At 71.9% G+C, this 55,008-nt stretch carries 43 protein-coding genes and 1 pseudogene; 18 read left to right on the top strand and 26 right to left on the bottom strand.

The genetic code is table 11. The features are described 5' to 3' along the window. From ACX6XY_RS08870 to ACX6XY_RS08810, 13 genes and pseudogenes are all read right to left on the bottom strand, one after another. A pseudogene (locus tag ACX6XY_RS08870) lies at nt 1-113 on the bottom strand (sulfate adenylyltransferase subunit CysD); the annotation flags it as partial. Beyond that, on the bottom strand, nt 110-697 hold the full coding sequence (cysC, locus tag ACX6XY_RS08865; protein WP_460328047.1) for an adenylyl-sulfate kinase: 588 nt from the start codon (nt 695-697) through the stop codon (nt 110-112). The gene cysC and the pseudogene ACX6XY_RS08870, both read right to left, overlap by 4 nt. Next, nucleotides 694-2,055: an MFS transporter gene (locus tag ACX6XY_RS08860; protein WP_460328046.1), complete on the bottom strand. Its 1,362-nt coding sequence runs from the start codon at nt 2,053-2,055 to the stop codon at nt 694-696. Before ACX6XY_RS08860 ends, cysC begins: the two co-directional genes overlap by 4 nt. Before the next feature lie 58 nt (nt 2,056-2,113). After that, nucleotides 2,114-2,887 carry a class I SAM-dependent methyltransferase gene (locus tag ACX6XY_RS08855; RefSeq protein WP_460328045.1) on the bottom strand — a complete coding sequence of 258 codons (774 nt, stop codon included), beginning with the start codon at nt 2,885-2,887 and terminating at the stop codon, nt 2,114-2,116. Between the two features lie 26 nt (nt 2,888-2,913). Beyond that, nucleotides 2,914-4,065 (bottom strand): hypothetical protein, encoded by a 1,152-nt coding sequence (locus ACX6XY_RS08850; RefSeq protein WP_460328044.1) that lies wholly within the window; start codon nt 4,063-4,065, stop codon nt 2,914-2,916. A gap of 94 nt (nt 4,066-4,159) precedes the next feature. After that, a complete protein-coding gene (locus tag ACX6XY_RS08845; RefSeq protein ID WP_460328043.1) occupies nt 4,160-4,891 on the bottom strand; it encodes an SDR family NAD(P)-dependent oxidoreductase in 732 nt (243 codons plus the stop codon). After that, nucleotides 4,888-5,769 carry a sulfotransferase-like domain-containing protein gene (locus tag ACX6XY_RS08840; RefSeq protein ID WP_460328042.1) on the bottom strand — a complete coding sequence of 294 codons (882 nt, stop codon included), beginning with the start codon at nt 5,767-5,769 and terminating at the stop codon, nt 4,888-4,890. Before ACX6XY_RS08840 ends, ACX6XY_RS08845 begins: the two co-directional genes overlap by 4 nt. Beyond that, nucleotides 5,744-6,973: a transaldolase family protein gene (locus tag ACX6XY_RS08835; protein ID WP_460328040.1), complete on the bottom strand. Its 1,230-nt coding sequence runs from the start codon at nt 6,971-6,973 to the stop codon at nt 5,744-5,746. The genes ACX6XY_RS08840 and ACX6XY_RS08835 overlap by 26 nt, the downstream gene beginning before the upstream one ends. Before the next feature lie 194 nt (nt 6,974-7,167). Beyond that, the gene (locus tag ACX6XY_RS08830; protein WP_460328039.1) at nt 7,168-7,854 is read right to left on the bottom strand and encodes an HAD family hydrolase; all 687 of its coding nucleotides are present in this window, start codon (nt 7,852-7,854) and stop codon (nt 7,168-7,170) included. Between the two features lie 51 nt (nt 7,855-7,905). Further along, the gene (locus ACX6XY_RS08825) at nt 7,906-8,088 is read right to left on the bottom strand and encodes a hypothetical protein (RefSeq protein WP_460328038.1); all 183 of its coding nucleotides are present in this window, start codon (nt 8,086-8,088) and stop codon (nt 7,906-7,908) included. Nucleotides 8,089-8,211: 123 nt separating this feature from the next. Next, on the bottom strand, nt 8,212-11,235 hold the full coding sequence (locus tag ACX6XY_RS08820) for an AfsR/SARP family transcriptional regulator (RefSeq protein ID WP_460328037.1): 3,024 nt from the start codon (nt 11,233-11,235) through the stop codon (nt 8,212-8,214). Nucleotides 11,236-11,354: 119 nt separating this feature from the next. Further along, the gene (locus ACX6XY_RS08815) at nt 11,355-12,275 is read right to left on the bottom strand and encodes a phosphoribosylglycinamide synthetase (RefSeq protein WP_460328036.1); all 921 of its coding nucleotides are present in this window, start codon (nt 12,273-12,275) and stop codon (nt 11,355-11,357) included. A gap of 185 nt (nt 12,276-12,460) precedes the next feature. Further along, nucleotides 12,461-13,861 carry an FAD-binding protein gene (locus tag ACX6XY_RS08810; RefSeq protein WP_460328034.1) on the bottom strand — a complete coding sequence of 467 codons (1,401 nt, stop codon included), beginning with the start codon at nt 13,859-13,861 and terminating at the stop codon, nt 12,461-12,463. Nucleotides 13,862-14,186: 325 nt separating this feature from the next. On the opposite strand from ACX6XY_RS08810, the gene ACX6XY_RS08805 reads away from it, so the two are divergent. Together ACX6XY_RS08805 and ACX6XY_RS08800 are read left to right on the top strand one after the other, a co-directional pair. Next, on the top strand, nt 14,187-15,776 hold the full coding sequence (locus ACX6XY_RS08805; protein WP_460328033.1) for a class I SAM-dependent methyltransferase: 1,590 nt from the start codon (nt 14,187-14,189) through the stop codon (nt 15,774-15,776). Then, nucleotides 15,773-16,612: an SAM-dependent methyltransferase gene (locus ACX6XY_RS08800; protein ID WP_460328032.1), complete on the top strand. Its 840-nt coding sequence runs from the start codon at nt 15,773-15,775 to the stop codon at nt 16,610-16,612. The genes ACX6XY_RS08805 and ACX6XY_RS08800 overlap by 4 nt, the downstream gene beginning before the upstream one ends. 236 nt (nt 16,613-16,848) lie before the next feature. Here the strand turns inward: ACX6XY_RS08800 and ACX6XY_RS08795 are convergent, their stop codons facing one another. Further along, complete coding sequence (locus ACX6XY_RS08795; RefSeq protein WP_460328031.1) at nt 16,849-19,107, bottom strand: molybdopterin-dependent oxidoreductase; 2,259 nt, start codon at nt 19,105-19,107, stop codon at nt 16,849-16,851. Between the two features lie 159 nt (nt 19,108-19,266). On the opposite strand from ACX6XY_RS08795, the gene ACX6XY_RS08790 reads away from it, so the two are divergent. From ACX6XY_RS08790 to ACX6XY_RS08765, 6 genes are all read left to right on the top strand, one after another. After that, complete coding sequence (locus ACX6XY_RS08790; RefSeq protein WP_460328030.1) at nt 19,267-20,019, top strand: SDR family NAD(P)-dependent oxidoreductase; 753 nt, start codon at nt 19,267-19,269, stop codon at nt 20,017-20,019. Between the two features lie 105 nt (nt 20,020-20,124). Continuing rightward, nucleotides 20,125-21,357 carry an acyl-CoA dehydrogenase family protein gene (locus ACX6XY_RS08785; protein WP_460328029.1) on the top strand — a complete coding sequence of 411 codons (1,233 nt, stop codon included), beginning with the start codon at nt 20,125-20,127 and terminating at the stop codon, nt 21,355-21,357. A gap of 56 nt (nt 21,358-21,413) precedes the next feature. Beyond that, nucleotides 21,414-22,850: an FAD-dependent oxidoreductase gene (locus ACX6XY_RS08780; RefSeq protein WP_460328028.1), complete on the top strand. Its 1,437-nt coding sequence runs from the start codon at nt 21,414-21,416 to the stop codon at nt 22,848-22,850. A 388-nt stretch (nt 22,851-23,238) separates the two neighbouring features. Beyond that, nucleotides 23,239-26,184 carry an AMP-binding protein gene (locus ACX6XY_RS08775; RefSeq protein ID WP_460328026.1) on the top strand — a complete coding sequence of 982 codons (2,946 nt, stop codon included), beginning with the start codon at nt 23,239-23,241 and terminating at the stop codon, nt 26,182-26,184. A 19-nt stretch (nt 26,185-26,203) separates the two neighbouring features. After that, the gene (gene cmdF / locus ACX6XY_RS08770; protein WP_460328051.1) at nt 26,204-27,826 is read left to right on the top strand and encodes a tyrosine 2,3-aminomutase; all 1,623 of its coding nucleotides are present in this window, start codon (nt 26,204-26,206) and stop codon (nt 27,824-27,826) included. Between the two features lie 127 nt (nt 27,827-27,953). After that, a complete protein-coding gene (locus tag ACX6XY_RS08765; protein WP_460328025.1) occupies nt 27,954-29,309 on the top strand; it encodes a condensation domain-containing protein in 1,356 nt (451 codons plus the stop codon). A gap of 81 nt (nt 29,310-29,390) precedes the next feature. Here ACX6XY_RS08765 and ACX6XY_RS08760 read toward each other — a convergent pair whose 3' ends face one another. After that, a complete protein-coding gene (locus ACX6XY_RS08760) occupies nt 29,391-30,974 on the bottom strand; it encodes a 4-hydroxyphenylacetate 3-hydroxylase family protein (RefSeq protein WP_460328024.1) in 1,584 nt (527 codons plus the stop codon). Between the two features lie 300 nt (nt 30,975-31,274). Between ACX6XY_RS08760 and ACX6XY_RS08755 the strand changes: the two genes are divergently transcribed. Then, the gene (locus ACX6XY_RS08755; protein ID WP_460328050.1) at nt 31,275-32,459 is read left to right on the top strand and encodes an acyl-CoA dehydrogenase family protein; all 1,185 of its coding nucleotides are present in this window, start codon (nt 31,275-31,277) and stop codon (nt 32,457-32,459) included. Nucleotides 32,460-32,504: 45 nt separating this feature from the next. After that, entirely contained in the window at nt 32,505-32,924 is a 420-nt protein-coding gene (locus tag ACX6XY_RS08750) for an SgcJ/EcaC family oxidoreductase (protein WP_460328023.1), read from the top strand. Nucleotides 32,925-33,043: 119 nt separating this feature from the next. Here the strand turns inward: ACX6XY_RS08750 and ACX6XY_RS08745 are convergent, their stop codons facing one another. The 4 genes from ACX6XY_RS08745 to ACX6XY_RS08730 form a co-directional block, all read right to left on the bottom strand. After that, on the bottom strand, nt 33,044-34,294 hold the full coding sequence (locus ACX6XY_RS08745) for a cytochrome P450 family protein (RefSeq protein WP_460328022.1): 1,251 nt from the start codon (nt 34,292-34,294) through the stop codon (nt 33,044-33,046). 105 nt (nt 34,295-34,399) lie between these two features. Beyond that, nucleotides 34,400-34,690 carry a phosphopantetheine-binding protein gene (locus ACX6XY_RS08740; RefSeq protein WP_460328021.1) on the bottom strand — a complete coding sequence of 97 codons (291 nt, stop codon included), beginning with the start codon at nt 34,688-34,690 and terminating at the stop codon, nt 34,400-34,402. A gap of 44 nt (nt 34,691-34,734) precedes the next feature. After that, entirely contained in the window at nt 34,735-35,061 is a 327-nt protein-coding gene (locus ACX6XY_RS08735) for a pyridoxal-phosphate dependent enzyme (protein ID WP_460328020.1), read from the bottom strand. 8 nt (nt 35,062-35,069) lie between these two features. Further along, nucleotides 35,070-36,068, bottom strand: a complete 999-nt coding sequence (locus tag ACX6XY_RS08730) for an ATP-grasp domain-containing protein (protein WP_460328019.1) — start codon at nt 36,066-36,068, stop codon at nt 35,070-35,072. A 271-nt stretch (nt 36,069-36,339) separates the two neighbouring features. Between ACX6XY_RS08730 and ACX6XY_RS08725 the strand changes: the two genes are divergently transcribed. Then, a complete protein-coding gene (locus ACX6XY_RS08725; RefSeq protein WP_460328018.1) occupies nt 36,340-37,512 on the top strand; it encodes an acyl-CoA dehydrogenase family protein in 1,173 nt (390 codons plus the stop codon). 33 nt (nt 37,513-37,545) lie between these two features. Here ACX6XY_RS08725 and ACX6XY_RS08720 read toward each other — a convergent pair whose 3' ends face one another. The 3 genes from ACX6XY_RS08720 to ACX6XY_RS08710 all read right to left on the bottom strand — a co-directional run bounded on the left by ACX6XY_RS08720 (nt 37,546) and on the right by ACX6XY_RS08710 (nt 40,737). Continuing rightward, nucleotides 37,546-38,346 (bottom strand): DUF2306 domain-containing protein, encoded by an 801-nt coding sequence (locus ACX6XY_RS08720; protein ID WP_460328017.1) that lies wholly within the window; start codon nt 38,344-38,346, stop codon nt 37,546-37,548. 220 nt (nt 38,347-38,566) lie between these two features. Next, on the bottom strand, nt 38,567-40,252 hold the full coding sequence (locus ACX6XY_RS08715) for an MFS transporter (protein ID WP_460328016.1): 1,686 nt from the start codon (nt 40,250-40,252) through the stop codon (nt 38,567-38,569). Between the two features lie 152 nt (nt 40,253-40,404). Further along, nucleotides 40,405-40,737 (bottom strand): YciI family protein, encoded by a 333-nt coding sequence (locus ACX6XY_RS08710; RefSeq protein ID WP_460328015.1) that lies wholly within the window; start codon nt 40,735-40,737, stop codon nt 40,405-40,407. Nucleotides 40,738-41,186: 449 nt separating this feature from the next. Here ACX6XY_RS08710 and ACX6XY_RS08705 point away from each other — a divergent pair, with 449 nt between their 5' ends. Beyond that, nucleotides 41,187-41,780, top strand: coding sequence for a dihydrofolate reductase family protein (locus tag ACX6XY_RS08705; protein ID WP_460328014.1), 594 nt, complete (start codon nt 41,187-41,189; stop codon nt 41,778-41,780). Nucleotides 41,781-41,801: 21 nt separating this feature from the next. On the opposite strand, the gene ACX6XY_RS08700 is transcribed toward ACX6XY_RS08705, so the two are convergent. Then, nucleotides 41,802-42,341 carry a dihydrofolate reductase family protein gene (locus ACX6XY_RS08700; protein WP_460328013.1) on the bottom strand — a complete coding sequence of 180 codons (540 nt, stop codon included), beginning with the start codon at nt 42,339-42,341 and terminating at the stop codon, nt 41,802-41,804. 166 nt (nt 42,342-42,507) lie between these two features. Here ACX6XY_RS08700 and ACX6XY_RS08695 point away from each other — a divergent pair, with 166 nt between their 5' ends. The 6 genes from ACX6XY_RS08695 (at nt 42,508) to ACX6XY_RS08670 (ending at nt 52,691) form a co-directional block, all read left to right on the top strand. Beyond that, complete coding sequence (locus tag ACX6XY_RS08695; RefSeq protein ID WP_460328011.1) at nt 42,508-45,366, top strand: helix-turn-helix transcriptional regulator; 2,859 nt, start codon at nt 42,508-42,510, stop codon at nt 45,364-45,366. A 269-nt stretch (nt 45,367-45,635) separates the two neighbouring features. Then, nucleotides 45,636-46,412 (top strand): phytanoyl-CoA dioxygenase family protein, encoded by a 777-nt coding sequence (locus ACX6XY_RS08690; RefSeq protein WP_460328010.1) that lies wholly within the window; start codon nt 45,636-45,638, stop codon nt 46,410-46,412. A gap of 38 nt (nt 46,413-46,450) precedes the next feature. Further along, on the top strand, nt 46,451-48,316 hold the full coding sequence (locus ACX6XY_RS08685) for an NAD-dependent epimerase/dehydratase family protein (protein ID WP_460328009.1): 1,866 nt from the start codon (nt 46,451-46,453) through the stop codon (nt 48,314-48,316). After that, the gene (locus ACX6XY_RS08680; RefSeq protein WP_460328008.1) at nt 48,309-49,712 is read left to right on the top strand and encodes an MFS transporter; all 1,404 of its coding nucleotides are present in this window, start codon (nt 48,309-48,311) and stop codon (nt 49,710-49,712) included. The genes ACX6XY_RS08685 and ACX6XY_RS08680 overlap by 8 nt, the downstream gene beginning before the upstream one ends. 82 nt (nt 49,713-49,794) lie before the next feature. Beyond that, on the top strand, nt 49,795-51,630 hold the full coding sequence (gene asnB / locus ACX6XY_RS08675; RefSeq protein ID WP_460328007.1) for an asparagine synthase (glutamine-hydrolyzing): 1,836 nt from the start codon (nt 49,795-49,797) through the stop codon (nt 51,628-51,630). 218 nt (nt 51,631-51,848) lie between these two features. After that, complete coding sequence (locus tag ACX6XY_RS08670) at nt 51,849-52,691, top strand: alpha/beta fold hydrolase (RefSeq protein ID WP_460328006.1); 843 nt, start codon at nt 51,849-51,851, stop codon at nt 52,689-52,691. Nucleotides 52,692-52,724: 33 nt separating this feature from the next. On the opposite strand, the gene ACX6XY_RS08665 is transcribed toward ACX6XY_RS08670, so the two are convergent. Genes ACX6XY_RS08665 through ACX6XY_RS08655 form a run of 3 tightly spaced genes read right to left on the bottom strand, consistent with a single transcriptional unit; the run spans nt 52,725 to nt 54,996 of the window. Then, nucleotides 52,725-53,771, bottom strand: a complete 1,047-nt coding sequence (locus tag ACX6XY_RS08665; RefSeq protein ID WP_460328005.1) for a hypothetical protein — start codon at nt 53,769-53,771, stop codon at nt 52,725-52,727. Continuing rightward, nucleotides 53,768-54,742: a hypothetical protein gene (locus ACX6XY_RS08660; RefSeq protein WP_460328004.1), complete on the bottom strand. Its 975-nt coding sequence runs from the start codon at nt 54,740-54,742 to the stop codon at nt 53,768-53,770. Before ACX6XY_RS08660 ends, ACX6XY_RS08665 begins: the two co-directional genes overlap by 4 nt. Beyond that, complete coding sequence (locus ACX6XY_RS08655; RefSeq protein ID WP_460328003.1) at nt 54,739-54,996, bottom strand: hypothetical protein; 258 nt, start codon at nt 54,994-54,996, stop codon at nt 54,739-54,741. Before ACX6XY_RS08655 ends, ACX6XY_RS08660 begins: the two co-directional genes overlap by 4 nt. Nucleotides 54,997-55,008 lie beyond the last annotated feature (12 nt).

Below are 55,008 nucleotides of genomic sequence, written 5' to 3'. Positions count from 1 at the left end.
AACTCGCCCGCCACCTCGCGGAAGATGTGCACCGCCTCGGACTCCAACGCGTCCAGATGGCTCAGCGCGTAAGGGCTTTCGGTGTACGGGCCGATCTCGGTCACGGTGGTCATGCCAGCCCCCTCTGGGTGAGCAGCGCGTGCAGCGCCACCACGGACTGCTCGACGCTCTGGCGCTGCGTCTCGATCCGGGCGTCCGGCCGCTGCGGTATCTCGTACGGATCGTCGACGCCGGTCAGTCCGGTCAGCCGGCCCTCCGCGTGGCGGGCGTACAGGCCCTTGACGTCGCGGGCGGAGCACACCTCCACCGGGGTCGCCACATGTACTTCGAGATAGGCGGTGGCGGAGCGCTCATGGCGTGCGCGCACCGTCTGGCGGCTCTCCTCGTACGGGGCGATCACCGGCACCAGTGCGAGGATGCCGTTGCGCGCCAGCACTTCGGCGATCATGCCGATGCGCTGGACGTTGGTGTGCCGGTCCGCGCGGCTGAAGCCGAGTCCCGAGGACAGGGAGGCCCGCAATTCGTCGCCGTCGAGCACCTCGACCCTGCGGTGCGCGGTGCGCAGCCGCTCGGCGAGTGCGGTGGCGATGGTCGACTTGCCCGCGCTGGGCAGTCCGGTCAGCCAGACGGTGGCCCCCGGCCAGCAGGTGCACACCGACGCGGGGGCCGGTGCGGGGGCGAGTGCGGTGACGTTCATCGGCCAACCTCCGTTGCCACTTTGGCGGGTGCGGGTGCGGGTGCGGGTGCGGGTTCGGGACGGGCCCCGGCCGCGAGAACCTGATCGGCGTCGTCGGAGTGCTGCGGCGTGTCGGCGCCGATGGTGGCCTCCGTCGCGCCCTCGCGGGGCAGTTGGAGGGTGAGCAGGCCGAGCACGACGGTGGTGGCGGCGATCAGGACGTAGTACCACATGAAGCTGCCGGTGGCGTTCTTGAGCATGCCTGCCGCGTAGTTGCCCGCGATGCCGCCGACGCCCTGGGTGACATTGGTGACGCCGAAGATCACGGTCGCGGCGGCGCCCTTCGCCATTTTCGACACATAGGCGGGCACGAGGCCGTAGATCGGGTAGAAGGCGAGCGCGAACAGGACGCCCGAGACGAGCGGCAGATAGCCGACCGGGGCGAGGACGAGCAGCACCGCCGAGAGGAAGAAGCTGGCGTAGCACATGAGCAGCGCGGCGCGGACGCCGATGCGGTCCGAGAGCCAGCCGACGGCGAATCCGGCGCCCATGCCGATGACGCCGACGATGCCCCAGACCTGGGCGGCGAAGTTGATGTCGAAGCCGAGTTCTTCACGCAGATAAGGCGAGAGGTAGTTCTGGAACGGCATACAGGCGAACCCGTTCAGGAACTTCATCACCCAGATGATCACGACCCAGCGCACCAGCACCATGCGCCAGCCTGCCTTCGCGCTGTCCTTCCTCGCCTGCCGTTCGGTGGCAGCGTCCCGCCCGGCGCCCGTGGTGCTCTGGGCGTTCTCGGCGCCATCGGGCCGGAAAAGGCCGACCCGCCAGAACGTGAAGGTGGCGATAGCGGTCACCATGAGGGTGCCCGCGCCGACCGAGTACCACAGCCCCTGCCAGTTGTCGTCGCTGACGAACGGCGGTACGAGGATGCTGTTGATGAACACGCCGTAGCTGGTGCCGCTGGAGATCAGGCCGAGTACCTTGCCGCGGTGCTCATAGGCGATGACCCGCCCCACGATCTCGACCAGCGGCACATACACGGAGGCCGCGGTGCCGCCGAGGATCGTCAGCAGGAACCCGATGACGACGATGTTGTCGGTGACGGGGACGAGCACCAGGCACAGTCCGCACAACAGGACCGAGCCGATGGTGACCTGGGCACCGCCGAAGCGGTTCGACAGCCAGGTGCCGAACAGCGCGAACAGCAGGAATCCCAGCTGGCCCGCGGCGGTGATGGTGCCCACCACGGTGTAGCCGAACCCGATGTCGTGCCGCATGTCGGTCACGAGCTGAGAGAACAGATAGAAGCCGAATCCGTAGGTCGCGGCGACGAAACTGGTGAGCAGGACAGTGACCGCGAATCCCACCAGCATGCGTGGATGCTGCCGCGGGGGTGCGGTGTGGTTCAACATGCTTGCCCTTTCTGGCACTTCAGGATTTGCGCGCCGTGTGGATGACGAAGTCCGCCCCGTACGGGTCGAAGTCCGCCTGGAAGTCCCCGAAGCTCTGGAGGGTGTCGAAGCCCGCGTCGAGGAGGAGTTCACGCAGCTCCTGCATGAGCACGGGGTAGACCTCAAGGTGGTGGGTGACCGCGTCGGGGAAGGCATAGGAGAAGCGGCACACCTGGGCGTCGACATGGGCAACCGACACCTGGACGCCGTCGCCGCAGTAGTAGAAGTTGCCGCTGCTGCGGTAGCGGTGAGCGCGGATGGCGTCGAAGTTGCGGTGGTCCAGCACGAGGATGCCGCCGGGTTCGAGCATCTCGTAGAACTCGCGCAGTACGGCCCTGCGGTCCTCTTCCTCGAAGAGGTGCGGGAAGGAGCTGCCGAGGCAGAGCACCGCGTCGAAGGCGCCGTCGACGTGGCGGTGCAGTCCGCGCCAGTCCGCGTTCACGGCGCGCAGCCGCTGGCCGCGCCTGCGGCCGTTGGCGACGGTGCGCTCCAGCATCGCCGCGCTGCCGTCGACGGCGGTGACGTTGAAGCCCGCCTCAGCCAGGGTCACGGAGTGAAAGCCTGTGCCCGCGGCCGCGTCGAGCACGCGGTGGGCTTGGGCGCTGTGCAGCAGCTCGGTGAAGAAGCCCTGTTCGCTGGCTTCGCGCTGGTCCCAGTCGATCAGGTCGTCCCAGCGGTCGACGAGTGAGGTGACGTACTGCTCGGCGCCGTCGGCCGTGGCGGCGGCGGGGGCGGCGTTGGGGGATTCGGCCATGAGTGTCTCCCTGGAGGTGGCGGGTCTCACTGGAACTTCTTCGCGAACGCCCGGTACTTCTGGCCGAGTTCGTCCGCGCGGTCCGCGCTCTCCTCGATGCGCATCGTGCGGCACTCGTAGCCGAGCAGCCGCCGCATGACGGCCATCTCGGGCTCGGTGAAGGTGACTGTGCCGTCCGCGTCGATGCGCTCGATGCCGTCGGCCGCCTGGCACTGCTCGTTGATGCGTATGGCCTGTTCGCGGGTCAGGCCGGCGGGCAGGTCGAGGGTGCCGCCGTCGCGGCCGACCCGTACCGGGTAGCCGCCGGGCAGACCGCCGGGCGCCGGGGCGTGCGCGAGGAGGTGGCTGTCCGTTGCCATCGCGGTCAGCACCCGAACCGCCGATGACGCCGTGAGGAGCTGTCCCGGTACGCCGCCGAGCCGCTTGAGGCGGCCGTTCAGCTGGCGGAACAGGTCCTCGTGCGACACCTCGACGGGGTGGCCGTCCAGGCTGGCGCTCAGGTGGTAGGCGCCCTGGCCCGCGTCCCCGGCACGCGGCACGTAGTGGCTGAAGTAGTGCTGGGCGACGAGCCGCAGCTCGACCCGCGCGGGGTCCGCGCCCAACAGGTGGGCGGTGCCGTGGGTGAGCGCCGGGATGATGTTGGCGACGTTGCCGATGCCGAGGGTCTGCGGGAGTCCGGCCGCGGCCAGCACGGGGCCGACCGCGTCGGGGAAGGCCGCGTTGACGACCTTGGGGGCGGTACCGGACTGGCGCAGCGCCTGCATCAGCAGGTGGTTGAGGGTGAGGTGCATCGGCAGCCACGGTCCGAACTGCGCCTGGTCGAGCTCCTCGAAGACTTCCGGCGGCAGCTCGGTGATCCGGCGCCAGGACTGCAGGGACGCGCCCATGAAGACGATGTCGGGCCGCACTCGGGCGAGGGTCTCGGCGCTCGCGGCGACGTCGTGCAGGTCCATGTGGACGGTGTCGACGGAGCCGGTGTGGCCGAGGTTGGTGGCGGTGAAGTGGGCGAGGTTGCCGCGGCGGCGGATGGCCTCGGTGTCACGTCCCGCCAGCACCACCCGGTTGGTGGCCGGGTTGCTGAGCAGCATGGTGAGCACCTGGGCGGACAGGTCTCCCATGCCCACCAGCATGATGAGGGGCCGTGGGTCGCTCTCGTGCACGGTGGTGCGCTCGGGCATTGGATCTCTCCCTGTCTGGGCGGTGGTTCAGGTGAGGGGCGCGGTGCGGGCGCCGGTCGCCTTGGCGTACGGCGCCCGCACTCCCGCGGAGCGCTCAGCGTGGATAGCTGCCGTTGTCGGCGCGGAGCACCGCCCCGGTCAGGACCTTGGCGTCGTCGCTGAGGAGGTACGCGCACACGGCGGCCACGTCCTCGGGCTCGATGTCACCGTCCAGTTGCTCCTGGCGCTTGTACTCGGCGTACCGGTAGCCGGGGATCCGGTCGGCGATCGCGGTGCGCACGATGAGGCCGGGTGAGACGGCGTTGACGCGGATCCGAGGCGCGAAGTTCATGGCGTTGGACTTGGTCAGTCCGATGACTCCGGCCTTGACCGTGCCGTACAGCGCGTCCGAACTTCCCACTTCCCCCGCGACCGAAGCCAGGTTGACGATGGCGCCGCGCCGCTCGTCCTGGGCGAGGTGGGCGGCGAACCGGCGTGAGAGCCACACCGGGCCCTTGATGTTCACGTCGATGACCCGGTCGATGGTGGCGTCGTCGTACTCCGTGACGGGCTGGCCGAGGTAGAGGCCCGCGTTGTTGACAAGCCCGTCGACCTCGGGGTGGTCGGCGAGCACCCGGTCCATGAACGCCTCGCACGAGGCGCGGTCGGCGACGTCGCACACCTGGACGTCCAGGGCGCGGCCCGCGTGGTCGCGGTCGAGTTCCTTCAGCGCCGGTTCGTCGATGTCGCAGGCGATGACGGTCATGCCGTCGTCCAGGCAGCGCCGTACCAGGGCCCGGCCGACGCCGCTCGCGCCGCCGGTGACGATGACGGTGCGGATGCTCATGCCACGTCCTCCACGGTCTCTATGGGGGTGTCACCGGCGGGGCGTGCGGCCGGGTGGATGCGGAACTGGTCCAGGTGCGCGTAGAAGGGCTCGCAAAAGTCGACGTACGTGCGCAGCTGTGGCCGCTCGTCGAGGGTGAAGCGGTACTTGCGGTCCGGGCGGCGGATGCCGCTGCTGTCGCTGACCTCGCGGTGCCAGCCGCTCCAGGTGCGCCACTCCGGGCGCTCCCCCGAGTCCCAGTTGAGGGCCTCGGGTCTGAAGGGGATGCCCACAGCCGCGCAGTAGGCCGCCAAGGTGCCAGCGGGGTCGGTGGCCAGGTCGGCGGCGTTGATGACGGGCGGTGTGCGGCCGGTCAGTTCGCGGACCCGGTCGAAAAGCCGGGCCAGCTGCTCGTAGCCGAGCACTTCGCGGGTGAGGCCAGGGTGGACCGTGGCGTGGGAGAGCACCGCTTCGTGCGGGGACCTGATGAGGAAGGTGTTGGTCTGCCCCAGCAAGTAGTCCGGGTCGGTGAGCAGATGGTCGAGGACGTGGTACGGAAAGTCCTTGTGGAACACGGGAGTCATGGCCCTCTCCCGTTCCATCAGCTCCTTGATCTCGGTGTAGGTCAGGGGATGGTCGGGGCTGGGGTTCTTGTGCGGGATGTCCGCGCGCTCCTCGTACATGAAGAAGACGTACGCGAACTCCTCGTGGAAGACCTTGAAGTCTCCCCGCTCCGAGAAGGAGCGCTCCAGGGCCGTGGACATCGACCTCGGGTGGCTCCACAGTGCGATGGATGGGTGCAAGGTGATCCGCCTCGTTCCGCGAGTCGGTTTCGGGTGGGCGCGGCCGCTACGGGGCCGCTGGCGCGGCTGGTCAGCGGCCTGCGGTGACCAGCTCACGGGACGTCGTGGCCTCCTGGATGTTGCGGGCTACGAAGTCGATGAGCTTGCGGGTGTTCTGCAGGACTTCGGCGTACGTCGACACGAAGCAGCCGTAGTGCGCGAAGTCCTCCGGTGCGATGCCGTCGTGGGCGTAGGCGTGCTGGAACGACGGCAGCCGCAGCAGCCGCTCAAGGACCTCGTGCGGCACGTCCTCGTCGATCGCCCCAGGCCTGAAGGCGTCCAGCTCGTGCTCGCGCCGCATCATGTCGGCGATGAACCGCGGCTTGCAGGTGTAGGCGATGTCGCCGCCCGCCGTCTGCTCCAGGTGCAGGGCGAGGGTGGTGGCGCCCTGCTGCGGGTCGTCGGCCAGGAGGCTCGACAGCAGAGGTTTCAGGGGCAGGGCCCGCTCGCGGATGATGGTGTGGATGCGTTTGAGTACGGCGATCTCCGCCCAGCGCAGATCGGTCTGGCTCAGGTCGATACCGCGCGCCTCGGCCTCGTACCGCAGATCGAGGTTGGCGCCGAACCGGCCGATCATGTGGGTGAAGACAGCGCGGCAGCGGGTGGCGTCCACGCCGCTGGCGCGGGCCCGTGCCAGGCCCCGCTCGACGGCTTCGGCACAGGCCATGAACTGCGGGACGGTGTACGACAACGTGCTGTTGATGGAGATGCCGCGCGCCACCAGCTCCTCGATCACTCGGTAGCCCTCGGCGGATCCCGGCACCTTGACCATCAGGTTCGGTGCCAACTGGGCCAAGCGCAGAGCCTGCTGCAGCATTCCGTCGGTGTGGAAAGTGAGGCGCGGGTCCAGCTGGCCCGACACCCAGCCGTAGCGGCCGTCGGACGCCTGCCAGGTGGGCAGCATCTCGGCGGCGGAGCGGCTGAGGACGTCCTGGTAGACGGCGGCGTAGGTGTCCTCCACGTCGGCCAGGGGCCGGTCCCTGATCAGGGCGCGGACTCGGGTGCTCCACCGCTCCGGGGCGGCCAGCACGCTCTGGGCGACCAGCGAGGGATTGGTCGTCACTCCGCGTACGAGGGAGTGCTGCGGATTCTGGGGGGACAGGAAGCGGGCCAGTTGTTCGGCCCACCTCCCGCGGGTCGTGAGATCGGGAGCGCTCGCCAGCAACTCGTCCCGCCAGGCGGGGAAATCGAGCGGCGAGGAGTCCCACCAGATCTCTGCTGATTCATTGACGTCCTGAAGTCGTTCTAGAACGCTCGGCATGGGGTCACCGTTTCTGGGCGTCGTTTGCCGACGTCGCATTCCGACGTCGTTTTGAGGCATCGATTTCGGGAATCGATTTCAGGAATCGCTTCCGACACCGCTTCTGGGCGTCGTTTTCGAGCGTGACGGCGTGAGCGAAGTCCCGGCCGCGTGCGGGCGGCTCACGCTCTGTGCATATGAGGGCCGCGCCGTGTTCAGCCGTGTGCTGCGGTCACGGCCGTCGCAGGCCGGGCGGCCCACCGGTCGATCAACTCCGGCAGCCGCGCCATGACGGGGAACGGTACGGCGCCGGCGTCCCGGAGCAGGGGTGCCATACCGCTGCCGGGCGGCGCATACCCGAACACGGTCATGCCCGCGGCCACCCCCGCTCTGACGCCCACCACGCTGTCCTCGATCACCGCACAGTCCTGGGGAGCCGCGCCCATGACGCGCGCGGCGTGCAGAAACAGGCCGGGGTCCGGCTTCCAGCTGCCGACCTCGTACGCACTGTGGATACGGCCCTCGAAGAGCGGCAGCAGACCGGTCAGACCAAGGGTCTGGTGGATCTTCTCCAGCGGGGCGCTGGAGGCGACGCAGTGGGGAAGCGTCAGGTCGCGCAGCACCTCGGCCACGCCGGGTACGGGCCGCAGCGCCTCGGCGAACCGCTCGGCCGCGCGTCTGCGGAACGCGGGGATGAAGTCGTCGGGCACGGGGCGGCCGCTGACGTCGCCCAGTTCGGCCACCCATTCGGCGACTTTCCGGCCCCTCAGGAAGGAGAGCGCCTCGTTCTCGGTGAAGACGAGATCCAGGTCGCCCGCCATGGCGCTCAGCACCTGGGCGCTGAGTCTCTCACTGTCCACCAGTACGCCGTCGCAGTCGAAGATGAGGAGGCGGCCTGCCATCGGCTGAGGTCCTTTCGGAAGAGTGCCACCGGTCGGAAGAGTGCCACCGGCTCAGCCGTTGCCGTGGTTGTCCTCCGTCGCGACGGCGGCGCTCGTCAAGGCCGTGGCCGTGGCCGCGGAGGCGACGGCGCCCTGCTGGACGATCTCAGGTGCGGCGGCGACGGCGGAGGAAGCGGTGAATCCCCCGACGAGTGCTCCGAGGGCGATGGCGGCGGCGAGAGAAGTGGAGCGCATGAGTGAACCCCTTAGAAGGACGAACCTTTCGACTCCTCAGATGCTGCCGGTCCGTCTTCCCGGCCCCTTCCCCTCTGGACACCCGCTCGATACCCGCGCCGTGAGCCGCCCGGCGCACCCGGCTCAACGGGCGGTTTCCGGTACCTTCATGAGAGAGAAGAGGCTGTCCGCCGCCACCCGGTGCTCCTGTGCCATGCGCGCGTCCCCCTGGGCGTTCGCGGTACGGGCAAGGCCCCACAGCGCGCATGCCTCGTCGTAGCGCAGCTCCATCCGACAGGCGATCTCATGGGCCAGCAGCTGCTGATCCCTCGCCAGATCCAGGTTCCCCTGTGCGTACCGCACGCGTCCGACGGAGAGGTGCACGGCGGCGCGGTGGATGTCGCCGGTGCTGCGGGTGGCCTTGGCGAGCGCGTGGTCGCCGCTGTCCGCCGCCTCCTCCAGCTCGCCCATGCGCACCAGCACATCGGCTCTGCGGGCGAGTACGAGCGGCAACTCCGAGAGCATGTTCAGGTTCCGGCACCGTTCCAGTGCCGTGTCGATCCGGGCGAGCGCCTCCTCGTAGCGGCCCAGGCCCTCGATCGCCTGGGAGAGGTAGCTCAACGCGTGCACGGAGAGCTGCACCTCCTTGATCGAGTCGAAGATGGCCACCGCACGCTCCGCTGACTCCACCGCGTCCTCGAACCGGCCGAGCCGTACCTGGATCAGGCTCAGCATGCTGAGCGAGGAGCCGTCGAGCCGAGTGAAGCCGAGCTCCTGCGCACGTATGCTGGCCTCCTGGCTCAGCTGCAGCGCGCGTTCCAGCTCGCCCATGCTGTTGTACGCCTGTCCGAGACGGGCTCGGCACTCGGCTTCGCTGTGCTCGTCCCCGATCCGCCGGGACAGCTCGACGGCTTCCTCAAGGCGGGCGACCGCGCTGCTCAGCTGCCCCAGCCGCCACTCGCCCATGGCCAGGTTCATCAGGTTCAGCCGGGCCAGCGACTGGTCTCCGAGCTGGGCGGACGCGTTGACGCCCTTCTCCAGCGCCACGTTGGCACTCGCGTCGTAGCCGCGAATGCTGGAGTGGAAGCCCAGCTCACGCGGCAGCCGCGCGGCATGCCACAGCAACCCTCCCTCGTACGCGGCGTCCACGGCCGCGAGCAGACTCTCGCGGTGCTGGTCGAGCCACTGGAGCGCCCGGTCCTTGTGGCCGAAGCCGCCCGCCGGCGAGCCCTCTTCGTCACTGCTGCCGACGCGGCGCCGCCCGGGAAACAGCGTGTCGCAGGCGAGTTCGGCCATGCGCAGGTAGTGATCGAGCAGCCGCTCCCTCGCCTGCCCGTCCTCCGACGCTCTCTCCCCCTGCGCGACCCGCTGGACGAAGCTGCGCACCAGGTCGTGCAGCGCGTACACCCCCGGTTCCCTGGCCTCCAGGAGCCGGATGTCGACGAGTTCTTCCATGACGTCCTCGGCCGTGAGGGCATCGACGCCCAAGAGCGCGGCGGCCTCGTCGGCGTCCAGATAGCGTCCTGGGTGGTGGCCAAGGAGACGGAACGCGGTGCGCTGCTCGGTCGGCATCGACTGGTACGACATCTGCAGTGCGCTCGCGACTCCCCTTCCCTCACTGGTGAGTTCGTCCAGGCGTCGGTCGTGGTCCCGCAGCCGTTCGACGAGCCGCTGGAGGGTCCAGCGCGGGCGGTTCGCCAGCCGGGCGGATGCGATCCTGACCGCCAGCGGCAGCCCTCCGCACAGCCGCAGTAGCTCACGGGCCGCTTCCGGCTCCTTCTCGACGCGTTCCACGCCGAGAGTGGTGCGCAGGATCTGGTGGCTGTCCAGCTCCGGAAGGGTGCCCACGGAGAGCCACTCGGCGCCGTCGAGGCCAGTCAGCCGCGGGCGACTGGTGATCAGGACCAGGCTGGTGCTGGAGGCGGGGATCAACTCCCGGACCTGCTCGGACGAGGCAACGTTGTCCAGGACGAGGAGCATGTGACGGCCGCGCATATAGGACTGCCACCGCGCGGCGCGTCCGGCCGGCACGGTGGGGATCTCCTCGCTGGGGATGCCGGCGGCCGCGAGCAGGTCGCCCTGTGCCTGGAACGTGCTGAGCGGCGTGTGGCCCGGCGTGAAGCCGTGCAGGTCGATGAAGAGGTTGCCGTGCGGATATTCCCCGGCCAACTGGTGGGCGGCCCGGACGGCGAGGGCTGTCTTGCCGCCGCCGCCCATGCCGTCGAGGGCCAGGACCGTCGGCGAGCCTTCCGGGGCGCGGCGGGCCGTCTCGCAGATCCACCGCAGCTCGGAGTCGCGGCCGGAGAAGTCGGGCACGTCGAACGGCAGTGCGTGCGGGGTTTCGGTCGCCTGGTGCGGGGCGGCGGGTGCGGGGGCGCGCTCCGGGCGGGAGAGCGCGGGGTCCTGGCGCAGAATGCGTTCGTGGAGTCCGGTCAGCTCGGCACCGGGGTCAATGCCCAGCTCGTCCGCGAGTTGTTCTCGGGCTCGGCTGAACTCGTCGAGTGCTGAGGCCTGTTGGCCGGAGTGGTAGAGCGCGAGCATGAGCCGGCCGCGCAGCGTCTCGCGCAGCGGATGCTCGTCGACCAGGGCGCGCAGCTCGCCCGTGATGCTGGCGGCCTCGCCCGCTTCGAGACACAGGCCGTAGAGCTGCTCGGCGGCGGTGAGCCGCTGTTCCTCCAGCGCGGTCGAGGCGGCGTCGATGATCCGGCCACCGGATCCGGCCAGTACGGACCCGCGCCACAGCGCCAGCGCCTCACGGAACCGCGCGGCCGCGTGCTCCTTGTCCCCCGCCTCCAGTGACTCCCGCGCCCGGCTCAACAGCTGCTGGAAGCGCAGCAGGTCGAGGTGCCCGGCGCCGACGACCGCTCGGTATCCCGCCCCGTCGGTGACGATGGTGTCGTGGCCGTGCGGGATGCGGCCGCGCAGTTTGGCCACGGCCTTGCGCACCTGGTGCTCGGCGCTGTCCGGCGGTTCTTCCTGCCATGCGGCGTCCACCAGGCGGGAGACGGGTACGACGCGTCCGGCTTCCAGGAGCAGCGTGACGAGGACGCGTTGCTGTAGCGCACCGTTGAGTGGCAGGAGTTCGCCGCCGATGCGGACTTCCAGAGACCCCAGTACGGCGAACTTCGGCCGAGTACTCGCATCGTCCTGAATGTCCTGCACTGTCACGGTCCGCACCCTGCTTCCTCCCGTGAACGGTGAGAAATGAGACACACGCAACCGAAACATTCGATCATCCCTGCGGAGCATGCGCCAGTCCTAATCAGGCCGCATTCCGCACCCGCTGCCTACCGGATCTCGGCCACCAGGTCTCTTCGGGCCTTGGCGACCCGCTCGGCAGTGAGCTCTGGTGTGTCCCCCTCGACGACCACATAGGCGCGCCGGGCGCGCGGGTTGCCGACGGGTGCGACCCAGTCGCCGACGGAATACGGAAACCGGGCGCCGCGGACCCACGGGGTCACGGCGATGTCCTCGGTGCCGGTGTACGTCTCCAGCCGTCCTTCGGGTAGCAGGAAGAAGCCGATCTCCGCGTACTGGTGAGCTTCTGGCACGACCGGGCGGTGGCCGAGGAGGCCGGCGAAAATGGCCGCTTCCAGGTCGAACTCGCGCGCGACCTCGAAGAGCAGAGGAATGCGGTCGGCGCCCAGGTGCGGGCGACAGGACACGATCCGTGGTCCGTGGGGCAGCAGCGCCACCAGCGTGTGAGCCGGGCCCGAGTGGTATCCGCTGGCCGTCAGCCGCTCCTCGACCGCCGTCTTGATGGTCCCGTACTCGAACTCGGTCAACGGCGCCGGGTGGAGATAGCCCGTCACATGGAAGTGCGGTGCTCCTGTGGTGCGTTGGGCCGTCATTCCGACGATGTGGTGGTGCCCGTTCACGGTCAGGGTCTCGACGCTCACTCTGGGGGCCGACGCGGGTTCGTGTCCGTCGCCTTCGAGGGCCTGGAGGCGTTTGTACACGGTCGGCGGGTTGGTGGACAGGCCCGACTGCCATGCCTCCCGGACCGCCGTCAGGGCGGGGCTGCCGTGTCCGCCGTGCAGCACGGCGTCGATGCCGTGACGTCGCACGGTCCGCGCGATGGTCTCGCGCAGTCCGGTCTCGTCGGAGAAGTCGGTGAGCAGCAGTTCCTCGGAGACCTCTTCGATCTGCGGGGCGAAGTCGGTCTCAAGCTGCTTCGGATCCCATATCGACCAGATACGGAACCCCAACTCAGCTCCCTTTCGCGCGAGTTGGTGACTCGGCATCATCAGAAGCAGATGAAGCTGCGAGTTTCTCGGGGAGTGTGCACACATAGCGCCACCATGTAGTTCGACCTTCCCATTCTGTTCCCTTCCTCTTCCCTGAGAGGGTGACAGGCAGTGGTCGTGCGGACGGGCTCAGTTCAGGCTCGGGCTCAGGGGAGTGCGGAGGCCAGCGCGGACGCGTTGGGGGAGATGTCGCCCCGGAACAGGCCCGTGGGGTCGACGCGTTCGCGGATCCGGTCGAGGCGGACGATCTGCTCGGCGCTCAGATGCCCCTGCGGCCGGTCGCGCTTCTCCACGAAGGTGGGCGCGGTCCGCCCGGTGTCCCACGGCGCGAGCGCGGCGCGCAGCGCGGCGCAGTGCCCCAGGATCGCCTCGTCGGTGGCCGGGTCCCCGTCGCAGACCCCCGCGGCCATGAAGGCGTACGGCGCCTCGATGCGGGAGAGCGCGCCGCCCGCCGGGTCGGGCTCGGCGAGCGCGCCGCCCAGCTGCCGCAACTCCGCAGCCACCAGCGGCGAGTTGGAGCCCTCACCGGCCAGGCGCAGGAACCGTTCGGCGCCTTCCTCGCCCAGGTCGGACAGGAGCATGTGGTCGCCGAGTATCGCGAACGGCTCGGCCGGGTCCATATGCGTGTCCAGTACGTCCGACGGCGGGCCCGTGTGCCAGGTGTCGAACACCGGATCGCCCACCGCCCGCAGCGGCGCGAGGAGTTCGTCCGCCTGCCGCTCTGCCGTGGCGGGGTCGTCGCCGTCCGTGCCGAGCACCGCACCGGCCACGCACAGTACGGGTCCTGACGTCAGCTCCGGGGGGATCTCGGGCAGCGGCGGCAGGTTCATCACCCGCATCGACGTCGCCGCCTCCCGAGGCGCGCGCCGGGTCCACTCCAGCCACCGCGACAGCACCCGCGCGTGGTGCGGGGCCTGCCAGAACGCCGCCCCGGTGACGACCACCGACGCGGGGAACAGCTCGACCTCGACCGCGGTCACCACGCCGAAGCCGCCACCGCCGCCGCGCAGGGCCCAGAACAGCTCCGGGTCCGACGCGGCGTCGACGCGGCGCGACTCGCCGTCCGCGGTGACCAGTTCGATCGCCCGTACGCTGTTGGCGGCGACGCCGGTACGGCGGCCGTAGAAGCTCACCCCGCCGCGCAGCAGATAGCCGACGGCCCCGACGTTCGGCGCCGTGCCGTGCGGCGCGGCCAGCCCGTGCGCGGCCGCGGCCTCGACGACCTCGCCCCACAGCGTGCCCGCGGGGACGCGCGCGACGCGGGCGTCGGCGTCGACGGTGACACCGCCGGTCAGCCGTGTACGGATCAGGACGGCGGAGTCCATGGGCCGGGCGGTGGGCGCCGCGTGGCCCGTCGCGTGCACCCGTACCGACAGGCCGCGGGACCGCGCGGCGCGCACCGCGGCGCGCACGTCCTCGACGGTCAGGGCGGTGAGGGCCGCCGCCGGACGGGCCGGGGCCGACAGGTTGAACACCTGGGTCGCGGCCTCGTACGCCGGATCTCCGGGGGCGGGCAGATGCGTTCCCCGTTCGTCGGTGGCAGTCATGGGTGAGGGGCCTCCTGTTGCGGCGGGTGGACGGTGATCCGGCGGACGGTGATCCGTACGGCGGTCCCACGGAGGGTGTGCGGAGGGCGCGCGGCCCGTATAGCGGTCCCGCGGACGCCCTCGCGAGCATCGCGTCCCGCGCCGCGCCGACGCATCTCCCGGCGTGCGGGGCGAGCCGCGCAATCCACGAGATGCGTCGGCGCGGGGCGCGCCGCGAAGCTGGTCGCGGCGTGTCAGCCGAAGGACGGAAGGACGTCCGAGGCTTGTCTCTTTCTGCCCGTTTCCGCCCGCTCCTTCCTTCATCTCTTCTCGAAAGGTCGCGCGCATGACTGTGGAGACCACCCACCCCTCAGTGGCCGAACTCCTGGACCGCTTCAGCGATGCGGCGGCGGACGAGCTTCCAGCGCACTTCACGCGACTGGCCGGCGCGCTGTGGAACACGGACGGCACCGCGACCGACCACGCGGCGGCGGCGACGCCCAGACTGCTCGCCGCCCTCGACACGGCGGACGAGCGGCGCAAGGGGTATCTCGCGATACTCATCGGCCTGCTCGTCGAGACCGAGCACACCGCCCACCCCGACGCCGACGGGCCGCTGGCGTCCGCCGTACGCGCGGGCCTCGACCGGCCCCTGGCGCTGCTCGCCGAAGGCGACGGACAGCGGCCGCTGACGCTCGCCCTGCTCTACCTGGTCTCGCACTTCCCCGGCGAGCGCGACCGGGTACGCGCCGCGACCGAGGGCGTCGGGCTCGACGCGCACGACGCCTCCCGCCTGGAGCGCAGCCTGCGCCGACTCGACCCCGCCCGGCCCGACGTGGGCCGGGTCTGGCCGTCACCGGCCAGCTGGCGGCTCGACGACGAGGAACGCGGCTTCGACCAGGAGGCCATCAAGACCCTCACGCCCGAGCAGATCGCCAGCAACTGGGACAACGACACCCGCACCGTCTGGTCGTACACCGGCATGCGGGCCTACTGGGCGGTACGCAACGGCCGGGTCCCCGTCGAGCTCGCCTACCCCATGCCCACCGAGGCCGCCGCCCCCGCCACCCCGGCGGACCTGCCCGCCGAGGCGTTCCAGCGGCACACCGACGCGCTGCGCTGCGCCTCCTGCCGGGGCCCGCTCGACATCCACGCGGACCGCGCCCGCTGCGCCGCCTGCGCCACGACGTACCCGATCGGGCAGGGCCTGCTCGACCTGTCCGCGGGCCAGAGCGACGAGGCGTGGCGGGAGAGCGCGGCCGAGAAGGCCGACGACGTCACCGCCAATCTGCTGTCCAAGCTGGCGGCCATGCCCAGCATGGGCTACTACTACGAGGCCGTGCTGCGCCCGGCGTTCCTGCGCATCGCGGGCCTGAACTGGGGCGTCGAGGTCACCCCGGCCGACGAGGACGCCTACCTGGCCGCGCACACCGACCCGGTCGACGGGCCGTTCCTCGACCTCGCGGCGGGCGCGGGCCGCTGGACCGAGGTGCTGACGCGGACCGTGGGCACCGAGCGGCTGATCGCCCAGGACATGGGACTGCCCATGCTGACCGCCCTGCGCAACCGCCTTCCGCAGACGCCCGCGGTCGTCGCCAGCGCCCTGGAACTCCCCTTCGCCGACGCCTCCATCGGCGGCGTGAACTGCTGGAACGCGCTTCAGGCGTTCCCCGAGCAGGCGGACGTCGCACTGCGCGAGATCGGCCGGGTGCTCAAGCCGGGCGGCACCTTCACGCTGATGACCTTCGTCTGGGCCGACGACCCGGTGGACCGCTACTTCCAGGCCTCCAACTACTTCCCGAGCAGGCCCGAAGGCATGCTCCTGTTCGCGTACGACGACGTCCGCCGGTGGCTCGCCGACGCCGGGCTGACGATCCGTCACCAGGCCAGCACCGGCACCTTCCTGTTCGTCACGGCCGAGCGGGCCGGGTTATGAGCGCCGAACAGGCCGGCTCCGGTTCCCCGGCCCACGACACCGACGCCTTCTACGAGATCGCCAACCAGCTCGTCATGGAGCTGTGGGACGAGAACTTCCACCAGGGCTACTGGGAGACGGCTCAGGACGACCGCTCGAACCGCGCGGCCGCCGACCGGATGACCGATCTGCTCGCCGGGAAGTCCGGCCTCACCAGCGGTACCAGGATGCTCGACGTCGGCTGCGGCATCGGACTGCCCGCGATCCGGGTGGCCGAAACCACCGCGGCCGAGATCGTCGGCGTCTCCAACAACCAGGCCCAGATCGACGAGGCCAGCCGCCGCGCCGCCGAGCGGGGCCTGAGCGGCCGGGTGTCGTTCGCGTACGCGGATGCCGAGGCGATGCCGTACGCGGACGGCGCCTTCGACGTCGTGTGGGCCCTGGAGACGCTGCCCCACCTGGACCGCGCGAGGGCGTTCGCCGAGCTGCGCCGGGTGCTCAAGCCGGGCGGGAGGCTGGTGCTCACGGACTTCCTGCTGCGGGCCCCGCTGGTCGGCGAGTCCAAGAAGATGGTGGAGGAGTTCGAGGCGGGCATGCAGGGCAACCCGCGGCTTCTCCTGGACGAGTACCGCGCACTGCTGCTCGCCTCCGGCCTGGAGCTGGAGGAGCTGTCCGACATCAGCGACCACACCGCGAACACGGCCCGCCGGGTGACCGCGGCGGTCAACGAGCGCTTCGACGAACTCACCGCCCGCTACGGCCAGGAGATCGCGCCGATGCTGGAGGTCTTCCGGCACCCGGTGGGGACGCTGCCGGAGATGGGGTATCTGCTGGCGGTCGCCCGCAACCCCGCTTGACCCCGCCCTGAGGCCTGCGGAGGCCGGGAACGGTGGTGGGGGGGGGGGCGGGGGGGGGGGGGCCCCCCCCCCGCCCCCCCCGGGGGGGGGGGGCCCCCCCCCCCCCCCGGGGGGGCCGCCCCCCCCCCCCCCCCCCCCCCCCCCCCGGGGGGGGGGGGGGGGGGGGGGGGGGGGGGGCGCCCGCCCCGGGCCCCCCCCCCCCACCACCGTTTACCGTCGTGCGCGGCGCGCCGCCGTCACACGGTCTGGACGCCGAGCACGGCCGCACCCGCACCCGCACCGGTGTCGGCATACGCGGCGTCAGCGTCGGCGGCGTCGGCGGTGTCCGGTGCGGGGGCCACGGTGACCGGGACGCCGTTGAAGACGGCGTTGCCGGACAGCGCGTCGAACACCGCGTCATCGGTCAGCGCGTTGGCGTTGGCGCCCGCGTGCCGCGCCGCGACCCGCTGCGGCGAGCCGCCGTGCCCCCAGCCGTGCGGCAGGCTGACCACCCCCGGCATGATCGCCTCGGTGGGCTCCACCGGGACGACCAGCTCACCGGCCGCCGACCGCACCAGGGCGTGGCCGCCGAGCCCGAGCCGGGCCACGTCGGCCGGGTGGACGTGCAGCGTGCACTGGTTGCTGCCGCCGGTCAGCGTCGGGATGTTGTGCAGCCAGCTGTTGTTGGAGCGCAGCTGGCGGCGGCCGATCAGCACGGTCTCCGGCGAGGGCGCGCCGAGCCGCGCGCCCAGCCGCTCGATCTCCTCGGCCAGCTCGGGCGAGGCGAGGCGGACCCGCCCCGACTCGGTGCTGAGCACCTCGGGCAGGCGGGGCTCCAGCGCTCCCAGGTCCAGGCCGTTGGGGTGCCCGCGCAGCTCCTGGAGGCTGAGCCCGTACGGGCCCGCCTTGAGCATCGCGTCCAGCATCAGCTCGGGCCCGCTGTCCCCGGTCAGCCCGGCCCGCAGCTCGGCCGCGTCCCGGCCCTCCAGCGGGGAGCCCTCGATCGCGGTCGCGCCGCCGAGGATCTGCTCGATGATCATCTCGTCCAGCTGGCCGGGGTCGGCCTGGGCGCCCTGCCCGGCCGCGATCAGACAGAGCCGGGCCATGATCTCCGCCTCGGAGAGCTGCCCCGGCTCCAGGGGCAGGACCGGCGGCGAGAAGCGGGTGTAGTTGCGGACGGTGACCGTGAGCAGGAGCAGGTCGTAGTGCGGCATCTGCAGCATGCGCGGCGGCGGCAGGATGACGTCGGCGTGCCGGGTCGTCTCGTTGAGATAGGGGTCCACACAGACCATGAAGTCGAGGTCCCCGAGCGCGCGGCCGATCCGGGGCCCGTTGGGCGCGGACAGCACCAGGTTCCCGGCCACCGTCACCAGGGCCTTGATCTGCCCGTCGCCCGGAGTCTCCAACTCGTCGGCGAGCGTGGCGACCGGGAACTCGCCCAGGGTCTCCGGCAGGCCCTTGACCCGGCTGTGCCAGCGGCCGCGGGTGAACGGGCGCGGCCCCCACGGGACTTCCATGGTGGCGGGCTTCGGGAACATCACCCCGCCGGGCCGGTCCAGGTTGCCGGTGAGGACGTTGACCACGTCGACGAGCCACTGCGTCACGGTGCCGAAGTCGGCGGTGCAGGTGCCCATACGGGTGTACACGGCGGCCGCGGGCGCGGCGGCCAGCTCACGCGCCAGCGCCACGATGCGCCCGGCGGCGACCCCGCACACCGGGGCCACCGCGTCGGGGCTGAACGGGGCCGCGTGCGCCCGCAGTTCGGCCAGCCCGTCCACCGGGACCCATGGTGTCGCGAGGTCCTCGGCGAGCAGCGTGTGCACCAGGGCGAACAGCAGCAGCGCGTCCGTTCCCGGCCGTACGAACAGGTGCTCGTCGGCGAGCGCGGCCGTACGCGTACGGCGCGGATCGACCACGACGATCCGGCCGCCGCGGCGGCGGAGCCTCCGCAGCCGTCCGGGGAAGTCGGGAGCGGCGCACAGCGAGCCGTGCGACTCCGCCGGGTTCGCGCCGAGGATTAGCAGGAACTCCGTACGGTCCAGGTCGGGCACCGAGATCGCCGTGCCGTTGCCGAACAGGAGCCCGCTGGCGACGTGTTTGGGGATCTGGTCGATGGTGCTCGCGCTGTACAGCTGGGTGCTGCCCAGGGACTGCGCCAGCGGCCCGCGGTAGAACATCCCGGCCATGGTGTGGAAGGTCGGATTGCCGAAGTACGCGGCGAGCGCCTGCCGCCCGTGCGTGTCGACGACGCCCATGAGACCGCGTTCCACGGCCGCGAACGCCTCGTCCCAGTCGGCCTCGCGCCACTGGTCGCCGGAGCGGATCAGCGGCCTGCTCAGCCGGTCGGGGTCCTCGTCGATCCGGCCGAGACTCGCGCCCTTGGGGCAGATATAGCCCCGCGACAGCGGGTCCTGGTCGTCGCCCCGTACGGAGCGGACCCCGCCGCCCGCGTCGAGTTCGATCCGCAGGCCGCAGACGGCGTCGCAGATGGGGCAGGTGCGGTGCGCGGTTCTCAACGGGACTCCCGGCGGTCGTCGGAGGGTGCGCTGACGCCCTACGACCGTCGCAGTCGGCGGCCCGGCCCGCATCTCCCGGATTGCGCCGCGCGCAGGGAGATCGAAGCGCAGCGCAATCCGGGAGATGCGCCGCGCCCGGAGCGGGCCGACGCTTGCCGCATGACTGACTTCGACGGCAAGACCGTACTGATCACCGGCGGCGGCAGCGGCATCGGCCTGGCGACCGCGCGCCGACTGCTCGACGACGGCGCGAACGTGGTTCTCGTCGGACGCAGCGCCGAGCGGCTCGACAAGGCCGCCGGTGAACTCAACAGCGGCGAACGGGTGTTGACCGTGACGGCCGACGTCAGCCGGACCGCCGACCTCGACGAGGTCGCCGAGCGGGTGCGGGAGCGCTTCGGCAGCCTGCACGGGGTGTTCGCCAACGCGGGCATCGGCCTCAACGCCCGCACCGCGGACGTCACCGAGGAGGACTTCGACTCCGTCGTCGGCACTAACTTCAAGGGCGCGTTCTTCACCGTCCAGAAGGCGCTGCCGCTGCTCACGGACGGCGCGTCGGTGGTGCTGAACGCCTCGTGGCTGGTGCACCGGGGCATGGGCGCCGGGTCGGTGTACGCGGCGAGCAAGGCCGCCGTGCTCAACCTGCCCCGCACCCTCGCGCCCGACCTGGCGGACCGCGGCATCCGGGTCAACGCCGTGACGCCGGGGCACATCAGGACGGAGATGTTCGACGCGGTCGCCCCGGTGGACGAGGCGCGCGAGTTCTTCCGCGGCCAGGTCGCCCTCGGCACGCTCGGCGCGGCCGACGACGTCGCCGACACGGTGGCCTTCCTGCTCTCGGACCGTTCCGCGTACATCACCGGACAGGAATTCGTCGTGGACGGCGGCCTGGTGGGCTCCGTACCCGTCTGATCCCCGTCTGACCCTCGCCTGATCCCCCTGGCCGATGCCCCGGCTGAGTCCCCCGGCTGAGTCCCCTGTCTGAGTCCCGCCGTCAGGAGAAGGACCCGCGTACCGATGACCGTGACCACGCACGCCCCCGCGGAGCAGGCCTCTGCCGTGCCCGAGCCCGACCTCACCCCGGCCGATCTGCTGTCCAGGGCCGAGGCCATCGCCGCCACCCTGGTCAAGCGCCAGGCCGAGACGGAACAGCGCACCTTCTACGCGCCCGACACCCACGAGGCCTTCGCCGCGGCGGGGCTGTACCGGATCCTGGTGCCGCGCAGGTTCGGCGGCTACGAGTTCGGCGTCGACACGTTCATGCGCGTCGTGATGACGCTGACCCGCGCCTGTTCGTCGACGGGCTGGATGTACTGTCTGGGCGCCGCGCACCCGCAGGCCGTCGCGACCCTGTTCGACGAGCGCGTCCAGGCCGAGGTGTTCGCTGACGGCGACTTCATCTGCCCCGCCACGGTGGCCCCGAGCGGCACCGCCGAGCGCACCCCGGACGGGGACTGGCTCATCGACGGCACCTGGAACTACTGCTCGGGCTCCCCGTACGCCACCCACTTCGTGGGCCACACCCTGGTGTTCCCCGAAGATGCGGACGAACCCCACCCCATGCTGTTCATCGCCCCGCGCGACCAGTTCCGGCGGCTGGACGACTGGGGAGACCAGCTGGGCCTCAAGGGCAGCGGCTCGCACAGCATCACCCTGGAGAACGGCCGGGTGCCCGACCACTGCACGCTGCCCGGACACCTGAGCCAGACGGCCGTCGGACAGGATCTGCCCGGCGCCTCGCTGCACGCCAACCCCATGTACAGCGGCGGCGTGCTGACGTTCATGGTGCTGGAGGACGCGGCGCTCGCGGTGGGCATGGCGCTCGGCGCGCTCGACGCGTACGAGGAGCTGCTGCGCTCGCGGCACACCATCTTCCCGCCGATCGTGCCGCGCGTGGCGGACCCCGACTTCCAGTTCCACTACGGCGAGGCCAGCGGGCTGATCGCCACCGCCGAGGCCGCCTTCCTGAACGCGATCCAGCAGTGGCACGACGCCGCGGAAGAGGGCTTCACCCAGGAGCGCGAACTGCGCGTCGTCACGATCTGCCGGGAGGTCGTCAAGCTCTCCTGGCGCGCCGTCCAGGGCCATCTCTACCCCACCGCGGGCTCCAGCGCGGTACGCCACGGCACCCGCATGGAACGCGTATGGCGTGACCTCTCCATGCAGCAGAGCCACGCCGGTATCTCGGTGTTCCTCAACTCGATCGCCAACCGCGAGTTCACCAAAGCCCGTTTCGGCGTCGCGGACTGAGCCGCGCCGCAGCCATTCGCATCCGATTTCCGATCACACGATCCAGGAGGTAACCCGTGACGGGCGAGAAGACCGGTACGCGCGCGGTGGTACTCGGCGGCAGCATCGCCGGCCTGTTCGCCGCCAGAGTGCTCGCCGACGCGTACGACGAGGTGCGCGTGGTGGACCGCGACGCGCTCACGGGCGTGACGGGCCCGCGCCGCAGCGCCCCGCAGGGCCGCCACATCAACGGCCTGCTCGCGCGCGGCCAGGAGGTCATGGAGGAGCTGTATCCGGGCATCACCCAGGAGCTGTTCGACGACGGCGTGCCCACCGGCGACCTCGCCGGGCATGTGCGCTGGTACTTCAACGGCGAGCGGCTCAGGCAGCGCAGCGCGGGTCTGGTGTGCGTGGCCGCCAGCCGCCCCATGCTGGAGCGCCACATCCGGGAGCGCACGGCGGCGCTGGCGAACGTCGTGTTCGTCGAGGAGCACGAGATACTCGGCCTGGACACCACCGCGGACCACAAGCGCGTCACCGGCGTACGGGTCCAGGCGGTCGGCGCCGAGAACGCCGAAGAGGTCATCGCCGCCGACCTGGTCGTCGACGCCACGGGCCGCGGCTCGCGGACCCCGATCTGGCTGGCGGACCTCGGGTACGGGCGGGTCGAGGAGGAGCGCAAGAAGATCGGCCTCGGCTATGTCACCCAGCACTACCGGCTGACCGCCGACCCCTACCACGGCGACCTGTCCATCAACCCGGCCGCGTCGCCCGAGGTGCCGCGCGGGGCCATCTTCACCAAGACCGACGGCGACCGCGTCGAGCTGACCACCTACGGGCTGCTCGGCGACTACCCTCCCACCGACCAGCAGGGCCTGTACGACTGGATCAAGTCCCTGGCCGTGCCGGACATCCACGACGCGCTGCGGCACGCCGAGCCGCTGGACGAGCCCGTCGCGTTCCGCTTCCCGACGACCCTGCGGCGGCGCTACGAGAAGATGGAGCGCTTCCCGGACGGGCTGCTCGTCACCGGCGACGCCGTCACCTGCTTCAACCCGATATACGCCCAGGGCATGACGGTCTCGGCGCTCGGCGCGCTGACCATCCGGGACCATCTGCACACCGGGGCCGCGCCGCAGCCGCTGCAGTACTTCCGCGACCTCGCGCACGACGTGATCGACCCGCCGTGGGAGATGACCAACACCGTCGACCTCGGCTTCGAGGGCGTGCAGGGCGAGCGGACCGCGCAAGTCCGGATGGCGCAGGTCTATCTGAAGCTCGTGCAGAAGGCCGCGGCCGTCGACTCCACCGTCACCGCCGCGTATATGCGGGCCGCCGGTCTCGTCGCGCGCCCCGACTCGCTGATGCGCCCGGCCCTGGTGGCGCGGGTGCTGTGGAACACCGCGCGCCGCGTGCTCGGGGCCAGGCCGGAGCCGCCCGTACGGCGGCCCGCGGCCCCGCTGCGGTCGTCCGGCCAGGCGGCCGACTCCCGTACGGACCTGGTGGCCAGCTGACCGCGTGTACGGCTTGGCCGCGTGTACGGGGTGGCCGCGTGTACGGCTTGGCTGCCTGTACGGGGTGGCCGCCTGTACGGGCTGGCCGCCCGTACGGTCTGCCGTCCGTACGACGGGCCGCGCGTACGGCCTGACTACGCGTTCGGTCTGGCCGTGTGTACGACTTGGCCGCCGTACGACTTGGTCGCCGTACGGTCTGGCCGCCCGCACGGCCTGACCGCGTACGACGTGGACGCCGTATGACGTGGCCGTCCGTACGAGGTGGCCGCCCGCACGACCTGGCCGTGTGTGCGGGAGCCGGGGGCGGGCCGACCGCCCCGTGTGCGCCGCAGGACTGGCGGCGCGCTGACTCGCCCGTACGCGTACCGATGGACGAAGGGAAGCAGGAGTGATCGACGCAGCCGTCGCACCCGTGGCCGACCCCGTGTCGGAGGCCGCCGCACCGGGCGGGCCCGAGCCGTGGCGACCCGGACCGCCGTTCTCCGGCGTCCCGGCGTACCAGCTGTGCCGGGCCTACACCGTCACCGGGGACCTCGACGCCGACGCGCTGCGCGCCGCCTGGCACACGGTCGCCCAGCGCCACACGGCGCTGCGGCACGCCGTCGCCGGGCGGGGCGGGCGCGCCTCGGACCCGGTCACCGGCGGCGGTGGGCTGGCGGTCGCCCGGCGCGGCCCGGACGAGCACCTGGTCACCCTGCGGCTGCACCAGGCGGTCACCGACGAGCGGTCCCTCGCCGTCATGCTGGGCGAACTGTCCGCGCACTACGCCGCGCGGGCGCACGGCCGGGCGCTGCCCGCCGCGCTGGCCGTCTGGCCCCGGCAGTACACCGACCCCGCGCTGCGGCACCACGCCCCGGACGGCCCGCGCCGACGCGCGCTGCTCTCCTGGTGGACCGAGCGGCTCACCCCGCCGCCCGCCGGGCTGGCGATCCCCACCGACCGGCCGCGTCCGCGCGGGGCCGCCACCCGCGGCGGCACCCTGTCCTTCGACTGGGGGCCGGGCCCGGCCGCGCGCCTGGCCGCGCTGTGCGAGCGGTCGGCGGTCACCCCGTACGCCGTGCTGCTCGCCGCGTTCCAGGCGCTGCTCGCCCGGTTCGCCGACGAGCCGCGCACCGCCGTCGGCGTACCGGCCAGCCTGCGCCCGGCGCGGCCCGAGGCCGACGGGGTCGTCGGCCCCTACCGCAACCACCTCGTCATCAGCACCGACGTGGGCGGGTGCGGCACCTTCCGTGAGCTGGCCGACCGGGTCGCGCAGGGGGTGCGGGCGGCGTTCGACCACCGTGAGCTGCCCTACGAGCAGCTGCTGCGCGAGCTCGGCGCGGACGACGACGTCCGGCGCCGACTCCCGCTGTGCGACGCCCTGTTCGTCCACGAGCCCGCGGACACCGCCGAACTGCGGCTGCCCGGCGTGCGGGTGCGCCGCCGCACCGTCGACAACGCCACCGCCCGCACCGACCTCACCCTGACGGTGTGTCAGGACAGTCCGGTGCTGCGCGGCTCCCTGGAGTACCGCGCCGCGCTGTGGGACCCGCCGTCGGCCGCCGCGCTGCTTGAGCAGCTGCGCACCCTGCTCACCGCCGCCCTGGAGCGGCCCGACGCCCCGCTCGGCGAACTGCCGCTGGAGTCCGCGCAGTTCCTGCGCGGCGCGGTGCGGGCCGCGGACCGTACCGCCGTACCGCCCGTACGGGAGCCCGTGCACGCCCAGGTGTACGCGGCGGCCCGGCGCACCCCGGACGCGACCGCCGTCACCGGCGGCGGCGACACGGTCAGCTACGCCGCTCTGCGGCGGCGCGCGCGGGCGGTCACCGAGGCGCTCACGGCCCGCGGCGTCGCGGGCCGCGCGGTCGCCGTACGCCTCGACAACGGTCCGGACCAGGCGGCGACGGTACTCGGCGCGTTCGCGGCGGGCGCCCATGCGCTGTGCCTGGGCACCGGCCGCTCCGGCGAACGCGACCGGGCCGTGCTCACCGCCGCCGCGCCCGCCTGCCTCGTCGTCGACACCGCCCGCACCGACGACGACCTCGTCACCTGGTACCAGACCGCACACCACGGCCAGGTACTCGCCCTGGCCGCACTCGCCGCGGACGAGTCCGGCGCGGAGTCCGCCTCTGGCACGCCGGGCGACACGCCGAGCGGCGCGGACGCCAGCGCGCTGGACCGGTGGGCGTACGTCACGCATACGTCCGGATCCACCGGCACGCCGAAGGGGATTCCGCAGACGCACCGGACTTTCGCCCAGTTCCTGGCCTGGTTCGCCGCGGAGTTCCGGCTCGGGCCCGGCGCGCGTATGGCGCAGTGGGCCGCACCCGGCTATGACGCCTCGCTCGTCGAGATGGGCGCGGCGCTCACCTCGGGCGCCACCCTGTGCACGGTGCCGGACAAGATCCGGGCCCACCCCGAGAAGCTCGCCGACTGGCTGGCGGCCGAGCGGATCACGCACTTCCAGACCGTGCCCAGCTTCGCCCGACAGCTCCTCACCGCCGCCACCGCCACCACCGGCGGTGGCGGCACGCCCCTGACCGGGCTGAGCCACCTGCTGCTCGCCGGAGAGGCGCTGACCGGCGAGCTGGCGGGCGGGCTGCGCGCGGCCCTGCCCGGCGTACGCCTGGTCAACCTGTACGGCGCCACCGAGACGATCCTGGCGACCTGGCACGAGGTGACCGGGCCCGTTCACGGCCCCGTCCCCATCGGCCGTTCCATACCCGGCCGCCAGGTCCTCGTGCTCGACGACGCCGACCGGCCCTGCCCCACCGGCGTCACCGGGCACATCGTCGTACGCGGCCCCTACCTCACACCCGGCTACGCGGGCGGCGCCGGGCCGCACGACGACGCCGCCTTCCGGCCGCTCGACTCGCTGGACGCGGGGGACGCCGCCGCGGGCGGCCGCTGCTACCGCTCCGGCGACCTGGGACGCCGCCGCCGCGACGGCGCCCTGGAGTTCCGCGGCCGCGCCGACGCCCGCGTGAAGTTCCTGGGCGTCCGCATCGAACTCACCGACATCGAGGCGGCCCTGGCCGCGCACCCGTCGGTGACCGACTGCGCCGTGGTGGCGCTCACCGGCCCCGACGGCCTGGTGTCCCGCCTCGTCGCCCATGTCGTGCCCGGCCGCGCACCCGGCGGAGAACCCCTGGGGTCCGCCGCCGAATGGCGAGCCGTGCTGCGCCGACGCTTCGGCAAGGCGATGCTCCCCGTCTCCTTCACGACCCTGACCGGCCTGCCGAGGAACACCGGCGGCAAGGTCGACCGCCGCCGCCTCGCCGAGGCCGCGGACGCCTCCGTACCTTCCGCACCTCCCGTAACGCGCTCACTGACGCTGCTGCCAACCGAATCATGATGGGGTGAGAATCGTGACCATGGTCGAGACCGAACTGCCGGTCGATTCCAATGGAACGGACGTCTATTTCGACGGCGAGAACCTGGACATCCCGGCCGTCCGCCGGGTCGCCGAGGACCAGGCGCCCGTCGGCGTCGCCCCGGCGGCCCTGGCCCGAGCCGCCTCCAGCCGCCGGATGTTCGAGGACATCGTCCGCGAGGGCACCCCCGTCTACGGTGTCACCACCGGCTACGGCGAGATGATCTACATGCTCGTGGACACCTCCAAGGAGGTGGAGCTTCAGACCAACCTGGTGCGCAGCCACAGCGCGGGCGTCGGCCCGCTGTTCGCCGAAGACGAGGCCCGCGCCATCCTGGCCGCCCGCCTCAACGCCCTGGCCCGCGGCTACTCCGCGGTGCGCCCCGAACTCCTGGAGCGCATCGCCCTCTACCTCAACCGGGGCATCACCCCGGCCATCCCCGAGGTCGGCTCGCTGGGCGCCAGCGGCGACCTGGCGCCGCTCGCCCACATCGCCACCAGCCTCATCGGCGAGGGCTATGTACTGCGCGACGGGGTGCGCGCCCCCACCGCCGACGTGCTGCGCGAAGAGGGCATCGAGCCGCTCGAACTCCGGTTCAAGGAGGGCCTGGCCCTGATCAACGGCACCTCGGCGATGACCGGCCTCGGCTCCCTGGTCATCGGCCGGGCCCTGGAGCAGGTCCGCCAGGCGGAGATCGTCACCGCCCTCGTCGTGGAGACCCTCCAGGGCTCCACCAGCCCGTTCCTGGCCGAAGGCCACGACCTGGCCCGCCCGCACCAGGGCCAGATCGACACCGCGGCCAACATGCGCGCCCTGCTGCACGGCAGCGGCCTCGCCGTCGGCCACGCCGAACTGCGCCGCCAGGCCGCCGAGCAGCGCACCGGCGACGGCGTGCACCGCACCGAGGTCTATCTGCAGAAGGCCTACACGCTGCGCGCCATCCCCCAGGTCGTCGGCGCGGTCCGGGACTCCCTGTACCACGCGCGCCAGAAGCTGGAGATCGAGCTCAACTCCGCCAACGACAACCCGCTGTTCTTCGACGGCCAGGACGAGATCTTCCACGGCGCCAACTTCCACGGCCAGCCGATCGCGTTCGCCATGGACCACACCGTGATCGCCCTGACCCAGCTGGGCGTGTTCTCCGAGCGGCGCACCAACCGGCTGCTCAACCGGCACCTCAGCGACGGCCTGCCGGAGTTCCTCGTCAAGGGCGAGCCCGGCCTCAACAGCGGCTTCGCCGGAGCCCAGTACCCGGCCACCGCGCTGGTCGCCGAGAACCGCACCATCGGCCCGGCCAGCACCCAGTCGGTGCCCTCCAACGGCGACAACCAGGACGTCGTCAGCATGGGCCTGATCGCCGCCCGCAACGCCCGCCAGGTGCTGCGGAACAACACCAGGATCCTCGCCGTCGAATACCTCGCCGCCGCGCAGGCCGTGGACCTCTCCGGGCGCTACGACCGGCTCAGCCCGGCCGGCCGGGCCGCCTACGACCAGATCCGCTCGCTGGTGCCCACGCTGGAGCGCGACCGTTTCATGTCCGACGACATCGAACTGATCGCCGCCGCGCTGTCGCGGGGCGAGTTCCTCCAGGCCGCCGAGCACGCCGAGACCGAGCTGCGCTGAGCCGAGCCGCGCCGAGCCGAGCCAGGCGCGCCGAACCCCGCGGCCCCGGCCGCGCACCCGCATCCGCATAGCAGGCCGTGCCGACCGACCGGCCTGCTATGCGGCCTACTTGGAGGCCAGCCACCCCATGGACATCCCAGACATCCCACTCTCGTACAACCAGGAATTCCTCTGCATGTTCGACCAGGGCGACGAGGAGGGGCCGTTCGGGCCCCGCTACAACATCGTCGCGGGCTGGCGGCTGCGCGGAAAGGTCGACACCGACGCGCTCCAGGGCGCACTCGACGACGTCGTGGCCCGGCACGAGGCGCTGCGCACCACGATCGTGCGCGGCGAGGAAGGCCGCCGCCAGGAGATCCACCCGCCGAAGCCGGTCCCCCTGGAACTGCGCGACCTGCCCACGCCCGACGACACCGGGCTCCGCGCCCGGCGGGCCGAGGAGCTGATCATCGACGTCGAGGGCGGCCAGTACGGGGTCACCGAGATGCCGCTGCTGCGGGCGGTCCTGGGCCGCTTCGACGAGCAGGACGCCGTCCTCGTACTCACCGCCCACCACACCGCCGTCGACGAGACCTCACTCCAGCTCATGATCCGGGACCTCGGCACCGCCTACGCCACCCGGCGCGGCCACGACGTGCCCGAACTGCCCCCGGCGGCCCAGTTCCAGGAGTTCGCGGTCTGGGAGCGGGAGCGGTTCGCGCCCGAATCCCCGCACGCGGTGAAGGCGCGCGCCCACTGGCGGCGGCACCTGGCGGGCGGACGGATCACCGGAGTGCCGACCGACCACCTCAAGTCCGCGGGGCTCGACAAGACCACCGCCGTGCACCGCTTCGTCATCGACGCCGAACTGACCGGCGCGACCCTCGCGTTGGCCAGGGCGACGCGAGGCACCGCCTTCATGGTGCTGCTCGCCGCGTACAAGGTCTATCTGAGCGAACTGACCGGCGTACGGGACGTGACGGTGCCGACCATGGCGTTCGGCCGCGGCCCGGCCCGCTTCCAGGACACCGTCGGCGCCTTCTTCAACTTCGTGCCGCTGCGCACCGACGTCGGCGGCTGCGACACCTTCCGCGAGGTGGTCGAGCGGACCCGCGCCACCTGCCTCAAGGCGTACGCCAACGACCTGCCGTTCGCCCAGGTGATGGCCGAGGCCCCGGAGATCGCCGCGCCCTTCGCCGCCGACGACCTCGGGGTCTTCGCCTTCCAGGTGCTGCAGTTCCCGCCGTCGCACGGTGAACCGGTAGGCGACCTGGCGTACTTCGAGATACGCGACCGGAAGCTGTCCCAGGACGTCAGCACCGACATCCCGGACGGCGCGATGGTGCAGCTGACCGTCGACCCCGAGTCGGGGGAGATGGCCGGGTACCTGGGGTACAACACCAACCTCTACGACGACCGGACCATCCGGGACATGGCGGCGGGGTTCCGCGAGAGCCTGCGGGTGACCGTCGCGGCCCCGGACGCACCCCTGCACCGCCCCTGAACTCCCGAACCATCGCACGTACGAGGCGGCCGACCGGGAATCCCCCCGGTCGGCCGCCTCGCGTGGCCAGGTCGCCCGCCCTCAGCCGCCGAGCAGCCCGCCGCGCGCCTCGCGCAGCTCCTCGAACGACGACAGGTCCGGCACCGTCCAGCCGTCCAGGTCGTACTCGGACAGGCAGGCGTCGACGAACGCCTTGTAGCCGTCCACCTGCCCCGACGTGGTCTGCGACATCAGCAGCTCGACGCGGGTGTTCTCGTGGTTGCCCGCGTAGTTGCGCTCGTACAGCTCGTGCCGTCCGCCGAACTCGGTGCCCACCGCGTCCCAGAGCAGCTTCATCACCTTGACCCGGTCCACCGCCTCGACCCCGCCCGAGCCGCGCAGATACTTGTCCAGATAGGGCCGCACATCCGGGTTCTTGAAGTCCTCCGCGCTGGAGTTGACATAGATCAGGCCGCTCGCCACATCCTGCTCGATGATCTCCTTGACCCGCGGATAGCCGATCTGCATGAACCAGCGGTACGCCATCCCGTACTGCGGATTCGGCAGCACCGCGCCGTGGTGCCACTCCACCGGGTTGCGGGCGGCCGCGTCCGAGAACGCCCAGAACAGGTTGCGCCAGGCCAGCACCTCGCCGATCCGGCTCTGCACCCCGCGGAAGTCCTTCGTACCGGTGATCTCCAGGGCCTTGATCAGCAGCCCGGCGATGAACTCCAGCTTCACCGCGAGCCGGGTGCAGCCGTGGAAGGTGAAGCGCTCGAAGAACCCCGAACGGCCGGGGAACATCTGCACCTTGCCCAGATGCCCGTAGATGAACACGTTCTCCCAGGGGATCAGCACCTTGTCCAGGACGAGGATCGTGTCGTTCTCGTCCAGCCGCGACGACAGCGGATAGTCGAACGGGCCGCCCATCACCGCGGCCGTCGCCGAGTACGACGGACGACAGATCAGCTTCATCCCCGGCGCGTCCATCGGCACCGTCGCCACCAGAGCGAACTCCCGCTTCTTGATGGGCAGTCCGAAGTGCGCGATGAAGTTGTAGTGGGCCAGCGCGCTGCCGGTCGCGACCACCTTGGCGCCGCTGACCACCAGGCCCGCGTCGGTCTCCTTCTCCACATGGATGAAGACGTCCTCGACCTCGTCCGGCGGCCGGTTCCGGTCCACCGGCGGATGCACGATCGCGTGGTTCCAGAACAGCACCTTCTCCTGCGACTCCCGGTACCAGCGCCGCGCGTTGTCCCCGAACGGCTCGTAGTAGTCGGCGTTCGCGCCGAGCGTGCCGAGGAACGACGCCTTGTAGTCGGGGCTGCGGCCCATCCAGCCGTAGCTCATCCGCGCCCACGCGGCGATCGCCCGCTGGTCGGCGACCAGGTCGTCGGCCGAGCGGGGCGTGGTGAAGAAGCTGTGCGTCAGACCGTCGCTGCCGGTGTCGGTCGGCCGGGTCAGCTCGCCGCGCCGCTCCGGGTCGTGCAGGGCGTCGTACAGGCGCGCCGTCATCCGGACCGGGTTGCGGAAGGCGGGATGCGTCGTGACGTCCTTGACGCGGTCCCCGTACAGATAGATCTCGCGGTCGTCGCGCAGGCTTTCGATGTACTCGTCGCCCGTCAGCGGACGGGTGGCGGGCCGCTCGTCGGCGGGGCGTGCGGGGATGTCCTGACGCTCGGTCATCAGCGGTGTTCCCTCTTCCTCTCAGGCCGCGCGCCGTGCTGAGGCGGGCCGGGGCACACCCGTGTCCTGAGGTGCGCGCAGGGGCGTGTCGGGTGGCTTTCATGGTGGCAGCCGCGGCCGGGCGGGGGCTTCTCCGAGCGTGCCCGGCAGCCGTCGCCGCACCCCGCGTCCCAGGTGCGCACGCCCACGTCGCACACCAGAAGATGCGGCGCTTCCCGGCGGGCTGCGACGGTCGATCGCGAGTAGGGCGGGCCCGCGCGTACGGGCCGCCGACGGTGGCGCATCTCCCAGGAGGACATGGTGTTGACGACCGAGGTGCCGACGCGCGAGCAACTGGTGCGCCGCGCGTGCGACGCGGCCGGGGTGCTGAGCGGTAACGCGGCCTGGGCGGAGGAGAACCGGCGCATCCACGACGAGTCGATCGAGGCCCTGGCCGACGCGGGAGTCTTCCGGCTGCGCGCGCCCCAGCGCTTCGGCGGCTACGAGAGCGACACCCGCACGCTGGTCGAGGTGGCCGCCGAGCTCGGCCGGGCCGACGCCTCCACCGCGTGGGTCGCGTCGGTCTACTGGATCCCCGGCTGGATGACCGCTCTGTTCCCCGACCCGGTCCAGGACGAGGTGTTCGCCACCCCCGACACACGGGTATGCGGCACCCTCAGCCCCGGCGGCATGGCCGCGCCCGCCGACGGCGGCGTGGTCGTCAACGGGCAGTGGAAGTTCATCAGCGGCGCGCTGCACGCCCACTGGCAGATCATCGTCGCGATCCAGCCGACCCCCGACGGCGAGCCGATGCCCGTCATGGCCCTGGTGCCCATGGCGGACCTGCGGATCGTGGACGACTGGTACACCTCGGGGCTGAAGGGCACCGGCAGCGTCACGACCGTCGCCGAGAACGTCTTCGTGCCCGCCGCGCGCGTCCTGCCGCTCCCCGTGATCCTCGGGGGCCGGGGCGGCGTCTCGCAGGCCAACGCGTCCGCCGCGGCCTACCAGGCCCCGCTGCTGCCGGTCGCGTCGGCCTCGTCGGCCGGCGCGGTGCTCGGCATGGCGAAGGCCGCCAAGGACGCGTTCTTCCAGCGGCTGCCCGACCGCAAGATCACCTACACGGACTACGAGAGCCAGAGCCAGGCGCCCCTGACCCATCTCCAGGTCGCCGACGCGGCGTTCAAGACCGACCAGGCGGAGTTCCACGCGCTGCGCCTGGCCGACCTGGTGGACGGCAAGTCCGCCCAGGGCGCCGAGTGGAGCCTTGAGGAGCGAGTGCGCGCCCGCGCCGACCTGGGCGCCGTGTGCCGCCTGGCGAAGGAGGCCGTGGACGTCTACAGCACGGCCAGCGGCGGCTCCTCCATCTACACCAGCGTGCCCATCCAGCGGATCGCCCGCGATGTGCAGGCCGTCAACCAGCACGCGCTGATGCACCCCAACACCAACGCCGAGCTGTACGGCCGGGTGCTGTGCGGCCTGGAGCCCAACACCCTCTACATCTGACCGTCACGCTCCGCATCCGACCGTCACGAACCCAGGGGAGAACCCATGACCACCACCACGGACACCGCCGTCACCGACGCGGACAAGGCCGCCGCCGCCTCCGTACCCGGACGCATCGTCGAGGCCTGGGCCAAGCACGACGCCAAGGCCTTCGCGCAGGTGTTCACGGCCGACGGCAGCATGATCCTGCCGGGCGTCTACCGGGACGGCCGGGCGGACATCGAGTCCTTCATGACCCAGGCCTTCGCCGGGCCCTTCCAGGGCACGCGGGTCGTCGGCAGCCCGCTCGCCGTGAAGTTCCTGCGCCCCGACGTGGCCCTCGTCATCACCCAGGGCGGCGTCCTGGCCCCCGGCGAGAGCGAGCCCGCCGCCGAACGCGCCATCCGGGCCACCTGGGTGGTCGCCAAGCAGGACGGCGTCTGGCAGCTCGCCGCGTACCAGAACAGCCCCCGCGACAGCGCCTGACACCCTGCCCCGTCGGCCCGGTGTCGGCGGGGCACGCGGAGGCGTGTCGGCGGGGCCCGCGAGGCCGCCAAAACGCCCCCCGGCGGTGGCCGGGGGGCGTTTTCGCGTACTCGCGGGGCTCAGTGGGCGGCCGCCCCGGCGGGAACCGGCGCGGTCAGCCGCACCGGCAGCGACTGGTGGCCGTTCATGATGAACGTGGGCAGCGGCCGCAGCTCGTCGGGCCGCACCGCGAGCGACAGCTCGGGGAAGCGCTCGAACAGCGTGGACAGCCCCACCTTCGCCACCAGCCGGGCCACACCCGCGCCCAGGCAGTAGTGCGGACCGACCCCGAACGACAGGTGCTCCTTGTCCTCACGGGTGATGTCGAAGGCGCAGGCGCTCTCCCCGTGCAGCGCCGGATCACGGCCCACCGCACTGTAGTTGACCAGGATCGGGTCGCCCTTGGGGATGGTCACACCGTCCAGCTCGATGTCCTCCACCGCGTACCGCAGCGGCAGCTGGGCCAGCGGCGACTGCACCCGCAGCGTCTCCTCGATCACGTCGTCCCACGCGGCGCGGCCCGACGTGACGAGCTCCAGCTGCTCGGGGTGGCTGAGCAGTGCCGTGATGGCGTTGTCGAAGAAGTTGATGGTCGTCTCGGAACCGGCCCCGAGAATCGCGAAGATGGTGTCGCACAGCTCGGCCTCGCTGAGCCGTGAGCCGTCCTCGTCCCGCGCCGCGATCAGGTCGCTGGTGATGTCCTCGCCCGGTTCGGCCCGCTTCTGCGCGACGAGTTCCTCCATGGCGCCGCGCCAGTTCGCGAGCACCGACTGGGCCTGCTCGGGGCTGACCGTGGTGTCCACCATCATGTCGATGACCTTCGCGGTGGCGGCGCGCTGCTCTTCGCCCATGCCGATCAGCTCGGCCACCAGCATGGCGGGCAGCGGATACGCGAACCGCTCGCGCAGATCCACCGTCCCGCCCGGCTCCACCGCGGCCAGACCGTCCAGCAGGTGGTTCGTCAGCCCCTCGACGAGCGGGCGGATCGCCTCCGTGCGGCGCGGCGTGAACGCCTTGCCGACCAGGCGGCGCAGCCGGACGTGGTCCTTGCCGTACGCGGTGACCATGTTGTCCATCGCGATCCAGCTGATCATCTCCCAGTTGGGCGGGATCTCGCCGTTGATGAACTTGGGCCAGTGGTTGCGGGCGCTCTTGGTGACCTGCGGATCGGTCAGCACCCTGCGTACGTTCGCGTAGTCGTTGATGGACCAGGCGAGCACCCCGCCGGGAAGCTCCACCTGGGTCGCGGCGCCCTGGGACCGCAGGGCGGCGGCTTCGGCGTGGATGTCCCGTCCGGTGGTGTCGAGGACGACGGGGCAGCGGTTTTCCATGGATTCTCCCGGAGATGAGGGCTGCGGCGCGAGGCTGGACCTGGGCCGCGGACGGACGGCGGCCGAGGCCGCGCGGGACCTACCGGCGGGACCTACCGGCGGGACCTACGCGGCGGCCCCGGCGCTCCCGGCGTCCTCGATCCGTTCGACGACGAGCCGGACGAGCGCCGCGAGGGTCGGGTCCTCCTCGAAGAGGTCGCCGACCTCCAGCTCCGCCCCGATCTCGTCCTCGATACGGGTCACGATGCGGACCGCCGCGATGGACTCGCCGCTCAGCTCGAAGAAGGTGGCGTCCCGCTGCTCGGCGGCCGCGGCCCCCAGCACATCGGTCCATATCCCGGCCACCTGCCGCTCGACCCGCGACAGGGCGGTGGACTCGTCGAGATCGCTGTTCATGCGGGGACTCCTTCACTGACGTATGGACCCGATGGACCCGAGGCTCAACTCGCAGCGTCACACCAGGCCGTTGACGGCGGCATCTCCTGGATTGCCTGGATCGCCGCGTGGCCCGACACGGTCCGCACCACATCGGCGCCCAGGGACCTCAGCAGCGCGACGCGCTCGGGCGACGCCGACGCGTGCGGCACGACGACGGTGCAGCGACAGCCGCGTACGGCGGCCAGCGCGGCCAGCGCGACCCCCGCGCCGCCCGACGCGGACTCCACCACCGTGGCCCCCGGCGACCGGCCGGGACGGACCACCGGGGCGCCGCCGATCAGTTCGTCGACCGCGTCCACGACCCGCCGCACAGCGGCGAGACTGGGCATACGCCGCGTCAAGCCGCCACCGCCCCGGTACGGGCCCGCCCGGCGGGGACCGGCGGCGCGGGCGGCGCGGGCAGAGCGGCGAGCGTGCCCGCACCGTGCCGCTTCCCGTGCACGCCGCGCGGCTTCCCGTGCGCGCCGCCCGAGTGCCGGGCGGCGTCCACCGGGTCGGCGGGGCCGCCGTAGAGGTGGACGTCGACCACCACCGGGCCGTGGACGCCGAGCCGTAGCTCGGTGTGGCTGTGTCCGTCGGTCACCCCGAGCAGCGCGAGGAACCGGGTGACGGCACGGGCGGCCTCGTCACCGGCCGCGCCGTCGGTGCCGGTGACCTGGTGGACGCCCGCGTAGCTCACCGCGTCCACGCCGCCGCGGGGCCCGGCGACGTACGCCTCCATCAGGAAGCCGCCGCCGCGCGCCAGCCGCCACGCGTACGGCAGGTCCGCGGGCCGCCGCACCCGCACCGCCCCGGCGTCGGAGACCGGGCCTGGCGGGGCCGTCGGCCGGACGAGGAACGGGTAGCCGGACAGGGCCCCGAAGGTCTCCAGCGAGCGCCGGTCGGTGACGAGCGCGCAGTCCACCAGCGACACCCCGTGCGCGGCGAGCTCCCGCCGCAGCAGCCAGCGGTCCAGCACCGGACCGGGCGGGTACCCGCGCGCGGCGCCTGTGCCGTTGAGGCGGCGCAGGGTCTTCGCGGGGTTCAGGGCGAGCCCGAGCCGCTCCGCCTCGGTGCTGACCGTCGGCAGCGTCGCATCGACGCCCAGGTGAACGACCTCGTCGACGCCGTGTGTTCCGGCCGTCTCCCGGATCAGGGCCCGCAGCGCGTGCTCGTCGCTGAAATCGGCCAGGAGCAGTTCCTGGGAAAGGAATTCGACCTCGTCGAGATACGCGTCGTCGCGCAGCGACGGATCCCAGACCGACCAGACGCCGAAACCGGCCGTCACGGCCTTTCGCACCAGACGGCGGTGCGGCATCACCATCAACAGTCGCTGGGGCGCACGGGGATACGGCATCGCGATTCTCCCTCTCTCCCTCGATCTCCCGATCTCCCGATGTCCCGATCTCCGGGTCTCCGGGTCTCCCTCTCGGGTCGAACAACGAGCTGACCACTTCGCCAAGTAGCGGACAACCGCCGACGTTCAAGCGACCAGAAGCTGAACGTCTCGGTTTCACCGAAAACCGTGAGGTGGCACCGTGAGAATGCGGCGACTTGGTGAAGTAGCCAAGCGGCCGCGTGAAAACCGGGTGAAAGCGCGCACAGCGGCAATTCGAGGAGGTCGTCCCATGCTCAGCGGCACCGTTGGCCGGACCCGGCCGCACATCGCCTCCGCGTTCCGGGCCCGGCTGCGCGAGTCGGCGGCGGGCTGCGCCGTCACCGGGCAGCCGGACCGCGAAGTGCTCGCCGCGCTGCGGGACTCGGGCCTGCTGTCCCTCGCGGTCCCGGCCGAGTACGGGGGCGCGGGCGGGGGCGCGCCCGAGGTCAACCGGACGGTCGAGGAACTCGCGACGGTCAACCCCTCGATCGCGCTGATCGCCCACCAGCACTACACGGTGACCTCGCTCATCGCCGAGTGGGGCAGCCGGGCCCAGCGCGAGAGCCTGCTGCCCGCGCTCGCCGACGGCGGTCAGCTGGCCGCGTCGGCGTGGAGCGAGACGCTCGCCGACACGGCCAGGACCGGGCCGCGCGGCAGCGCCGTACGACGGGACGACGGCGGCTGGACCCTGGACGGCGGCCGCGCCTTCACCGCGGGCGCGCACATCGCCGACGTATACCTCGTACTCGCCGCCACCGCCGAAGGGGCCGCCGAAGGGGCCGGCGAAGGACCTGGGGGCGGGCCCGGCGAAGGGGCCGGGACCGGGGACGGCCCCGGCGCCCAGGGGCGGACCTTCTTCCTGGTCGGGGCCGACAATCCGGGCGTGGCCGTACGGTCGAGCCCCGACCTGGCGGGCATGCGCGGCTCGGCCACCGGCCTGGTGACGCTGCGGCACTGCCAGGTGCCCGACGCGGACCGGCTCGGCCCGCGGCACGGGGCGCACCGCGCCATCGCGGGCCTGCGCGGGTCCGGTGTGACGCTGGGCGCCGTATCCGTCGGCCTGGCCCGCGCCGCCCTGGACCTCGCCGTCGGCTACGCCAACCGGCACGACCTGCTGACCGGGGCGGCGTTCCGGCACCGCCTCGGCGACCTCGCCACGCGCCTCGAATCGGCGCGGGCCATCGTCGACCGGGCGGGCGCTGGCCTGTCGCCCGACCCCGAACTGACCGCGCTGTACTGCAAGGTGTTCGCCTCCACCGCGGCCGAGGAGATCTGCCTCGACGTCGCCAGGATCGTGGGCGAGGCCGGATACCTGGCGGGCGACGTGCTGACCCGGCTGCTCGCCGACGCGCGCGGCGTCGCCCTCCTCGGCCCCACGAACGACCTGTGCCGGGAGGTCCTGGCCGAGTCGTGGCGGCGCTGACCGCCGCGTGTCGGCGACAGCCGACGCCACGCGTCACATGTCCAGGGGACGCTTGGCCGTGCGCTCCAACCACCACTGCACCACGATCAGGTTGCTCACCCAGCCGACCCAACGGGCCGTCTCGGCCACGTAGTTGAAGTCGACCGTGTCGGCCCAGGGCGACCACCACAGCCAGGACATGCCGATGACGAAGCCCCAGATGACCTGTCCCCAGACCACCGCGAAGCTGTACAGCATCCAGCGCCGGTGCTCGCGCCAGCGGCGCTGGCGGGCCCGCCGGTAGCCCATCAGACCGGCGACGGACCACAGGACGGCCGACATCAGGACACCGATGCTGCCCGCGCGGAACGCGACCGGGAACATGGCGATGGCGAACGCCGCCGACGGGAGCGCCCCGCCCCAGAGATAGACCCGGCCGCTCCACCGGTGGAACACCGGGTGCCGCCGTCGCAGCCACGGCCACATCTGCAGGCACATGGTCACCAGGGCCACCGTGCCGAAGCCGACATGGCCCACGAGCAGGGCGTAGTGCAGCGGGAACTGCAGCGGGATACGCGACTCGCCCGAGTCGAAGGCGGCGTACGGCGGCAGCTGGTAGATGAGGAACGCGACGGTCGCGGCGCCCATCGCCAGGACCCACAGGTTCGTGCTGCGGCGTCGCGTACGAGGCGGTGCGCCGCGCGGTGGAGCTGGCTCCTCGCGTACGGCGGACTCCTCGCGTATGGCTGGTTCTTCGCGTACGGCGGACTCCTCGCGTATGGCTGGTTCTTCGCGTACGGCCGCCGGTGGCCGGGCGACAGCGGGGGCGCCGGGCCGCTCCAGATTCTGCGTCACGGGTTGATCCTCCTGCGGCATCGTGGGCTCGACCGTTCGAGCCGCCCGTGGCCGAAAGCGTCACAGTCAGCCGGGGGGTGAGGCATCTCCTGGATTGCCCTGGGGCACGCCGATGGGGCGGAGCCGCGTACGGCCCCGCCCCATACGAGTGCGCCCCACACAGGTGCGCCGCACCTGACCGCGGCGGACATCGCGCGCTGCGGTCAGGTGGGAGAGGAGATCAGCTCAGAGACGCCGCCTTCCGGGACGGATCCGCGTCCCCGTCGGCCGGGTCCACCGCCTCGCTCGACTGAGTCGCCGAGCCGGGCTGGCCGGGATCGCCCGGCTCGGCCGCCGCGCCCGCGTCCGGCGCGTCGCCCGGCTCCGGCGCGGGGGCCGAGCCGATCGGCGGAATGTGCTTGAGCTTGACCGCGATCAGTACGGCCACGGCCGCCAGAATCACGCCACACACCACGGCGATGGTCTGCAGACCGCCGAGGAACGCGTCCTGGGCCGGTGCGAGCAGCGCGGCGGCGGTGTCCTCGGGCAGCCCGTCGGCCGCCGCGTTGGCCCCGGCCAGGCTGTCCCGCGTAGCCTCCGCCGCCTCGCCGCTGACGCCCGCCGGTACGGAGTCGGCGACCTGGGAGCGGTACACGGCCAGGCCGACGGTGCCGAACACCGCGATACCGAGCGTGCCGCCGAACTCGTTCGCCATCTGGGCCAGCGAGCCCGCCGAACCCGCCTTCTCCGGGGGAGCGTTCATGACCACGAGGTTGGTGCCGAGACCCGGCATCGGCGCGGCGCAGAAGGCGACGACGGTGAATCCGGCCACCAGCAGGGCGGTGCTCCCCGCCGTCCCGGCGTCGAGCGTGAGATAGGTCAGGAGCACCAGCGCGGAGATCGCCAGACCGCCCGCGATCACATACGCGGGCCGGAAGCGGGCCGCGAGCTTCGGCGCGACCGTGAAGCCCAGGGCGCCGCCGACCATGCCGGGAACCATCGCCAGGCCCGCCTCCAGCGTCGACATGCCGTCCACGAGCTGGAAGTACAGCATCATGAACAGCATGATCGCGCCGCCCTGCGCGCTGTAGGCGAGCTGACCGCCCAGGGTGGTGCCGATGGTGCCGTTGCCGAACAGGCGCACGTCGAGCAGCGGGTCGCTGAGCCGGCGCTGACGGCGTACGAACGCCACTCCGGCGGCCACGCCGACCAGGAGGGACAGCACCGGCAGGGTCTCCCAGCCGTGCCGGGCCAGCTCCTTGATGCCGTAGACGGTCGGCAGGATCATCAGGAGCGTCAGCAGGACGCTGGTCGGGTCGAGTCGGCCGGGCTCGCCGTTCTTGTACTCCGGCAGCAGCTTCGGGGCCAGCACCAGCGCGATCAGCACCAGCGGCACACCGAGCAGGAACACCGAACCCCACCACCAGTGCGCCAGCATGACACCGCCGATGACGGGGCCGAACACCGCGCCCATGGTGAAGGTGGCGCCCCACAGACCGAAGGCCGCGGCCTGCTGCTTGGGGTCCTGGAACAGCGTGGCGATCAGGGAGATCGTGGACGGGCCGATGGTGGCGCCGGCGATGCCCAGCAGCGCGCGGGCCGCGATCAGCATCTCCGGGCTGGTCGAATAGGCGCACAGCACGGACGCGACGGAGAACGCCGCCGCGCCGATGATGAGCAGTTTGCGGCGTCCGACGCGATCCCCGAGCGTGCCCATGGTGACCAGGAATCCCGCGAGCAGGAATCCGTAGATGTCCATGGTCCACAGCTGCTGGTTGCTGTCGGCGCCCAGGTCGGTCGCCAGTTCGGGCAGCGCCAGCATCAGGACGAAGAGATCGATGGCGACGACGAAGGTGGGCAAGGCCAGTACCGCCAGGCCGAGCCACGCCTTCCGCCCTGCCTTGGCAGGTGCTTGGGCAGCGGGCACTCTCGTACTCCTTTCGTTGCGCAATCCCGGTGTGGGGCACCGCGCGGGGGTCAGTGGTGTGCGTTCGGTGCGCCTGGCGGGGCCCATCGCCGCTGAGCGGAGGGCCGACCGCCTTCCGGCGGGGAGTGTCGGAAGGCGGTCGCCCCAGGGGGTTACTCGCCGAGGAGGGGGCGCACCTCGACGCCGCCGCCGGGCTTGGCCGGAACGTGCTGAGCGATCTCCTTGGCGTGCTCGATGTCGCGGGCCTCAAGGACGAAGAAACCGGCGATGACTTCCTTGGAGTCGAGGAACGTCCCGTCGGAGACGACCCCGTCCCGCACGGCGCACGCCGCCGTGCTCGGCAGACAGGCCTTGGCGACGACCATCTCGCCGCCGAGCTCTTCCAGCTTCTTGCCGAAGCGGTCGTTCGCCGCCAGCTCTTCGGGGGTGTAGTCCATCGGGTCGGCGGGGGCGGGCGAATAGAGCACGACCGCGAACTCAGCCATGAGGACTCTCCTTACTGCTTACTGCACATGGGAAATGGACGCCTCAGCGGACCCGGCCGACAGGCATTCCCGCAGACGAGCGGAATCATCTGATCCGCGGAGGTGCTAACAGCCTCCCCGATGGTGCCCGCGTTGTCTTCTCTCAGATTGCTCAGCATCGCTCAGCTCCGCGCACGCCAACGGGCCCCGCACAGAGGCGAGGTGAGAGGTGTGGGTCAGGAGCGTCGATCGCTGTGCGAACGGAATTCCCAGGGAACGAAAGGGTGTTCGCGGGGTGACCGGCGGATTCCCCAGGCGCGTCCCGCTGGCCGGAATTGAGTGGCCGTCGGCGCGGTAGGTCGCCGTCGGCGGAGAAAGAAAGCACGATGGAAGATGCGGTACTTCGCGTGCCGTCGCATCATGGGGCGGTTAGCGATCGACGGGCGTCAGACCAGCGTCAGGGGAACAGCATGCGCAAGATCGTCAGTTCGACCAACATCACGCTCGACGGCGACACCGAGGGCATGGAGAAGTGGCACTTCGGCCTGTGGAACGACGAGATGGCGAAGCTCGCGAACGACCTGCTCTTCGGCAGTGACACGCTGCTGATGGGCCGGAAGCTCTACGAGGCCTTCCAGGAGGCCTGGACCCAGCAGGCGGGCGCCGACGCCTTCGCCGACCGGATGAACAGCATCGAGAAGTACGTGATCTCCTCGACCCTGGACAAGGCCGACTGGGCCAACACCTCCGTGATCCGCGGCGAGAACGCGATGGACGAGGTCGCCCGGCTCAAGGAGCGCCCCGGCAAGGACATCCTGATGTACGGCTTCGGCCCGGTCGCCAAGGCCCTCGCCCGGCACGGCCTGCTCGACGAGGTCCGGTTCTGGGTCCATCCGGCCATCGCCGGTGCCAGCACCCTCAGTCAGGACGGCTTCACGGCCGACCTCAGGCACACCGGGACCGAGACGTTCGGGAACGGCGTCGTGGTGCTCACCTACGCCGTCGTCAAGCCGGGCGAGAGCGAAGACGGGAGCGAGGGCCAGGCCGAGTCCGAGTCCGCCTAGCCCTTACCTGAGTTACTCGGGTTACTTGGGCGCGTACGTGAGCACGGTGATCCCCGACTTGAAGGGGGTGCACCGCAGCAGCCGCAGATGCGTGGGGTCGAAGCCGTCGAACAGCCGCTCCCCGGAGCCGACGAAGGCGGGGAACATCCAGAAGTGGTACTCGTCGACGAGGCGGTTCTCCAGGAGTGTGCGGTCGAGTTCGCCGGTGCCGAACTTCAGGATCGACCCCCCGGACTGCTCCTTGAGCTTCGCGACCTCCGTGGCGACGTCGCCCTTGATGACCGTGGCGTTCCAGGCGGCCTCGGTGAGGGTCCGTGAGGCGACGTGCTTGGGCAGGCTGTTCATCCGCTCCGCGTACGCGCCCTCGGCCTCTCTCATCGCTGGCCAGACCTTGGCGAAGGTCTCGTACGTCTCCCGGCCCAGGAGCAGCGAGTCGGCGGCCATCAGCAGATCGCTGGAGTACTGGGAGTACTCCTCGTCCCAGTACGGCGTGCTCCACCGCTCCGGAGACGAGTGGACACCGTCCAGGGTCACGAACGTGGATTCGACGACCTTACGCATGGGTTGCGCCTTTCCTCATAAACGCGAAATGTCCGACTCATTGTAACTTGCGGTAGTGATTCTGCCGGTGCGCGACAGTTCCTGCCGCGCACCTAGTGGACAGCGCCCCGGAGTTCATTCACTCGCCGACTTTTCGGACAGTGGAGGCACAATCCGGGGAGGCGGGATGACGCTCCTGCATCGGGCGGCGGAATGGGACCGCTGCACAGCCGCCGTCGAGCGCTGCGCGGCCGGTGACACGGCGGTCGTACTGGTCGAAGGGGCGGCTGGCTGCGGCAAGACCGAACTGCTGCTGCGCCTGGCCCAACACGCGGCGGAGCAGGGGGCCTTCGTTCTACAGGCCACCGGGTCCGACGAGCAGCGCGACGTCCGGCACGGCGTGCTGCGGCAGTTGACGCACGCGCTGTCCGCCGCGGCGGACAGCGGGCTGGTCTCCCGTGTCTCGCGCGCGCGGGGCGTTCCGTCCGTCCAGGAGTTCACCGACGCGCTGCGGCGGCTCGCCGAGCGCGCGCCCGTAGTGGTGAGCGTCGACGACGCGCAGTACGCCGACGGGCCGTCGCTCGGCTATCTGCTGCATCTGTGCCGTACCCTGCGCCGCACCCCGGTGCTGCTCGCGCTCGGCCAGACGCTCGGCGCGGGCGTTCCCGGTGCGCCCGAGACGCCGACCGAGCTGGTGCGGCACGAGGGCTTCACACGGCTGCGCGTGAGCCGCCTCGACGTACGCGGCACCGCGGCCCTGGCCGCGCGCCTCACCGGAGGTGAGCCGCCCACCGCCGTCGTACGCCGACTCCAGCGCCTCACCGGCGGCAACCCGCTGCTGCTCAAGGCACTGCTCACCGAAGACCCGGCGCACCCGGCGCACCTGGCGCACCCGGCGCACTCGGATTCCCCCGCCGGTCAGGGACCCTGGCCCGAGCCCGCGTCCGGCGGGCCGTTCGCGCAGGCCGCCGTCACCTGTCTGCTGCGCAGCGGCCCGCACGCCCGGCGGCTGGCCGCCGCCGTCGCGGTACTGGGCGAGGACGCCACCGCCGAACGCGCCGAGGCCGTCGCCGCCATCCCACCGGCCGCGGCGGTCCGCACACTCGACGTCCTGGACGCCGCCGGGCTGAGCATCGGCCGCGGGCTGCGGCACCCGGCCGTCGCCACCGCCGTACTCGACGACGCCGGACCCGCCGGGCGCGCCGAACTCCATCTGCGGGCCGGGCGCGTGCTCCACGACGGCGGCGCCAGGGCCGCCGCGGTCGCCCAGCACCTGCTGCTCGCCAGGCCGCTCGCGCGGTCCGCGGCGGAGCGCGCCGGCTGGGCGGTTCCGGTGCTCGGCGAGGCGGCGCGCCAAGCGCTGCTCGACGACGACGGCGGCTACGCGGCCGACTGCCTGGACCTCGCGCACGACCTGTGCGAGGACCCCGCGGAACGTGCCCAGCTCGCGCTGCGGCTCGCCTCCGTACTGCGCCGCACCGACCCGGCGGCCGTCGACGCGCGGCTCGCCGAACCCCTGGACGCCCTGCGCCGGGGCGAGCTGGGGTACTCCGCCGCCGGGCTGCTCGCCCGGCTGCTGCTCACCCAGGGGAGGGCCGAGCAGGCCGCCGAGGCGCTGGAGCACGCCGAGCGGCTCCGGGCCGCCGGCGCGGCGGGCGGCGACCCACTGCGCGGCCTGCTCGCCCCCGCGCCTACGTTTGCGTCTGCCACCGTGTCCGCGCCTGCCCCCGGCCCCGCCCCTGCCCCCGCGTCCGCCCCTGCCGCTGCACCCGCGCCTGCACCCGGACCTGCACCCGGACCCGCCCCCGGACCCGGCCCCGCCCCCGCGTCCGCCGCCGCGCGGTCGCGCGCTGCCGCCGCGCTGTGGCCGCCCGCGCCCGTCGGCAAGCACGGCGTCGCGCACGACACCGTCGAACGAGTCCTCAAGGACACACCGCTCACCCACGCCACCTTCGACCTGATCGTCCAGGCCCTGCGCGCCCTGGCGCACTCCGACCGCTGCGAGCGGGCCGTTGTGTGGTGCCAGAAACTCCAGGTCGAGGCCGACCACGGGAGCTCTCCCGGCTGGTACGCGGCGCTCGGCCTGCCGCACGCCCAAGCCCTGCTGCGACTCGGCGACCTGAAGGGCGCCCGCCGCGAGGCCGTCGCGGCGGCCGCCGCCGTCGAGGGCCGCGGCGGGCCGCTGCTGTTCGGCCTGATCGCCGCCGAGGTCACCGCGCTGGTGGCGATGGGCCGGTACGAGGCGGCCGCCCGACGCCTCGAACCGCCCGCGCCCGAAGAGCTGTTCCGCAGCGTGCACGCCCTGGAGTACCTGCGCGCGCGAGGCCTCTACTACCTCGCGACGCACCGGCACGAGGCCGCGCTCGCCGAGTTCCTCGACGCCGGACGCCTCGCCCGAGGCTGGGCGCTCGACCGGCCGAGGCACCTGGCATGGCGCACCGACGCCGCCGCCGCGCTGGTGAGCCTGGGCGAACACCAGCGGGCCGAGCGCCTGATCGCCGAACAGCTCGCGCTGCCGGACGCGCGCTGCCCGCGCGTGCGGGGCGTCAGCCTGCGCGTGCGCGCGGCCACCGCGCCACCCGCCGAACGCCCCCGCCTGCTCGGCAGCGCTGTAGAGGAACTACGGTTCTGCGGCGACCGGTTGGAGCACGCCCTCGCCCTCGCCGACCTGGCGCGCGCCCTGCAACTCGTCGGCGAGGGCAACCGGGCCGGAACCCTCGCACGCCGCGCCTGGCAGCTGGCGGCCGACTGCGGCGCACAGGCGCTGTGCGAGCGGATCCTGCCCCGCCCGGCGGAGCGCGCACCCGAACGCGAGACACCGCCCGCCGCCGGCGACCGGCCGGTGGACCTGCTCAGCGGCTCCGAACGGCGCGTCGCCTCGCTCGCCGCGTTCGGCCACACCAACCAGGAGATCGCCGCGAAGCTGTACGTCACGGTGAGCACGGTCGAGCAGCACCTCACCCGCGCCTACCGCAAACTGAACATCTCCCGCCGCCACCAACTCCCCACAGACCTCCGCTACGACGACCCGCCGGGCGGCGCCTAGTACTCCAGCAGGCCTTGCGTGGAGCCTCGTACAGGTCCTGGTCGGGGAACTGGAACTGGCGGCCACGACGGCCCATGGGGACTTGGCCTGAACCATTCTTAGACGGTCTGAAAAATGCTGTTGACCTCCCTTGTTGGGGCTATATAAAGTCAACCAGCGAATGGTCTAGGCCAGATTTCTGGTTTCCTGCTTCACTTTTCTGTGACGACTCCCTGCACTGCGAAGAAGCGTGTGCGGTAACGGGGTAGACAAGAGATGAGGCTGTTAACGTGACCACTCAGGTGGTTTCCGACGTTGCCCAGAAGTTCACTCGGGATGGGTTCGCCGCTGTAGGCGGGCTCATCGCCCCCGAGGACCTCGATCGCTACCGGGACATCTACGACCGCTTCCTGAGCGGGGACATCGTGGCCGGCGACAAGAGGTCCGACCTCGGCTCACACGTCCCGCTGCGGGACGGGGTCCAGGAGAACATCACGCAGATCATGTGGCCGTCGGCGCTGTACCCACCGCTGCGTGAACTCCCGCTGCACGAACGGGCTCTGGGTCTCGCCCGCGAGCTGATCGGCGCGGACGCGGAGCTCGACTTCGACATGATGATCCACAAGGCTCCGCACACCGGCGTCCCCACCCCGTGGCACCAGGACGCCGCGTACTGGATCGACCTGCCCGACCACCGGGCCGTGTCGGTCTGGGTGGCGCTCGATGACGCGGTCGCCGACAACGGGTGCATGTGGTACGTGCGGGGCTCCCACCGTGAGCCCCTGCGGGCGCACCGTCCCACCAGCGACGGCAAGAACATCGAGTGCGACTGTTCCGAAGACGAACCGGGGGCCACCTGTGTGCCGGTGCGGGCGGGTGAGGCCGTGGCGCACGCGGGCACGACGCTGCACGGCTCCCGCGGCAACACCACGGACAGCGACCGTAGGGCGTACATCCTCAACTACCGTCCCGCCGCGATGATCCGGCTGGAGCGGGAGCAGGGCGCCGACCACGGCCTCAATGAGAACGTGCGCCAAGTACGCAACTCGGCAGCGACCGAGAACTGACACCGCCTCAGCCGACCCGCAAGACCAGAAGGGAAGCTGTGCACCCCATCTCTCTGACGGGCGCCGTGATGACCCACCCCAGGAGGGCTGTCGCCGCCGAGGGCATCGCGGCCCGCGACCCCCTTCGACGTATCCGCGTCATCGCGGACCCGGACCCATCCGGTCCGCCCACCGCGCTGCGTACCGCGAACCCCGCTTGGAGCTGCGTCGGGGACGACGCGACCCACCACGTGGTGTTCCAGGACGACGTCCTGATCGCCGACGGCTTCTTCCCCTACCTGGAACAGGTCGCCGCCGCCGTCCCCGGAGAGGCGGTCGCCTTCTACGAGGGCTGGGAGGGAAGGAACAGCGGAGTCGTGCGCCTCGGTGCTCTCACCGGAGCACAGTGGGCCCGTGCGATCGACGAGCACGTGCCCTCGCTCGCCCTCATGCTGCCCGCCGACATCGCCCGCGGATACGAGGAATTCGCCGTGAAGCACGGCAACGGCTGGCCCTACGATGTCGTTATCCAGCGGTATTTGAAGTCACGAGGAATTCCGGTGCGAATCGCTGTCCCCAGCACCGTGGACCATGACGACGTACCAAGCCTCGCTGGAAACAGTACGCACGGCTGGCGGCGCGCAACCTATTTCTCCGAGCGCGCCGCCAGTGTGCGGACGTATGAATGCGTCGCGTTCTCCGTGGTGCCCTATTACCAATACGGAGAGGCCCGGTGCGCGGTCCGGTACGGGACGCGCTGGGAGCATCTGGAGACCGACCGGTACCTGCGGCGCGTCGGCCTGCTGGACGGGTGCGACGCCGGACTCGCGGAGCACAACGCGCCAGGGTTGCCGGCCGTCGTCCGTCGGCAGGTATGGCTCACAGCCTTCGCCACCGGCGCCGTCGTCGAAGGGCTGACCGCCGCCGAACCCGACCCGGCAGCGGCCGACGCCGTGATGGACTCGCTGGGACCCGGCGGCCTGTGCGAGGAGTACACCGGCGCCGAACTGACGGAGATGATCCCGCGGATACGGGCCCTGGCGCTCACCGCGTTCGCCGCCGGCCGAGCGGCCCGTCGCGCGACCCCGCCCGTACCTCGCGCCACCGCGGCTGAAGCCGTCGCGGTCACCGGTGGCACCGCGGCCTTCCGGGAGCAGCTGGCGCGGCTGCTCACCGACGCGGGATGCGCCGCGACCCCTGGCGAGCGGCCGGACCCCCAGGCACACACCGTGATCCACATCGCCGACTCGCACGACCCGAGCGACGCCCTGCCGGGCCTGCTCGCCGACGCCGAGCGGCACGGCGTGCGGCGCCTGGTGCTGGCTGGCTCCGCCGACGTCTACCGCGGGCAGACCGGCCAGGAGTGCACCGAGGACGCCGTGACTGGACCACCGGCCGATGTCGAGGCGCGTGCCTGGTGGGACGCGGAGGAGACCTGCCGGCGCTGGGGCGACCGGACCGGCGTTCCCGTCCAGGTCGTACGGTTCGCCGAGCAGGTGGGGCCGCACGCCCCGCTCCACGGAGTCCTCGCCACGTGGACCCTGCGGGCCTGGACCCGGCGCCCCATGGAGCTTCTCGACGGCCGCCGCCACCAGATCGTCGACCACCGCGACATGGCCGGATCCCTCGCCGCCGTCCTGACCGCCCCCGTGCGCTCGGCGACGTACAACGTGGCGACCGCGCGGTACGAGGAAAGCGAGCTGGCCCAGCTCGTCACGGACACAGCCCGAGCCACTCCCTGGCACCGCGGCACCACCGCCGACGGCCCGCACCCGCCCCTGATGTCCACCACCCGCGTCACCGCCGAGACCGGATGGCACCCCGCCGCCGACGTGCGCGGCGGGGCCCGGGCCCAAGCCCAGTGGCTGGCCTGTGACACCCACGACGACGTCCCAGGGGGCGGGGGAACAGCCGGCGATGACTGAGAGTCCGCCGAAGCCCCGAGCCGGAGCCGACCCCGAAACGGGGATTTTCTCCCGCCCGTACGCGGCCGCCACCACGACGTTCGCCGTGGTGATGTTCCTGACCGGGTTCGCCGCCCTCGCCGTGGTCCCCACCCTGCCCACGGCGGTCCGGGACCTCGACGGAGTCTCCCTCTTCCCGCTAGTGGCGGGCTGCTTCGTCGCTGCCAGCCTGCTGGGCGGCGTGCTCGGCGGACACTGGGCGGACCGCTCGGGGGCACGCCGCCCGCTCGCACTCGGCATGGTGCTGTCCGTCCTGACCCTGCTGGTGTCGGCCTCCAGCCAGTCGATCTGGCAGCTGGCCGCCGGGCGGTTCGTGGACGGCCTCGCGGCCGGCATGGTCGCGGTGTCCGTGACGACCGCGATCGGTCAGTCCTACCCCGAGCGGCTGCGGCCGAGGATGCTGGCGCTGATGAGCGCGAGCTGGGTGATCCCCTCGCTGGTCGGGCCGCCGCTGGCGGGCGTGGTCGCCGAGGTGTGGTCCTGGCGGGTCGTGTTCTACGGCCTCGCCGCGCTGACCCTCCTGCCCTCGATCGCGCTGGTGATCGTGCTCCGTCGCCCCTCCGGCGGCGGGGCCGCTCCCGCAGACCTGCCGCCCGCCGAGGAACGCGCCGCCCGGCCACCGCTGTTCGTGGCAGCGATGCTCAGCCTCGGGGCGGCCCTGGGCCAGTACGGAGTATCGGAATGGGATGTCCGCCACCTGCTGTTCGCTACCGCCGGCGTCGTCCTGCTCGTGGTGTTCGCCCCCCGTCTGCTGCCGGCCGGCACCTGGCGCAGCGCCCGCGGACTGCCGACCACCGTGCTGCTGCGCGGCCTCACCTCGGGCACCTACTTCACCGTCGAGGCCCTGGTTCCGCTGATGCTGATCACCGAGCGGGACATCACCCCTGTGGCGGTCGGCGTGGTGTTTACCACCGCGGCGGTGCTGTGGGCGGCAGCGTCCTGGGCGCAGGGCAAGCTGCTCCAGCACGTCGCCCGGCACCGGCTGGTCACCGCAGGCGCCCTGGTCATGGCCGCGTCCGTCGTCCTGGCCGTCGCCGGAAGTCTCAGCGGCGTGTCCCCCTGGGTCGCGGCGGCGGCCATGCCGCTGGCCGCCGTCGGCATGGGCCTGCTGGACCCGTGCGTCACCGTGCTCTCTCTCAAGCACAGCGCTCCGCACCGGCAGGGCCACACCACCAGCGCCCTGCAGACCAACATGAACCTCGGCCAGGTCGTCGTGCTCGGGCTGGCCTCCGCAGTCCTCAACGCCTGTCTGGCGCTGGGCGCGGGCCCGCTCGGTGGTTACGCGTCGGCCTTCGCGCTGCTGGTCGCGCTCCCGCTCCTTGTCGCGGTGCTGGCAGGCCGGGCCCGCGCTGTCTGAACGCGGCCGCCGCCCAGCGGCCCCGCCCTCCCCGACATTCCCGCGGGCCCATGGGCCCGCAACCTCATAGGAGTACAGGAACATGTGCGGTATAGCCGGCTGGGTCGACTTCGCCCGTCCGCTCGACCACGACACGGCGCGGGCCATGACCGCGACCATGGCCCGCCGCGGTCCCGACGCCCAAGGGCTGTGGACCAGCGACCACGTCGCTCTCGGACACCGACGCCTCTCCGTCATCGACCTGGAGGGCGGCTGCCAGCCCATGGCCGCCGAAGATCCCTCCTCCGCACGCGCCGCGCTGACCTACAGCGGCGAGACATACAACTTCCAGGAGCTGCGCACCCAACTCAGCTGCCTGGGCCACCGGTTCACCACCCGCAGCGACACCGAAGCGGTGCTGCGCGCCTACCAGCAATGGGGCGCCGGACTCGTCACCCGGCTGGAGGGCATCTACGCCTTCGCCGTCTGGGACCTGGACCGGCAGGAACTACTGCTCGTCCGGGACCGGATGGGAGTCAAGCCCCTGTACTACGCCGAGACCACCTCAGGCGTGCTCTTCGGGTCCGAACCCAAGGCCATCCTCGCCCACCCCGGATTCTCCCCGGTCCTCGACGCCGACGGCCTGCGAGACCTCCTCTCCGTGGCCAAAGTCCCAGGCCACGCCGTCTTCCGCGGTATGCGCGAGGTGCCGCCCGGCGGCATGGTCCGCGTCGGGCGCTCCGGGGTGACCGAGGAGCGGTACTGGCGGCTGCGGGTAGCCGAGCACACCGACTCCCTCGACCGGACGATCAGCACAGTGCGGGAACTCATGACGCAGATCGTCGAGGAGCAGATGGTCTCCGACGTGCCCCTGTGCACGCTGCTGTCCGGCGGTCTCGACTCCGGCTCGCTCACCGCGCTCGCCGCACACGCCGCACGGACAGCCGGTACGGAGCGCATCCGCTCCTGCTCGGTCAGCGACCCCGACCCCGACGGTTCAGCGGGCGCCACCGCCAACCAGGACCACGTGTACGCCCGGCTGCTCGCCGAGCACGTCGACTCCGACCACAGCGAACTGCCCCTCAAGGCCCCCGACCTGCTCGACCCCGCACTGCGGGCTTCCGTCCTTCAGGCGTACGACCTCCCCATCGCCAAGGGCGACGAGCACGCCTCGCTGCATCTGCTCTTCAGCATCGTGCGCCGACACTCCACGGTAGCGCTCTCCGGGGAGTGCGGCGACGAGGTGTTCGGCGGCTACCGTTGGCAGCGCGAACGGGACACCGTGCTCTCCAACACCTTCCCCTGGGTACACGAAGGACGCGCCGACTACCGGGGCAACGACGTCGTCTTCTCGCCCGACCTGCTCGCCAAGCTGGACCTCGCGGCTTACGAGCGGGACTGCCACAGCACCGCCGTCGCGGAGATCGACGCCCGCGCCGACATCGCCGACCCGGTGGAGGCCCGCTACCGGGAGGTCACCTACCTCGCCCTCACCCGGCACGCCCAGATCCTCTTCGACCGCAAGGACCGGATGAGCATGGCCTGCGGACTGGAGGTCCGGGTGCCCTTCGCCGACCACCGCTTGGTCGAGTACACCTTCAACGTTCCGTGGGCCATGAAAAGCTTCGACGGCCGGGAGAAAAGCCTGCTGCGGGCGGCGATGCGGGACCTGTTGCCGGAGGCGGTGGCCCAGCGGATCAAGACGCCCTACCCCTCCATCCGTGCCGAGACTTACGACCGGACGCTGCGCGAGCGGCTGGCCGAACTGATTCGTGCCGGGTCAGCTCCGCTGGATCCCCTCGTCGCGCCCGGACTGAAGGCGGCGGTGCGCCGGGAGGGCGCGGCCGCCCTGGAACAGGGGATGAGCCGGGCTGCCCTGGAGACCACGCTGCAACTGGACGCCTGGCTGCACGCCTACGACGTGCGGCTCGTCCTCTAGGGCTTGCCGCGAGGCGCCCGGAGGGCGCGGCCCACCCGAAGGAACTCGCTGCCGCCCGGCTGACCATGATCGCGGCCTGAGAGTATCGAGCGCAGGGGCAAGCACCGCCGATCCGGACCACCGAACCGGCTGTCCCGCGCCGTGCCGCGCGTGAGTGCCGACGCCCCGCTCGTACCGTACGAGAAACGGCGCCGGTCGCCGATGGACGAGGAGGCCTCTTGAGTAACTGGCAACTGGGCAGGACCTATCACGGGAGTTCCGGGGAGGTCCGCTGGGATCGGATGGGAGAAGGAGAGGGGAAGGAACCCGTCGTGCTGCTGCACGGTACCCCCTTCTCCTCCTATGTCTGGCGTGGTGTCGCCCGCTCGCTCGCCGCGCACTGCCAGGTGTACGTCTGGGACATGCCCGGATACGGCGCGTCGGAGAAGTACGAGGGGCAGGACGTCTCGCTCGCCGCGCAGGGGCGGGTGTTCACCGAGCTGCTCGACCACTGGGGGCTGGCCGAACCCGCCGTGGTCGCCCATGACTTCGGCGGCGCCGTCGCGCTGCGCGCCCATCTGCTGCACGGCGTCCGCTACCGCCGTCTCGCGCTGGTGGACCCCGTCGCCCTCGCCCCGTGGGGCTCGCCGTTCTTCCGGCTGGTGGGCGACCACACCGAGGTGTTCGACCAGCTCCCGCCCGCCATGCACGCCGCACTCGTACGGGAGTACGTGCGCTCCGCCAGCGACGGCGACCTGGGTGAGAAGGTACTCGAACGCCTGGTGGAACCCTGGCTCGGCGAGGTCGGCCAGGCCGCGTTCTACCGCCAGATCGCCCAGGCCGACCAGCGTTACACCGATGAGATCGAGGAGCTGTACGGCACGCTCCAGCTACCCGTGACGGTGTGCTGGGGCGCCGAGGACACCTGGATCCCGTTGAGTCAGGGCGAGAAGCTGGCCGCGCGGATCCCCGGCGCCGACCTTCAGGTCATCGCGGGCGCGGGCCACTTGGTGCAGGAGGACGCGCCCGCGGAACTGGCCGCCGCGCTGCTCGCCTTCCTCAAGGAACTCGGCTACGACTGACACGCTCAGGTCCCAGGTCCCAGGTCTCAGGTCTCAGGCGGAGGCCTCCAGCGCGCATTCCGGGAGGAGCGCCTCGATGCCGTCGAGGAGGCGCAGGCCCGTGTCGGTGAACAGGTACCGCATTCCGGCCAGGCTGTTGGCGAGTTCCCTGGCGCACGCCAGCACCGAGCGCAACGCCTCGGCGAGCACCGGCTGTTCGGGGCCGAGCCCCCGGCGCAGGGCCGCCGCGCGCAGCCGGGCCAGCTGGGCGTACACGTACAGGATGCGCAGGCAGTGCTCGGCGGTGCGCCACTCGCTCTGCCAGGACACGTACACCAGCGTGACCCGGTCGTCGCGCGAGGCGAAGTGGTCGACCAGGCGGCGTTCCTCGTTGAGGGCGAGCCGCAGGGCCTCGTGATACAGCGACTCCTGGAGGGTGTACACGCTGGGTTCGGAGAACATGAAGCCCGGCACCATGTGGTGCAGGCCGAGCCCGCTGACGAACGCCGTGAACGGCAGCCCGTAGAACGCGCAGGACGTCATCGTGTCGCCCATCGGGCTGGCCGGGCCGCGCGGCTTGAGCAGCACGAGCGCGGTGATGTACCGGTCGACGGCGGCGGCCGCGTCGGGCAGCAGCGCCGGGAGCGTGTCGGCGGCCTCGGCCAGCCGCGCGGTGGTCTTCGGGCCCGGCCGCACCGCACGGAACGCGCCGAGGCCGACGGCGTCCAGCAGCTGCGGGGCGATGCCGTCGGCGTACCGCAGCCGCAGCGGCCCGGTGCCGACCGGCACCAGCGGATCGCCGTCGGTGCCGAGCACGGCGTACGGGCCGCGCGCCGCGCGGCCGGTGGGCGCGGCCCGGTTGAGGAGTCGGCACAGGTACGGCGGCAGGGCCCCGGCCGCGCCGGGCCACGGGGCGCCGGCGGCGGGCGCGCCGGGCGTGCCGGTTGTGTGGGTCGTGCCGGGCGTGCCCGCCGTGTCTCCTGTGCCGGTGGCGGCCGCGTACAGCCGCGCGTACCGCTCCCGGACCGCTGCTACGGGACTCAACCCCGGTGCGGGGCCGACCGCTTCGCTTCCGACACCCGTCGGCAGGACCGTCGTCATCGCCTTGTTCCTCCTTCGTGGGCGGGTACCGGAGTGGGCAGGCGGGCCAGGGACGCGTGGGCGTACACGACTTGGTAGCCGGGGACCGTGAACAGCGACTCGCGCAGCACGGTCGCCGTCTCGGGCAGCAGCTCAGGCGGGGGCGTCCCGTCAATGCCGCTGCCGCTGCCGCTGTCGTTTCCGCCGCGGCTGTCGTCGCCGTCTCCGTACGTCAACGACCGCTCCAGGGCGAAGAAGTGCAGGTTCACGGCGTCCACCCGCCGCTGGTAGACCCACCAGGCGCGGCGTTCCCGCGGGCCCCCGCGCGCCTCCAGATACTGGGCCGTGGCCTGCTCCTCCAGGTGTTGCGCGAGCCGCTCCGACGCGATCTGGCCGAGCGCGCAGCGCACCGGTCTGGCCCGCTCGTACAGACAGTGCCCCAGCTCGTGCGCGATCCCCGCGAGCGCCTCGACGGTGGGCGCGTCCCGGCCGCGGACGACGAGCAGGCCGTCGTCGTCCGGCTCGCTGCGGAAGGGCGTCCCGGTCTCGTCGAGCGAGGACGCGGCCAGGACGGCGCGGACCTGCGGGGCGCGGCGGCGCAGCAGCGGCAGCCGGGGCAGGATCTCGGTGGCCGGGGCGTGCGTGGGATGCCGCAGGACGGTGGAGTCGGCGAGATACGGCAGCCGCAGCTCCATCAGCGTGGCCAGGTCGTCCGCCGCGAGCGGCAGCAGACCGTCGTACGCGCCCGAGGCGAGGACCAGGCGCATCCGGCGGTGCGCGCTGTCCGCGAGCTGGCGCAGCCACGCCAGCTCCCGCAGCCGGGCCAGCGCCCCGCGCCGGGCGGCGAGCAGCGGCCCGAGTAGCGGGCCGTGGCCGAGCACCGCCTGCCGCTGGAGGGCACGGCGGTGCTCGTCGAACGCGTGCAGGGCCGGAACGTAGCCGCGGATCAGGCCTGTGCGCGCGGAGAGATGAGGGGCTAAGGGGGTGCTCACCCTCGGTCGGCCGACTCCTCGCCGGGCCCGTCGAGCGCGTCGTGTGAGCGGTGCGGGTCGTGTGAGCCGTGTGAGCCGTGCCCGTCCATGACGAGTTCTTCCAGGTCGGTGGGGGTGGTGATGGACAGGTAGCGCGGCTGCGCCGACGTCTCGTCCGGCGCGTCGTCGTGGTCGGACATCGAGGCCATGGGCGGCGCGTTGTCCGGCTGGGGGACGTTCTCGTGCGACGGCCGGTTGCTGCTCGACGCGGACATGGCTCCTCCGTA

The sequence above is a fragment of the Streptomyces sp. O3 genome (genome assembly GCF_054788135.1).
The sequence above is the reverse complement of the archived record's forward strand: the minus strand, read 5'-3'. Positions and strand labels throughout refer to the sequence as shown.

Coding starts and splice junctions, on each gene's coding strand:
- ACX6XY_RS08655 (WP_460328003.1), bottom strand. CDS start 54,996: ATGTCCGCGTCGAGCAGCAACCGGCCGTCGCACGAGAACGTCCCCCAG.
- ACX6XY_RS08860 (WP_460328046.1), bottom strand. CDS start 2,055: ATGCTGGTGGGATTCGCGGTCACTGTCCTGCTCACCAGTTTCGTCGCC.
- ACX6XY_RS08800 (WP_460328032.1), top strand. CDS start 15,773: ATGAGCGCCGAACAGGCCGGCTCCGGTTCCCCGGCCCACGACACCGAC.
- ACX6XY_RS08735 (WP_460328020.1), bottom strand. CDS start 35,061: ATGCCCAGTCTCGCCGCTGTGCGGCGGGTCGTGGACGCGGTCGACGAA.
- ACX6XY_RS08825 (WP_460328038.1), bottom strand. CDS start 8,088: ATGCGCTCCACTTCTCTCGCCGCCGCCATCGCCCTCGGAGCACTCGTC.
- ACX6XY_RS08785 (WP_460328029.1), top strand. CDS start 20,125: ATGACCGTGACCACGCACGCCCCCGCGGAGCAGGCCTCTGCCGTGCCC.
- ACX6XY_RS08665 (WP_460328005.1), bottom strand. CDS start 53,771: ATGACGACGGTCCTGCCGACGGGTGTCGGAAGCGAAGCGGTCGGCCCC.
- asnB (WP_460328007.1), top strand. CDS start 49,795: ATGTGCGGTATAGCCGGCTGGGTCGACTTCGCCCGTCCGCTCGACCAC.
- ACX6XY_RS08850 (WP_460328044.1), bottom strand. CDS start 4,065: ATGCCCGAGCGCACCACCGTGCACGAGAGCGACCCACGGCCCCTCATC.
- ACX6XY_RS08705 (WP_460328014.1), top strand. CDS start 41,187: ATGCGCAAGATCGTCAGTTCGACCAACATCACGCTCGACGGCGACACC.
- ACX6XY_RS08750 (WP_460328023.1), top strand. CDS start 32,505: ATGACCACCACCACGGACACCGCCGTCACCGACGCGGACAAGGCCGCC.
- ACX6XY_RS08835 (WP_460328040.1), bottom strand. CDS start 6,973: ATGCCGAGCGTTCTAGAACGACTTCAGGACGTCAATGAATCAGCAGAG.
- ACX6XY_RS08805 (WP_460328033.1), top strand. CDS start 14,187: ATGACTGTGGAGACCACCCACCCCTCAGTGGCCGAACTCCTGGACCGC.
- ACX6XY_RS08700 (WP_460328013.1), bottom strand. CDS start 42,341: ATGCGTAAGGTCGTCGAATCCACGTTCGTGACCCTGGACGGTGTCCAC.
- ACX6XY_RS08810 (WP_460328034.1), bottom strand. CDS start 13,861: ATGACTGCCACCGACGAACGGGGAACGCATCTGCCCGCCCCCGGAGAT.
- ACX6XY_RS08760 (WP_460328024.1), bottom strand. CDS start 30,974: ATGACCGAGCGTCAGGACATCCCCGCACGCCCCGCCGACGAGCGGCCC.
- ACX6XY_RS08730 (WP_460328019.1), bottom strand. CDS start 36,068: ATGCCGTATCCCCGTGCGCCCCAGCGACTGTTGATGGTGATGCCGCAC.
- ACX6XY_RS08680 (WP_460328008.1), top strand. CDS start 48,309: ATGACTGAGAGTCCGCCGAAGCCCCGAGCCGGAGCCGACCCCGAAACG.
- ACX6XY_RS08765 (WP_460328025.1), top strand. CDS start 27,954: ATGGACATCCCAGACATCCCACTCTCGTACAACCAGGAATTCCTCTGC.
- ACX6XY_RS08855 (WP_460328045.1), bottom strand. CDS start 2,887: ATGGCCGAATCCCCCAACGCCGCCCCCGCCGCCGCCACGGCCGACGGC.
- ACX6XY_RS08790 (WP_460328030.1), top strand. CDS start 19,267: ATGACTGACTTCGACGGCAAGACCGTACTGATCACCGGCGGCGGCAGC.
- ACX6XY_RS08710 (WP_460328015.1), bottom strand. CDS start 40,737: ATGGCTGAGTTCGCGGTCGTGCTCTATTCGCCCGCCCCCGCCGACCCG.
- ACX6XY_RS08725 (WP_460328018.1), top strand. CDS start 36,340: ATGCTCAGCGGCACCGTTGGCCGGACCCGGCCGCACATCGCCTCCGCG.
- ACX6XY_RS08745 (WP_460328022.1), bottom strand. CDS start 34,294: ATGGAAAACCGCTGCCCCGTCGTCCTCGACACCACCGGACGGGACATC.
- ACX6XY_RS08845 (WP_460328043.1), bottom strand. CDS start 4,891: ATGAGCATCCGCACCGTCATCGTCACCGGCGGCGCGAGCGGCGTCGGC.
- ACX6XY_RS08695 (WP_460328011.1), top strand. CDS start 42,508: ATGACGCTCCTGCATCGGGCGGCGGAATGGGACCGCTGCACAGCCGCC.
- ACX6XY_RS08740 (WP_460328021.1), bottom strand. CDS start 34,690: ATGAACAGCGATCTCGACGAGTCCACCGCCCTGTCGCGGGTCGAGCGG.
- cmdF (WP_460328051.1), top strand. CDS start 26,204: ATGGTCGAGACCGAACTGCCGGTCGATTCCAATGGAACGGACGTCTAT.
- cysC (WP_460328047.1), bottom strand. CDS start 697: ATGAACGTCACCGCACTCGCCCCCGCACCGGCCCCCGCGTCGGTGTGC.
- ACX6XY_RS08830 (WP_460328039.1), bottom strand. CDS start 7,854: ATGGCAGGCCGCCTCCTCATCTTCGACTGCGACGGCGTACTGGTGGAC.